At 42.6% G+C, this 57671-nt stretch carries 45 protein-coding genes (1 of these 45 only partly in view); 10 read left to right on the top strand and 35 right to left on the bottom strand.

From position 1 onward, the window contains the following. The 10 genes from IGI82_RS08500 to IGI82_RS08455 form a co-directional block, all read right to left on the bottom strand. On the bottom strand, window positions 1-2662 hold the 5' portion of the coding sequence (locus tag IGI82_RS08500; protein WP_438842041.1) for a pyruvate carboxylase. Its footprint begins 767 nt before the window's first position; 2662 of the gene's 3429 nt are visible here — the first part of the coding sequence; it begins with the start codon at window positions 2660-2662; its stop codon lies off the left edge, out of view. A 22-nt stretch (window positions 2663-2684) separates the two neighbouring features. After that, the gene (locus IGI82_RS08495) at window positions 2685-3848 is read right to left on the bottom strand and encodes an FtsW/RodA/SpoVE family cell cycle protein (RefSeq protein WP_087627421.1); all 1164 of its coding nucleotides are present in this window, start codon (window positions 3846-3848) and stop codon (window positions 2685-2687) included. 2 nt (window positions 3849-3850) lie between these two features. Next, the gene (locus IGI82_RS08490) at window positions 3851-4150 is read right to left on the bottom strand and encodes a YlaN family protein (RefSeq protein ID WP_010748186.1); all 300 of its coding nucleotides are present in this window, start codon (window positions 4148-4150) and stop codon (window positions 3851-3853) included. Between the two features lie 370 nt (window positions 4151-4520). After that, window positions 4521-5555 carry a diacylglycerol kinase gene (locus tag IGI82_RS08485; RefSeq protein WP_010748185.1) on the bottom strand — a complete coding sequence of 345 codons (1035 nt, stop codon included), beginning with the start codon at window positions 5553-5555 and terminating at the stop codon, window positions 4521-4523. Between the two features lie 10 nt (window positions 5556-5565). Then, a complete protein-coding gene (gene gatB, locus IGI82_RS08480) occupies window positions 5566-6996 on the bottom strand; it encodes an Asp-tRNA(Asn)/Glu-tRNA(Gln) amidotransferase subunit GatB (protein ID WP_005225979.1) in 1431 nt (476 codons plus the stop codon). Further along, the gene (gene gatA / locus IGI82_RS08475; protein WP_010748184.1) at window positions 6993-8465 is read right to left on the bottom strand and encodes an Asp-tRNA(Asn)/Glu-tRNA(Gln) amidotransferase subunit GatA; all 1473 of its coding nucleotides are present in this window, start codon (window positions 8463-8465) and stop codon (window positions 6993-6995) included. Before gatA ends, gatB begins: the two co-directional genes overlap by 4 nt. Continuing rightward, a complete protein-coding gene (gene gatC / locus IGI82_RS08470; RefSeq protein WP_005225977.1) occupies window positions 8465-8770 on the bottom strand; it encodes an Asp-tRNA(Asn)/Glu-tRNA(Gln) amidotransferase subunit GatC in 306 nt (101 codons plus the stop codon). The genes gatA and gatC overlap by 1 nt, the downstream gene beginning before the upstream one ends. 215 nt (window positions 8771-8985) lie before the next feature. Next, window positions 8986-11016, bottom strand: coding sequence for an NAD-dependent DNA ligase LigA (ligA, locus tag IGI82_RS08465; protein ID WP_438842040.1), 2031 nt, complete (start codon window positions 11014-11016; stop codon window positions 8986-8988). Window positions 11017-11029: 13 nt separating this feature from the next. Next, window positions 11030-13273, bottom strand: coding sequence for a DNA helicase PcrA (gene pcrA / locus IGI82_RS08460; RefSeq protein ID WP_438842039.1), 2244 nt, complete (start codon window positions 13271-13273; stop codon window positions 11030-11032). Window positions 13274-13484: 211 nt separating this feature from the next. Beyond that, the gene (locus IGI82_RS08455; protein WP_015509620.1) at window positions 13485-14951 is read right to left on the bottom strand and encodes an alpha-amylase; all 1467 of its coding nucleotides are present in this window, start codon (window positions 14949-14951) and stop codon (window positions 13485-13487) included. 205 nt (window positions 14952-15156) lie between these two features. Between IGI82_RS08455 and IGI82_RS08450 the strand changes: the two genes are divergently transcribed. From IGI82_RS08450 to IGI82_RS08440, 3 genes are read left to right on the top strand one after another with little or no spacing between them, the layout of a single operon-like run. Then, window positions 15157-15912, top strand: a complete 756-nt coding sequence (locus IGI82_RS08450) for a DeoR/GlpR family DNA-binding transcription regulator (protein WP_005225973.1) — start codon at window positions 15157-15159, stop codon at window positions 15910-15912. Next, window positions 15909-16826: a 1-phosphofructokinase gene (gene pfkB, locus IGI82_RS08445; protein ID WP_087627417.1), complete on the top strand. Its 918-nt coding sequence runs from the start codon at window positions 15909-15911 to the stop codon at window positions 16824-16826. Before IGI82_RS08450 ends, pfkB begins: the two co-directional genes overlap by 4 nt. Window positions 16827-16839: 13 nt before the next feature. Further along, a complete protein-coding gene (locus IGI82_RS08440; protein WP_087627416.1) occupies window positions 16840-18765 on the top strand; it encodes a PTS fructose transporter subunit IIABC in 1926 nt (641 codons plus the stop codon). Between the two features lie 42 nt (window positions 18766-18807). Here IGI82_RS08440 and IGI82_RS08435 read toward each other — a convergent pair whose 3' ends face one another. Further along, complete coding sequence (locus IGI82_RS08435) at window positions 18808-20139, bottom strand: hypothetical protein (protein WP_087627415.1); 1332 nt, start codon at window positions 20137-20139, stop codon at window positions 18808-18810. Between the two features lie 129 nt (window positions 20140-20268). Here IGI82_RS08435 and IGI82_RS08430 point away from each other — a divergent pair, with 129 nt between their 5' ends. Further along, window positions 20269-20445, top strand: a complete 177-nt coding sequence (locus IGI82_RS08430; protein ID WP_375820124.1) for an SPJ_0845 family protein — start codon at window positions 20269-20271, stop codon at window positions 20443-20445. A gap of 113 nt (window positions 20446-20558) precedes the next feature. Here the strand turns inward: IGI82_RS08430 and IGI82_RS08425 are convergent, their stop codons facing one another. The 8 genes from IGI82_RS08425 to IGI82_RS08390 form a co-directional block, all read right to left on the bottom strand. Continuing rightward, the gene (locus IGI82_RS08425; protein WP_375820037.1) at window positions 20559-21440 is read right to left on the bottom strand and encodes a helix-turn-helix transcriptional regulator; all 882 of its coding nucleotides are present in this window, start codon (window positions 21438-21440) and stop codon (window positions 20559-20561) included. 171 nt (window positions 21441-21611) lie between these two features. Further along, complete coding sequence (yihA, locus tag IGI82_RS08420; protein ID WP_005225967.1) at window positions 21612-22196, bottom strand: ribosome biogenesis GTP-binding protein YihA/YsxC; 585 nt, start codon at window positions 22194-22196, stop codon at window positions 21612-21614. Window positions 22197-22265: 69 nt separating this feature from the next. Next, window positions 22266-23510 (bottom strand): ATP-dependent Clp protease ATP-binding subunit ClpX, encoded by a 1245-nt coding sequence (gene clpX / locus IGI82_RS08415; protein ID WP_010748174.1) that lies wholly within the window; start codon window positions 23508-23510, stop codon window positions 22266-22268. Between the two features lie 226 nt (window positions 23511-23736). Next, on the bottom strand, window positions 23737-25020 hold the full coding sequence (tig, locus tag IGI82_RS08410; protein ID WP_005225965.1) for a trigger factor: 1284 nt from the start codon (window positions 25018-25020) through the stop codon (window positions 23737-23739). A gap of 119 nt (window positions 25021-25139) precedes the next feature. Beyond that, window positions 25140-26087 carry a hypothetical protein gene (locus IGI82_RS08405; protein ID WP_015509612.1) on the bottom strand — a complete coding sequence of 316 codons (948 nt, stop codon included), beginning with the start codon at window positions 26085-26087 and terminating at the stop codon, window positions 25140-25142. Between the two features lie 37 nt (window positions 26088-26124). Beyond that, entirely contained in the window at window positions 26125-26955 is an 831-nt protein-coding gene (locus IGI82_RS08400) for an RDD family protein (RefSeq protein WP_438842038.1), read from the bottom strand. A 2-nt stretch (window positions 26956-26957) separates the two neighbouring features. Continuing rightward, window positions 26958-27989: a signal peptide peptidase SppA gene (gene sppA / locus IGI82_RS08395; RefSeq protein WP_438842037.1), complete on the bottom strand. Its 1032-nt coding sequence runs from the start codon at window positions 27987-27989 to the stop codon at window positions 26958-26960. 31 nt (window positions 27990-28020) lie between these two features. Further along, window positions 28021-28311, bottom strand: coding sequence for a hypothetical protein (locus tag IGI82_RS08390; RefSeq protein ID WP_005225961.1), 291 nt, complete (start codon window positions 28309-28311; stop codon window positions 28021-28023). Window positions 28312-28756: 445 nt separating this feature from the next. Between IGI82_RS08390 and glmS the strand changes: the two genes are divergently transcribed. Further along, window positions 28757-30568 (top strand): glutamine--fructose-6-phosphate transaminase (isomerizing), encoded by a 1812-nt coding sequence (gene glmS / locus IGI82_RS08385; protein ID WP_438842036.1) that lies wholly within the window; start codon window positions 28757-28759, stop codon window positions 30566-30568. 291 nt (window positions 30569-30859) lie between these two features. Here the strand turns inward: glmS and glmM are convergent, their stop codons facing one another. From glmM to nifJ, 4 genes are all read right to left on the bottom strand, one after another. Beyond that, window positions 30860-32215 (bottom strand): phosphoglucosamine mutase, encoded by a 1356-nt coding sequence (glmM, locus tag IGI82_RS08380; RefSeq protein ID WP_438842035.1) that lies wholly within the window; start codon window positions 32213-32215, stop codon window positions 30860-30862. A 39-nt stretch (window positions 32216-32254) separates the two neighbouring features. Beyond that, window positions 32255-33346 (bottom strand): CdaR family protein, encoded by a 1092-nt coding sequence (locus IGI82_RS08375; RefSeq protein ID WP_438842034.1) that lies wholly within the window; start codon window positions 33344-33346, stop codon window positions 32255-32257. Beyond that, on the bottom strand, window positions 33343-34224 hold the full coding sequence (gene cdaA, locus IGI82_RS08370) for a diadenylate cyclase CdaA (RefSeq protein ID WP_005235688.1): 882 nt from the start codon (window positions 34222-34224) through the stop codon (window positions 33343-33345). The genes IGI82_RS08375 and cdaA overlap by 4 nt, the downstream gene beginning before the upstream one ends. Before the next feature lie 268 nt (window positions 34225-34492). After that, window positions 34493-38176, bottom strand: a complete 3684-nt coding sequence (gene nifJ, locus IGI82_RS08365; protein ID WP_087627409.1) for a pyruvate:ferredoxin (flavodoxin) oxidoreductase — start codon at window positions 38174-38176, stop codon at window positions 34493-34495. Between the two features lie 227 nt (window positions 38177-38403). Here nifJ and IGI82_RS08360 point away from each other — a divergent pair, with 227 nt between their 5' ends. Beyond that, window positions 38404-38919: a DsbA family protein gene (locus IGI82_RS08360; RefSeq protein ID WP_087627408.1), complete on the top strand. Its 516-nt coding sequence runs from the start codon at window positions 38404-38406 to the stop codon at window positions 38917-38919. 87 nt (window positions 38920-39006) lie between these two features. Here IGI82_RS08360 and whiA read toward each other — a convergent pair whose 3' ends face one another. The 7 genes from whiA to uvrB all read right to left on the bottom strand — a co-directional run bounded on the left by whiA (window position 39007) and on the right by uvrB (window position 49060). Then, entirely contained in the window at window positions 39007-39942 is a 936-nt protein-coding gene (gene whiA, locus IGI82_RS08355; RefSeq protein ID WP_005225954.1) for a DNA-binding protein WhiA, read from the bottom strand. A gap of 18 nt (window positions 39943-39960) precedes the next feature. Next, complete coding sequence (locus IGI82_RS08350; protein WP_010748165.1) at window positions 39961-40962, bottom strand: gluconeogenesis factor YvcK family protein; 1002 nt, start codon at window positions 40960-40962, stop codon at window positions 39961-39963. After that, entirely contained in the window at window positions 40959-41849 is an 891-nt protein-coding gene (rapZ, locus tag IGI82_RS08345; protein WP_005225952.1) for an RNase adapter RapZ, read from the bottom strand. The genes IGI82_RS08350 and rapZ overlap by 4 nt, the downstream gene beginning before the upstream one ends. 113 nt (window positions 41850-41962) lie before the next feature. Further along, complete coding sequence (locus IGI82_RS08340; protein ID WP_087627407.1) at window positions 41963-42673, bottom strand: amino acid racemase; 711 nt, start codon at window positions 42671-42673, stop codon at window positions 41963-41965. Window positions 42674-42676: 3 nt separating this feature from the next. Next, on the bottom strand, window positions 42677-43930 hold the full coding sequence (locus IGI82_RS08335; RefSeq protein WP_087627406.1) for a carboxylate--amine ligase: 1254 nt from the start codon (window positions 43928-43930) through the stop codon (window positions 42677-42679). Window positions 43931-44238: 308 nt separating this feature from the next. Further along, window positions 44239-47055: an excinuclease ABC subunit UvrA gene (gene uvrA, locus IGI82_RS08330; protein WP_438842033.1), complete on the bottom strand. Its 2817-nt coding sequence runs from the start codon at window positions 47053-47055 to the stop codon at window positions 44239-44241. Window positions 47056-47068: 13 nt separating this feature from the next. Then, window positions 47069-49060, bottom strand: a complete 1992-nt coding sequence (gene uvrB, locus IGI82_RS08325; protein WP_008382187.1) for an excinuclease ABC subunit UvrB — start codon at window positions 49058-49060, stop codon at window positions 47069-47071. Window positions 49061-49330: 270 nt separating this feature from the next. Between uvrB and IGI82_RS08320 the strand changes: the two genes are divergently transcribed. After that, a complete protein-coding gene (locus IGI82_RS08320) occupies window positions 49331-51484 on the top strand; it encodes an amino acid ABC transporter substrate-binding protein/permease (protein ID WP_438842032.1) in 2154 nt (717 codons plus the stop codon). Window position 51485: 1 nt separating this feature from the next. Beyond that, entirely contained in the window at window positions 51486-52223 is a 738-nt protein-coding gene (locus IGI82_RS08315) for an amino acid ABC transporter ATP-binding protein (protein ID WP_005225946.1), read from the top strand. Window positions 52224-52271: 48 nt separating this feature from the next. On the opposite strand, the gene IGI82_RS08310 is transcribed toward IGI82_RS08315, so the two are convergent. Then, window positions 52272-52511, bottom strand: coding sequence for a hypothetical protein (locus IGI82_RS08310; protein ID WP_015509602.1), 240 nt, complete (start codon window positions 52509-52511; stop codon window positions 52272-52274). Window positions 52512-52899: 388 nt separating this feature from the next. Between IGI82_RS08310 and IGI82_RS08305 the strand changes: the two genes are divergently transcribed. Continuing rightward, complete coding sequence (locus IGI82_RS08305; RefSeq protein ID WP_438842031.1) at window positions 52900-53439, top strand: hypothetical protein; 540 nt, start codon at window positions 52900-52902, stop codon at window positions 53437-53439. Window positions 53440-53544: 105 nt separating this feature from the next. Then, window positions 53545-54300: a Tat pathway signal sequence domain protein gene (locus IGI82_RS08300; protein ID WP_087627403.1), complete on the top strand. Its 756-nt coding sequence runs from the start codon at window positions 53545-53547 to the stop codon at window positions 54298-54300. A gap of 95 nt (window positions 54301-54395) precedes the next feature. Here IGI82_RS08300 and IGI82_RS08295 read toward each other — a convergent pair whose 3' ends face one another. The 4 genes from IGI82_RS08295 to IGI82_RS08280 are packed head-to-tail and all read right to left on the bottom strand — an operon-like array spanning window position 54396 to window position 57611. Next, entirely contained in the window at window positions 54396-54851 is a 456-nt protein-coding gene (locus tag IGI82_RS08295; RefSeq protein ID WP_087627402.1) for an S-ribosylhomocysteine lyase, read from the bottom strand. A 12-nt stretch (window positions 54852-54863) separates the two neighbouring features. Continuing rightward, entirely contained in the window at window positions 54864-55508 is a 645-nt protein-coding gene (locus tag IGI82_RS08290; RefSeq protein ID WP_438842030.1) for a class I SAM-dependent methyltransferase, read from the bottom strand. A gap of 2 nt (window positions 55509-55510) precedes the next feature. Beyond that, window positions 55511-56656: a cystathionine gamma-synthase gene (locus tag IGI82_RS08285; RefSeq protein ID WP_074934015.1), complete on the bottom strand. Its 1146-nt coding sequence runs from the start codon at window positions 56654-56656 to the stop codon at window positions 55511-55513. Beyond that, a complete protein-coding gene (locus IGI82_RS08280) occupies window positions 56646-57611 on the bottom strand; it encodes a PLP-dependent cysteine synthase family protein (protein WP_074536418.1) in 966 nt (321 codons plus the stop codon). Before IGI82_RS08280 ends, IGI82_RS08285 begins: the two co-directional genes overlap by 11 nt. Window positions 57612-57671: the final 60 nt, after the last annotated feature.

The following is a 57671-nucleotide window of genomic DNA, read 5'->3' as shown; positions in this document are numbered from 1 at the left end:
AGCCATTTTGTACCATGAAGAGCGCCATATCGCCCACGACTTTCGAAGAAGGTGTCACTTTCACGATGTCTCCAAACATCATATTGACTTCATGATACATTTCTTTGATTTCATCCCATTTTTCGCCTAAACCAACGGCTTTGGCTTGCTGCTGGAGATTGGTATATTGTCCTCCTGGCATCTCATGCTTGTACACTTCCGTTTGAGGGGCGTTCAAGCCATTTTCAAAGGAATGATAGTACATGCGGACATCTTCCCAATAGTGATTCAATTGTTGGATATTATCCACATTGATCTCTGGGCAACGCTCGCCGTTTAAAAGAGCATAATACAAACTACTCATACTTGGCTGACTCGTTGCGCCACTGATAGCTGACATAGCGACATCCACGATATCAACGCCAGCTTTGGTAGCTGCTGAGTAAGTGATAATCCCATTCCCGCTGGTATCATGCGTGTGCAGATGGATCGGTACATCGATCGTATCTTTTAACTCACTGATCAAACGATAAGCCGCTTGCGGTTTTAATAATCCAGCCATATCCTTGATAGCAATAATATGGGCTCCAAGATTTTGCAATTCTTTTGCCATATCTTTGTAATATTGTACCGAATATTTTTGGCGGGATGGATCATTGATATCCCCTGTATAACAAATCGTCGCTTCTGCAATTTTCCCCGTATCACGAACAGCTAGGATACTTTTCTCCATTTGTGGGACCCAGTTCAAACTATCAAAGATTCGGAATACATCGATTCCTTGTGCCGCAGATTCTTTGATGAATTCTTCCAAAACATTGTCTGGATAATTGGAATACCCGACAGCGTTGGAGCCTCTAAACAACATTTGTAAGAGTGTATTTGGCATTTTTTTCCTGAACATCCGCAATCTTTCCCATGGATCTTCTGTTAAGAAACGGTAGGCAACGTCAAAGGTTGCCCCACCCCACATTTCACTTGAGAACAATTGTGGTAGGCCAGCTTCCGTCATCGCGGCAATTTTCTTAAAGTCATGGGTTCTTACACGAGTTGCCAACAAACTTTGATGGGCATCTCGGAAGGTTGTATCCGTCAGTAAGACATTCTTTTGTTGACCGATCCATTCAACGACACCTTCGGCACCTTTCGTATCTAAAATATTTTTGGCGCTGACAAAATCAGGCGTTGCTTGGATGTGTTGTGGCATCCGTGGTTCATTGTAGAAAGGTTTCTTTTGTTTTTCGATTCCCGGGAATCCATTGATCGTGATTTCACCGATATACTTCATGGTTTTGTTTCCACGGTCACGAATCCGAGGGAAATTGAATAGTTCTGGCGTATTGTCGATAAAGGTAGTTTTGGCTTCCCCTGAACGAAAGGCTGGATGAGAAACAACATTACGCATAAAGAGAATGTTTGTTTTCACACCACGTACTCGGAATTCTTTCAGACAGCGCATCATTTTTTGAATTGCTTGGTCGAACGAAGCAGCATGCGTACAGACTTTTACAAGTAGCGAGTCGAAATAAGGGGTTACCACTGCACCGGCATAAGCATTTCCGACATCTAAACGAACCCCAAACCCACCCGGAGAGCGGTAGGTATCGATCTTACCAGTATCTGGCATAAAATTATTCGCTGGATCTTCTGTCGTCACGCGACATTGGATCGCAACACCCTCAAAGCGAATGTCTTTTTGTTCAGGAATTCCGATTTCTTTATGCAAGTCTTTGCCTTGTGCAATCAAAATTTGTGTCGTCACGATGTCTAAATTGGTGATCATTTCAGTGATCGTATGTTCCACTTGGACCCGTGGGTTTACTTCGATAAAGTAGAATTTGTCGCCCTCTACTAAAAATTCCACGGTTCCAGCATTGATATAGCCGACATGCTTCATTAGTTGAACGGCTGCTTGGCATATTTTTTCCCGTTGTTCATCAGTCATTGACACACAAGGTGCCACCTCGACTACTTTTTGGTGGCGGCGCTGAACCGAGCAATCACGTTCAAATAAGTGAACGACGTTTCCGTGCGTATCTCCTAAAATTTGGACTTCAATATGTTTTGGATTACTAATGTATTTTTCAACGTAGACTTCATCGCTACCAAATGCCGCTTTGGCTTCACTTTTGGCACGTTCGTAGCCGTCTCTTGCTTCTTTTTCATCATGAGCGACACGCATGCCTCGCCCACCGCCCCCAAGGGCTGCTTTGATCATGATTGGATAATCATGTTCGTTTGCAAAAGCTAAAACGTCATCGATCGATGCAACTGGACCGTCAGAGCCAGGAATCGATTGAATCCCTGCCTCGATCGCTGCTGCTTTTGCTTTGATCTTGTCGCCAAAAATATCTAAATGATGGGTGGATGGTCCGATGAAAATCAAACCTTCTTCTTCACAGCGTTGAGCAAATCCCAGATTTTCTGATAAAAAGCCGTATCCAGGATGGATTCCTTCGGCACCGGCCTTTTTCGCCGTGCGAATGATATCTTCAATGTCTAAATACGCATCGATCGGACGTTTGCCTTTCCCTACTAAATACGCTTCGTCTGCTTTAAAGCGATGGACGGAGTATTCATCCTCCGCAGCATAAATTCCGACAGTTTTGATCCCAAGTTCCGCACATGCGCGGAAGACACGGATCGCGATTTCTCCACGATTGGCAACAAGAATTTTCTTCATCTAATCCACTCCATTCAATTGATCAATAATTCAAATAAACCTGTTTCCTCTTTTCTTCGGCACTGATATTTAACACAAAACCGATACAAATCGATAGCATCAGCAAGCTTGATCCACCTTGACTTAGAAATGGGAAAGTGATTCCCGTCAACGGGATCAAACCAGTGATTCCACCTAAGTTGATAAAAATCTGTGACATAAATAATGTCCCTATACCTATGCACATCATGGAATTAAAGGGATCTCTTGAACGGATACCGACAAGAAAGATTCGTCCCACCATATAGAACAAAACACCTAAAATGATGATCGATGGGATCAGCCCTAATTCTTCCATAACGATCGAAAATATATAATCGGTGTGCGCTTCGTTTAAGAAGCCACGTTTTTGGATACTATTTCCAAGCCCGCGCCCGAACAGCCCACCGTTGAACATTGCGTAATACCCATTAACCATTTGATGACCTGTATCGTATTCATCAGCAAACGGGTTCAAAAAAGATGAAAAACGACTATAGACATAGTCGGGTAAAAGCTTACCACCGGTTAGATTCACAAACAAGACGATCAACATACTACCGATAATACCTGCCACACCTAATATTAAGGTATACAGGTAATTCAATCCGCTAGACAATAACACGACAAATGCCAGCAACATAACGATTACAGCATTCCCTAAGTCGGGATAAAGTGCCATGATCCCGGTGTAGACAAAAACGATTCCGATTGGACGCCAAACCGTTTTCCAAAATTCTTGTTGGATACCTTTTTGACGATAAGATAGCGTCACCGATAAAAACCAAATCACAATAAACTTTAAATACTCTGCTGGTTGAATGGAAAAGCCAGCAATCGATAACCAACCGAGTGCCCCATTTCTTCTTGGGAAAAAGAAGGCAGCGATCAATAAGAACAAGATGACGATCATGGCGATCTGGACAAATTTTTTGTTCCGAAAAACATCCGTTTTCATTTTATACATGACAGTGATCGCTATTAGGCTCACCAACCAAAATAATGTTTGATTGATGACGTAAGAAGCAGCTGTGGTCGGTTGTGTGGCGGTCATCGCAACGTAAGATGTGGAACTATAAACCATCATCAAGCCCGTGACACACATAACAATATATGGTAATAAAATACTATAATCTAATAAATGTCTTTTCTTTACTTTCTCTGGCAAGTTTATGCCTCCTTGCCGATGTCAGGTGTCCGCTGGTCCTCGTAGACCTCGCTATACAATTGGTTCAAATCTTTTTCAAGATCCGCCATCAATTGCTGTCCTGTTTGATTATCAACGATCCCCAAGCGGATCGCAAATGCCACTTGTCGTGATAGACCATACATCTGGGTATCAACCACTTCTTCAAATGCTTTGCATTGTGCGATACATAAACTATTTTCTTGGTTTCGGATCAGCTTTTTGATTCGTTCTGCGTCATCTCTCAGCAGATCAAGCGCTTTTGTAGAATCGATTTGCTCCATTCCGGTCCCCCCATTTCTTCGTTTCACCATTATAGCATATTCTTATTCGCTTTTGCATCCATAGATTGGATAGAAATACGGAAATAACGAACTTTAATGAGCATATATTCGAAAAGTTCGCTTTTTGATGATTATCATTCGTGTTTTGGAAATTTTATTCGTTTTATTTATATGATCCGCGCCCGATCTCGTGAAACAAAGGCAGATCGTGAAACACTTTATAAAAAACGTCCTTTACTAAAATTTAAGAAAAGCTATTCTATCAAGTATTCGAAAAAAAATCGGTGCCTGCTTTTCCACAATTACGTTTTAAAAAAAGAACAGGTCCAAAAGTCCCTGTTCTTTCAACTCGCATGAAAAGAAAAATCGTTTACTTTGTTTCGTCGCCGATCTTGCCATCCCCATTGATGTCCTCATCGGAAAGACGTTCGACTTCTTTAATAAAACCTTCGCTCATCTCTTGATAATTTTGCTCACCAACGACCGCATCGTCAGGGATTTGATCGACATTTGCAAAAAACTCAATATGATTGTGTAGGTTTTCAAAGCGCATAGGAGCATCTCCGCCGTATTCGCCATCAAGGTTGATCATTAAACGATTGACCTGTTCTGGTGCGTCTACTTCAAGAAAAGATGTTTTCGTATAAATCAGGCGACGATCGTTGATGTGTTTTCCACCATTCATCATTAAAGCAACTAAGTGGACGATCTCAAAAATATTGGCCGTTTTGACAATGATCAACGAAAATTTCCCATCGTCAAGCTTTGCATCAGGCGCAATCTGTTCAAAGCCCCCCACTGAATTCGTCAGCCCTAAAAAGAACATCGACGCTCCGCCAATGTATTCTCCGTCTTCATACTTTAGATGCATTTTGATTGGTTTGACACGAGGGAGTAATTCCGCTCCTTTTGCTAGATAAGCTAAGTAGCCAAAAACACTTTTCAGTTCAGAAGGAACATCGTAGGTCAATTCCGTTAAGTGCCCACCAGCAGCAATGTTGATAAAATACGTGTTGGGTGTTTTTCCGACATCCATTTTCACTGTCTGCTGCTTCAAAATCACTTCCGCAGCTGCTTTGATATCCGTACGGGGAATCTTTAGCGCTCGTGCGTAGTCATTGGTCGTGCCTCCAGGAATGATCGCCATTTTTGGTCGCTTTTCTAAAGGAGCGATCCCATTGACGACTTCATTGATCGTGCCATCCCCACCGGCAGCTACCACCAAATCAAAACCAGCTTCGCCGGCTCTTCTTGCTTCATCACGAGCGGAAAATGGCGCAGCGGTCGTGGCAAATGCACTCGCCTCATAACCGCCAGTTTCCAAAACATCTAAAATATCTGCTAAGTTTTTTCGAATCAATTCTTTCCCAGATGTCGGGTTGTAGATTACTCTTGCTCTTTTCATCGCTTGCCTCTTATCGCTTTGCTAGTTCTTCTTGCAACAGCTTATTCACAACGCCTGGATTCGCTTGTCCTTTGGTTGCTTTCATGATTTGACCAACTAAGAAACCGACTGCGCGGTCTTTTCCGTTTTTGAAGTCATCGACGGATTGTTGGTTATTATCTAATACTTCATTGATCATTGGTAGTAATTGCGCAGGATCTGATAATTGGATCAATCCTTTGGCTTTTACAACTTCTTCAGCGTCGCCGCCGTTTGTGATCAACTCTTTGAAGACTTTTTTCGCAATCTTCGAACTGATCGTGCCATCGGCGATCAAACGAATCATTCCCGCTAAATTGTCTGGGGTTAATTTCGTTTCTGGCAGTTCCAATTTCTCGCTGTTCAGATACGCTGAAACTTCACCCATCAACCAGTTAGAAGCTTGTTTAGGATCAGCACCAGCATCGATGGTTTTTTCAAAGAAATCGGACATTTCTTTTGATAAAGTCAAGACCATTGCATCATATTCTGGTAAGCCCAATTCAGAGATGTAACGGGCACGACGTTTTTGCGGCATTTCTGGCAAGCTTTGACGTACACGTTCGATCCATTCATCATCGATCACAAACCGTGGGATATCTGGTTCTGGGAAGTAACGATAATCAGAAGAACCTTCTTTGACACGCATCAATAAGGTTTTGCTGGTTGCTTCATCAAAACGTCGAGTTTCTTGTTGGATCTCGCCTCCAGAAAGCAATACTTTGGCTTGGCGTTTTTCTTCAAATGCCAACCCTTTTTTCACGAAGGACATAGAGTTTAAGTTTTTCAGTTCTGTTTTTGTTCCGAATTGTTCTTGGCCGTAAGGTCGCAACGAAATATTCGCATCACAACGCATGGAACCTTCTTCCATCTTCACATCGGATACTTCTGTAAACAAGATGATTGAACGCAACGCTTCTAGATACGCATATGCTTCTTCTGGTGAACGCATATCCGCTTCGGAAACGATCTCGATCAAAGGGGTTCCTTGACGATTTAGATCAACATAAGAATAACCGCCTTTGCCGTGCATGTTTTTCCCAGCATCTTCTTCCAAATGAACTCGCTCGATGCGAATCTTTTTCTTTTTGCCTTCCACTTCGATCTCGATCCACCCATCATGACCGATCGGTTGATCGAATTGCGAAATTTGATACGCTTTTGGATTGTCGGGATAGAAATAGTTTTTGCGGTCGAAATGCGTTTCTTTTGAGATTTCACAATTCAGCGCAAGCGCAGCTTTCATCCCAAATTCGATAGCCGCTTTGTTCATTACTGGTAAAACACCTGGATAGCCCCAGTCGATCACATTCGTGTTGCTATTTGGTTCAGCGCCAAAGTGAGCAGGTGCTGGAGAAAAAATCTTTGATTCTGTTTTTAATTCTACGTGGACTTCAAGCCCAATGACTGTTTCGAAGTTCATGCCTTATCCCCTCCTAAAATCACTGGTTTTTTCGTGTGGAAATCAGTTGCTTGTTCAAAGGCATAAGCCGCTTTATACATGGTTGCTTCATCAAAATGTTTCCCAATGATCTGCAAGCCGACTGGCAGTCCTTCAGAAAAACCTGCTGGGATCGACATCCCTGGCAATCCTGCTAAGTTCACAGGAATGGTTAAAATATCATTCAAGTACATGGTGATCGGATCATTGATGTTTTCTCCAATACCAAATGCTACCGTTGGGGAAGCTGGGCCAATGATCAAGTCGTATTGGCTGAAGACCTTATCGAAATCTTGTTTGATCAACGTCCGTACTTGACCGGCTTTTTTGAAGTAGGCATCGTAGTAGCCAGCACTTAGTGAAAACGTACCTAACATGATCCGGCGTTTTACTTCTTCCCCGAATCCTTCACTGCGAGAATTGACATAGACATCTTCTAGATTGCTGACATTTTCTGAACGGAAACCATAACGAATACCGTCAAAACGTTGCAAATTAGAACTTGCTTCAGAAGAAGCGATGATATAGTAAACGGCTACCCCGTATTTTGAGTGTGGCAAGCTGACTTCTTCCACAGTCGCTCCTAACGCACGGAAAGTGTCCGCTGCTTTTAAGATTGCTTCTCGAACGCCTGCTTGGATCCCTTCACCTAAGTATTCTTTTGGCAAAGCGACTTTCATACCTTTGATATCACCCGTCAAACCTGCTGTAAAATCAGGAACAGCAGCGCCTGCTGACGTACTATCTTTCGCATCAAACCCACTGATGGCATTTAATGCAAAGGCATTGTCTTTCACACCACGCGTCATCGGACCAATTTGATCTAAAGATGATGCAAACGCGATCAGACCAAAACGAGAAACCCGTCCGTAGGTTGGCTTCATCCCGACGATTCCATTGAAAGCTGCTGGTTGACGAATCGAACCACCCGTATCGCTACCTAATGATAGGGGGACTTGTCCAGCTGCAACGGCAGCCGCCGAGCCACCTGATGAACCACCAGGTACTTTTGTTTCGTCCCAAGCGTTTTTCGTTTTCTTAAAGAACGATGTTTCGGTACTTGCGCCCATGGCAAATTCATCCATATTTAACTTACCAACTGGAATCATGTCTGCTTGATAAACTTTGTCCATAACGGTCGCATCGTAAATTGGATCAAAATTACCTAAGATTTTAGAAGCAGCTGTTGTCCGCAAATCTTTGGTAACGATGTTGTCTTTGATTCCGATTGGAATTCCCGCCAACACATTGCTTTCAGTGATGCCTTTTTGATCGATGGCTTGTGCCAATTCCTGCGCTTTTTCTTCATTCAACGCTAGAAACGCATCGACTTTCGGCTCTGTTTCTTTAATGCGAGCAAAGGTTTCGCTCGTTAAGTCTGTTGCAGTAATTTCCTTTGACACTAATAAGCTGTGTAATTCTTCTAAGCTTTTTTTATATAATTCAGTCATTAGGCACCCGCCTCCCCATTATCAATGATTGCAGGCACTTTGATAAAGCCTTCTTCGGATTCTGGAACATTTTTCATTAATTCATCACGGTCCCAGCCGCCGGTCGTTACATCTTCACGCATCACGTTAATCGTTTCTGCGACATTCGATGTGAATGGTACTCCTGTGGTGTCCACTTCTTCAAGTGTTTCAACCATATCAATAATTTTCCCTAGCTGAGAGGTAAACTCATGTAATTCATCGTCTGAGAATGAAAGTTTTGCTAGTTTGGCAACGTGTTTGACTTGTTCTTCGCTGATCGCCATAAAATCCTCCTCTTTCTCGTATCCGTAATCTACGTTTACGTTTTTCCAATGTATTGTATCATTTTTTTAACAAATCATGAAATAGAATTTGAAAATTATCAAATATAATTGCAAATAAAAGCAGAAATCATTTCTTTCCTCGTAGTGCAGGGAAGAAATGATTTCAATTAGACAAGAAAAAACAACTGCTTCTCGTCTGTGACAATGCTTAAAGGTTATTGAGCTGCCGAATGACTGCCTTCGATCGCAGCCACCATTTGAGCTTCATCCCAAACGGTGACACCTAGGGATTGTGCTTTGGTCAGTTTGCTGCCTGCCTCTTCCCCAGCAACAACGATATCGGTCTTTTTCGATACACTCCCTGTTACCTTCCCACCGAGATTTTCAATTCGTTCCTTGGCTTCTTCACGAGTGAAGTGACTTAATTTTCCTGTTAAAACGACGGTTTTCTCTTTAAATGGTGATTCGACGTCTTCCAACTGTTCATTTCTAAGCCCCAAATAAGCAAAGTTGACACCCGCTCTTTCAAGTTCATCTAACAGGTCGTGAACTTCTTGATTGTCAAAATACGTGACGACACTTTCAGCAATCGTTGCGCCGATAGCTTCTAGCGAAATGATTTCTTCTTCCTTGGCTTTGCTGAGCGCCCGCAGATCACCGAAATGTTCTGCTAAAATCCGAGCCGCTTTCGCACCGACATGACGGATGCCTAGCCCAAAAATCAAACGTTCAACCGAATTTCCTTTACTTTGATGAATCGCCCGCAACAGGTTATTGGCTGATTTCTCTTTGATTTTATCAAGGGTCAACAATTGTTCTTCTGTTAAAAAGTACAAGTCGGCCACATCTTTAACTAAGGATTTATCGAACATTTGCTCTAAAACACGGGGCCCTAAACCGTCAATGTTCATAGCATTCCGTGAAACGAAATGGCTGAGTCCTTCTTTGATCTGTGCTGGACACTTTGGATTGATACAACGCAAGGCAACTTCTTCATCTAAATGGATCAGCTCACTCCCACATTCGGGACAATGTGTAGGCGATTCAAAGGGTTGACTTGCTTCTGTGCGTTTTTCTTCCAAGACTTTCGCAACCTCTGGAATAATGTCCCCCGCCTTATAGATGATGACCGAATCGCCAATGCGGATGTCTTTCATTTTAATGAAATCTACATTATGGAGACTGGCACGGCTGACCGTCGTTCCAGCAACACGAACAGGGGTCATAACAGCGGTCGGTGTCACAACACCCGTCCGTCCCACGGTCCATTCGATCGTTTCGATCACTGTTTCCGCTTCTTCCGGTGGAAACTTATATGCCGCCGCCCATCGGGGTGCTTTTACGGTAAAGCCTAGCGCATCTTGATCTTTGAAATTATTGACTTTGATGACTACGCCGTCAATCTCATAGGGAAGCTCACTGCGCTTGTCATGAAACTCTTCGATATATGCCCAAACCTCATCGATGGTATGACACACTCTGCGTTCGTGATTTGTACGAAAGCCTAATTGATCCAGTTCATTCAATGCTGAAAATTGATCATTGGCTTCAATTGGTCCAAAGTCAGCTAGTGTGTACAAGAAGGTGCTTAAGTTTCTTTGGGCTGCGATCCGTGTGTCTAATTGTCGCAAGCTTCCAGCCGCTGCGTTTCTAGGATTGGCAAAAACTTCCGCCCCTTCTTCTTCTCGCTGTTGATTCAATTTCAAAAACGAAGCCTTTGGCATATAGCATTCGCCACGAACTTCCAACGAGATCGGTTCTTTTAATTTCAGTGGAATCGATTTGACGGTCTTTAGGTTTTCTGTAATGTTTTCACCTACCGTACCATCTCCTCGAGTTGCTCCCCGAACAAAGCGCCCTTCTTCATATTTCAAGGAAATTGACAATCCATCGATCTTTAACTCGCAGACATAATCTACCGCTTTCCCCAGTGCTTTTTGAACACGGGCATCAAAAGCCACGATTCCTTCTTTGTCAAAGACATCGTTCAGGCTATACAGCGGAATATCATGCGTGACCTTTTCAAAGCCAGGTAAAATGATACCGCCTACTCGTTGGGTGGGTGAGTCTTCGGTTACTAGCTGCGGATAATTGGTTTCAATTTCAACCAGTTCTGCATATAGCTGATCATAGAGATAATCTTCCACGGAAGGCTGATCTTTTACATAGTATTCGTAAGCATACTGATTTAATTGTGTGCGCAGCTCTTCTGCTCGTGATTGGATTTCTTTTGAAGGGACATCCATCCTAATATCCTCCTTATTCTTCAACTTTTTCAATCGGCGCAAAGGCCGCCAACAATCGTTTGACGCCTTGTTGTGGGAACGCCACATCTAATTCAACATCTTGCGCGCTGCCAGTCGTCCGAACGACGGTACCGATTCCCCATTTTTTATGTTGAACTTTCTCGCCTACTTGCCAAGTATTACCAGCTGCAGAAGTCTGTTGTTTAGAAGCGACGGTCGTTTGACGCGGTTGTGTATAGCTCGGTTTGAACACTTTTGGTTGAAACGGTGCAGCAGCTTTCGGCTGTGAACGCTCGCCTAATGATTGCAGCAGATCTTGTTCGATCTCTTCGATAAACCGAGACGGACGATTGTATTGGGTCCGACCGTATAATGTTCTGGAAAAAGCGTTGGTCAGAAAGAGCTCTTCCTCGGCACGAGTGATTCCCACGTAAGCAAGGCGCCGTTCTTCTTCGAGCTCGCTTTCTTCCATTAAGGCACGAGAAAGCGGGAAGATATTTTCTTCCAACCCAATCAAAAATACCACTGGAAACTCTAGTCCTTTTGCAGCATGCAAGGTCATCAAAGTCACTTGACTACTTTCTTCTTCATAACTATCGACGTCTGACAATAAAGCTAAGTCATTTAAGAAAACACTCAACTTCTCATCTGGTGCATCTGCATCGTCTTCGTTTTGCGCCTCAAATCGTTTGTCGAATTCTTGGGTAACCGATAAAAATTCTTCCAAGTTTTCAAGTCTAGCTTGTGCTTCTAAATTATTCTGGTTGACTAACTCTTGACGATAACCCGTTTTTTCTAATATTTCTTTCGTCAGTTCGGTTACTGATAGGTAAGGAACCATCTGGGCGAAGCCATCCATCATCATCCCAAAGCTCCCTAATTCTTTGCCAGCCTTTCCAGAAATATTCGCTAACTCGACGTTCATGGCTGCTTCTAACAATGACCATTCATGAAGATTCGCAAACGCTCGTAGTTTCTCGACGGATGTCGCACCGATCCCACGTTTTGGTACATTGATGATACGCTCTAAGCTGATGGAATCTCGCGGATTGGCGATCGCCGATAAATAGGCCAAAATATCACGGATTTCTTTGCGGTCATAGAATTTTCTGCCGCCGACCATCGTATAAGGAACGTTGGCTTTTAAAAGCATTTCTTCAATGATCCGTGACTGGGCATTGGTCCGATACAATATCGCAAAATCACCGAATTTACGGTTCTTTTCTGCAATTTGTTTTTGCATTTCACTGACGATAAATCGCGCTTCATCTCGTTCACTATCCCCGCGATAATAAGTGATCTTTTCCCCATCATGATTTTCTGTCCATAGATTTTTATCTGGACGGTTGCGGTTATTTTTGATTACTTGGTTTGCCGCATTTAAAATCGTTTGCGTTGAACGATAGTTTTGCTCTAACAAAATCGTTGCGGCATCTGGATAGTCCTTTTCAAAGTCTAAAATATTTTGCATGTTGGCACCACGCCAACCGTAAATACTTTGGTCCGCATCCCCAACAACACAAAGATTTCGAAAACGAGCGGCCAATAAATTGACCAGCGTGTATTGGGCGTGGTTGGTATCTTGGTATTCATCGACATGGATATAGTGGAATTTCCGTTGATAAAATTGCAGCGCATCTTCATTGTCTTGGAAGAGGCGGATCGTATTCATGATTAAATCATCGAAGTCCATGCATTGATTGTTTCGCAGCTCTTTTTGATATTTTTCATAGCAACGACCTACGATCTGCTCAAATAGACTACCTTCCATGGCTTGGTAAGCTTCAGGTGTCAACAGCTCGTTCTTTGCATGAGAGATCGTTCCCAAAATAGAACGAGGATCATATTTTTTGGGATCGATATTCAATTCTTTTAATACCCGTTTCATCAGTGTATTTTGCTCAGAAGAGTCAATGATGGTAAAATTCTTCGAATAGCCAATACGATCAACGTCCCTGCGCAAGATTCTGACACACATCGAGTGGAAGGTTGAAACCCAAACGTCTTCTCCACCCGATCCTAATAGTTGACTGACCCGTTCCTTCATTTCACGTGCCGCTTTATTGGTAAATGTGATGGCTAAAATATTCCATGGATTCACATTTTTTTCTTCTATTAAATAGGCGATTCGGTGGGTTAGGACACGGGTCTTCCCGCTTCCTGCACCTGCCATCAGCAGCAACGGTCCTTCCGTATGCATAACGGCTTCTTTTTGCCGTGGGTTCATGCGTTCAAGTAATTCACTTTTGGATGACATGATTTTAAACATCCTTTCTTTCTCAATCTTCTCAATTATAGCATTATCCGGGAAAGGGGAAAACCGAACGCTTTGAAAACTTTTAATTAAAAGCGCTTTGATTTTTTCCCTTACGATTCATGCGATTTTTCAAGAGAAAGCAGGCTTGGTTTGTTTACATAATAAAAAGGCTGTAAACCTACCAGCCTTTTTATTCGTTTGAAGATTTTGGTTAACTAAAGTACTTCTCTACTAGTTTTTCATTTACATAAATCGAGACTTGCCCATCATTGACCGGGAAAACACCTTTTCCGGTATCATCTAAAACAACTTTCGCTTCATTGTTTCTCAATATATCCACGAATGTCTCTCCACCATGGATCGCACTGATAGTCATTTCTTTTTCCGCTCCTTGGGCATTGGTCATCACGACCGCTAATCCAGAAAGCTCATGTTCATAATCGCCAGTTAATACCCAGCCAATGCAATTAGGATCATCGAAATAATCGACTTGATTCCCGAATGCAAGCTTCTCCCGAAGTTTCAGCATATGGACCAGCGCATCCCCGACAGGGGCGATTTCTTGCGCGGGAATCCCAAATAAATCCCCCCAGAAAACTACTGGTACGCCAGCTTTACGTAAAAGGATCAATGAATAGGCATGGACTTTGAACCATCCGTCTATCCAAGATTGTAAACTTTGCCCAACCTGCGTGTCATGATTATCCACAAAAGTCACTGCATAATCTTCGCGAGCGGCGGTCAACGTACCTGCAAAAATTTGGCTCATATCGTATTCGCCATTTGAGTGAGATGCTTCATATAAATTGTAGTGCAATGGCACATCAAATAAATAAATCAAATTTCCTGAAGAATCCAAATACTCTTCTAATTTTGGCAGATCCCCTGACCAATATTCTCCGACAACAAATAGTGGTTTGCCTTTTTCCTCGCGTCGGTTTAAAATCCAATCCGCGTAATAGTTGAACTCAATGTGTTTGACCGCATCTAGTCGATACCCGTCAACGCCGGTCAGTTCTTGGTACCATTGGCCCCATTTATTGAGTTGTTCCACTGTTTCGGGATTTTCCATGTCCAAATCACAACCCATTAAGTAGTCGTAATTGCCCATCTCATCATCCACTTGGTTTTCCCAGCCCTTATCAGCGAAGTTAAAAATCCCGTGGTCTTTGTTGCGGTCATCATAATCGACACCAGAAAAATTATGCCACGTCCAAACGTAATCATTGTACGTCCCCTGACGTCCTGGGAAAGTGAACTTGGTCCAAGCTTCGATTTCTTCCTCATCACTGATCGGTTCATTACGGTTTTCGGTATTGTATTTAACCGCTGGAACGACTTCTTTTTCATCGGCACCAATCAAGTGATTGAAAACGATGTCGGCATAAACCTCTATTCCTTGTTCTTGCAGTGCTTTGATGGCTTCTAGGTATTCATCCTTTGTCCCATATTTTGTTGGCACCGACCCCTTTTGATCGAATTCGCCTAGATCATAATAATCATAGACACCATACCCAACGTCTTCGGACCCAGCTGTCCCTTTATAGGCAGGCGGCAGCCAAATTGCGGTAAATCCATACTCTTTGATTTCTTTACTCATTTCTTTCAATTTGTTCCAGTGCTGGCTATCTGCCGGCAGGTCCCATTCGAACCCTTGTAAAATGACTTTGTTATTCATTTATTTATCCCCCCTTACTTCAATTAAGCCAAATAATAGTAAAAATTGTCAAATATAAGGATAGCTATTAAATCAAAATGACGGTTATCATGACCGTTTATGACCGATTCCATTTATTGACGCTTTCATTTTGAATGTTTTTTACTGTTTATGATTGATTTTGAACGAATCATATGGTATCATGGCAGGTGAAGAGGTGATGAAAATGCTTACAGAGGAGCGTCATCAAGCGATTTTGGCACGATTGGAACAAGAAGAGATCGTCAAGGTCAGTGAACTGATTCAACTGTTAGATGCTTCAGAATCAACGATCCGTCGAGACCTGCAAGAGTTGGAAGACAAAGGATTTTTAGTCAGAATTCACGGTGGAGCCAAGAAAAGTCAGCAATTAGGCTTCGAACCAAACATGTCAGAAAAAACGGCGAAGTTTCAAACGGAAAAGCAAAAGATAGCAAGAGCAGCTGCCCAGACGATCAAAAATGGTGAAGTCATTTACTTAGATGCTGGCACAACGACCCTCGAAATGATTCCTTTCCTATCGGCTATCACAGGCCTTAAGGTGGTCACAAACTCCGTCAAACACGCTTCCCTATTGATCGATCACGGGATCGACACCATGATTTTAGGGGGAACCATTAAGATATCGACGAACGCTGTGTTAGGGATCAATGCTGGTGAGCAACTGCGAAAACTACGCTTTAATCGTTGCTTTATGGGCATGAACGGGGCTCATTCTGAGGCTGGATTCACAACACCTGATCCTGAAGAAGCCCTGATCAAGCAGATCGCTTTAGAGCACAGTCAACAAGCCTATGTCTTGCTAGACCATTCCAAATTTCAGCAAACGACTTTTGCTCAAGTTGCCTTTATCGAAGGTGCGACGATCATCACCGATTATTGCCCAAAAAACTATTTAGCGAAATTCAGAGCAAAAACAACCATTATGGAGGTAATACAATGATTTACACAGTAACACTCAATCCATCGATCGACTTTATCGTCCATGTCGATCATTTGGAAATCGGCGCCCTTAATCGAATGAAACAAGACTTTAAACTACCTGGCGGCAAAGGAATCAATGTCTCACGGATTTTGAAACGCATCGACATCGCCTCGACTGCCCTTGGTTTCGTTGGCGGATTTACTGGTCGTTTTATTGAAGAGTGGCTGACCAAAGAGGAAATCCGCAGCAACTTTACCCAAGTCGCTGCGGACACACGAATCAATATCAAACTAAAATCCGGCGAAGAAACAGAAATCAACGGTCTTGGTCCAGTCATTCGCCAGCAAGAAATTGCTGAATTGAAACACCAATTAGCCACTCTTTCTGCCGAAGACATCGTCATCCTATCAGGAAGTAAACCAGCTGGTCTTCCAACCGACTTTTATAAAGAATTGATCAAAATCGTTAAAGAAGCGGGTGCGGAATTTGTCATTGATACGACCGGCGCGGAACTTTTTGATGCTTTATCCGATCAGCCTTTGCTGATCAAACCAAATAATCATGAATTAGCCGAACTTTATGAAACTTCTTTTTCAACAATCGAAGATATTTTGCCTTATGGTCAAAGAATGCTAAAGGATGGCGCTAAAAATGTCATTGTCTCTCTAGGCGGCGATGGCGCCCTGCTCTTTACTGGCAATGAGATCTATCGATCCAATGTTTTGAAACGACCTTTGAAAAATTCAGTTGGCGCTGGAGATTCCATGATTGCTGGATTCATTGGGCGTTATGCAAAGACCAAAGATGTGGTTGAAGCATTCAAATGGGGAGTCGCTTGTGGCAGTGCCACTGCGTTTTCAGATGATTTAGCTGAGGCGTCATTTATCGAAGAATTACTACCGGAAGTCATAATTGAACAAGTGAATCTATAGGAGGATGGAAAAAATGAAAATCAATGAGTTGATGCTGAAAGAGTCCATGATCATGGACTTACAAGCAACAGACAAAAAAGGTGCCATTGATGAAATGGTAGCAAAATTATATGCTGTCGGACGAATTTCAGATATCGAGGTCTACAAAGAAGGAATTCTTGCCCGAGAAGCTCAAACATCAACAGGGCTAGGTGACGGCATCGCAATGCCTCATGCCAAAAACAGTGCGGTCAAAGAAGCGACGGTCTTATTCGCAAAAAGTAATGCGGGTGTTGACTATGAGGCGTTAGATGGACAACCAACGTACCTCTTCTTTATGATCGCAGCACCAGAAGGAGCAAATGATACTCATTTACAAGCATTAGCAGCGCTATCTCGCTTGTTGATCGATCCGGATTTCGTTGCTAAATTAAAAACAGCGACGACTGCTGATCAAGTACAGCAACTTTTCTCAGAAGCTGAGGCACAGCAAGAAGCCGATGCTTTAGCAGAAGAAGCGGCAAACCAAGAAGCAGCACCCGCTAGCGAACGTCCCTATATCGTCGCAGTTACAGCTTGCCCGACAGGAATCGCCCATACCTACATGGCAGAAGATGCTTTGAAAAAGAAAGCCAAAGAGCTGGGTGTTGACATCAAAGTCGAAACAAATGGTTCAGAAGGAATCAAAAATCGTCTAACAGAAGCTGATATCGCCCGAGCTACTGGTGTAATCGTAGCTGCTGATAAAAAAGTAGAAATGGATCGCTTTGACGGCAAACATTTAGTAAACCGTCCTGTCAGTGATGGTATCCGTAAAACCGAGCAATTAATCAATGAAGCAATGAGCGGTACTGCTCCTGTTTTTCATGGTAGCGGCCAAGCTTCTGATAAAGAGGACGCTTCTGCTGATGGTTCAGTCGGTCAACGAATCTATAAAGATTTGATGAATGGTGTTTCTCATATGCTGCCATTTGTTATTGCCGGTGGAATCATGATCGCTATTTCCTTCATGGTGGACCAGTTCATGGGTGTCCCTCAAGATGCCTTGAGTCAATTAGGAAACTACAACCAAGCAGCTTCTTGGTTCAATCAAATCGGTAGCGCGGCATTTGGTTTTATGCTACCTGTCTTAGCTGGATTTATCGCTTCAAGTATCAGTGACCGACCTGGATTGATCGTCGGTTTTGCAGCAGGTGCGTTAGCAAATACAGGTGGTGCTGGTTTCTTAGGTGCCTTGATCGGCGGTTTCTTAGCTGGTTACGTCATCAAGTTCTTACGTTCATTATTCAAAGGCTTACCAAAATCATTAGAAGGAATCAAAACGATCCTCTTCTACCCTGTTTTCGGCCTATTGATCACTGGCTTCTTGATGTTACTGATCAACGTGCCAATGAAAGCTATCAACGACGGTTTGAACAGCTTCTTGACTGGCTTAAGTGGTACCAACGCAGCTTTACTTGGCGCTTTGTTAGCAGCGATGATGGCAGCCGATCTAGGCGGCCCAATCAACAAAGCCGCTTATGTTTTTGGTACTGCAACATTGGCAACGACCGTTGCTGAAGGTGGTAGCGTCGTGATGGCATCTGTAATGGCGGGCGGAATGGTTCCTCCATTAGCAATCTTTGTCGCAACGTTATTGTTCAAAAACAAATTTACAAAAAACCAAAAAGAAGCAGGTTTGACAAATATCGTCATGGGGCTGTCCTTCGTCACAGAAGGTGCGATTCCATTTGCAGCAGCAGATCCACTGCGAGCGATCCCAAGCTTTATCGTCGGTTCTGCCCTGACTGGTGCACTTGTCGGTGCCTTTGATATCCAATTGATGGCGCCACATGGTGGGATCTTCGTTGTCCTATTATTATCTAAACCAATTTTGTTCTTGCTATTCATCTTGATCGGTGCGATCGTTTCTGGCGTCGTATTCGGTTTGTTGAAAAAAGCGCCTGAGCAAACAGCTTAATTGAAAAGACCCACAAGATCCTCGTGATCTTGCGGGTCTTTTTCATTCTTGATTGGTAAAAAGCTGCTGCTCGACTAGCTTTTGGGTGTTCATAAAATACACTCGTAGTTTTTTCCCATCCTTCTTTAGATTGACCCATGTATATTTGCGCGTGCGGTGCAGATAGCCAAAATGAACATCAGGCATGGCCGCTTTCAAAGCATCTAGCGGTAAGTGCTTCAAAGCAGTCTCCGGCAAATAAAATTGCAGGCAAGCAGTATAGTCTTTAAAACGATCCTCTGAATATTCAATCTCAAGATGGCTACGAATATAGAATGAATAAGCCTCTACTCCATCGTCTATCGTTAGATCTGGCTTTAATACGATATAATCCATCATGCGCAACCGCTCTTGATCCACCCAAGGAAAATACGCTTGGGCATTCAAATACCCTTTCACTCTCCGCTCTTGATACTCTTCGTTCACGAGGTCGAAGCTTCTGGTGACAAAATGTGTCGCGCTTCGTTTTGTTGTTGGCTGCAGTCGATCATTTTGGTATTGGATGGTTTGGATCAAGTGATCGCCAAAGGCATATTCAATATATGGTTCTCTCAAAATACCGACCCCGTTATCCCAAGTCAATTGATCGATTCCAGTTTGATCGCGAAACAATCGCTGGTAGGATAGATTCAATTCGTGATCCCACTGGAAAGGATCTCGATACAATTCCACCATCACAACCCCTTGGTCTCTTACCTGCACTTGCTCCACCTGCTGCGCATCAGTAATGATCACCTGAGGAATGATATGCGCGTAGAATGCCGAAAAGTACATGCGCCAGCAAGAAGTCAGTGTATAGCCATTGTAAAAGACGTCGTAACCAGAAAACTGATTGCAGTCGATGACGATTTCTTGTTCAAAATTTTTCCGCTTCGGTAACGCGTTGATTTCAGCAATCGATTGAAAATTTTGCCTTTTCTCGATTCCCTCGACGTTATGCATCAAGTACTCATCATATGAACGCAAATAGCCGAACAAGCCATCTCTTTGCATCGTTTCATCGAAGTAACTTAAAATCACGGGTTTTTGCGTGGAAAATACGTCTTTCGTAAACAGGTGCCGTTGTAAAACAGCCTCTTGAATGATATGGATACTGGACTCATTTTGGCCGTCCGTCACAATCAATTCCGTATTGATTTTTTCAGGGGCGCTATGCAGTAGTTGACTGACCTCATCCAAATCATAAGGTTTCTTTGCTTGCTGATTGTAGTAGTATTCCGTCGGCTGATAGCTAAGACGAACCAAAGCGAACCAATTTTCAATCAACAAACGCAACTGTGCTGCTTCCATTTGGGTTGATTGTAGAAAGCCATAGATTTTTTCAGTTTTGATCATCGCTACCCCTCTTTTCTATCCCCTTTCTTTAATTATAGTAAAGGGGGAAACGATTGAACACTATTTCGCTTTTTTTTGATGAAATCTACCACCGTTCGTGGTAAACTTAAGGCGCTTGGAGGTGAACCTATGGGCTTAAAATTCCAACGAGAAGACTCGCTAGATAAAATGTTTGATGATTTTGCCTTTCTTCCCGATAACAACAAAGACAAGAAAAAGCAGGAAAACGATATTGAGCGTTTCTTGAAAAACGAATCTGATGAAGAGAAAAAAACACAACCTAAAGATAGTAAGAAAGCAGACTAATAAAAAAGGCAAAGGACGCGTCAGTCCCCTGCCTTTTTTTACTTGCCAAAATAGAAAATGAGTCACTGAAGCTACATAAGTTCAACGATCAGAATCATCATCTAGAGGTTTTCTTATAGCTCTTCATACAACATGCTTTGACGTAATCGCACCAAGCCAATGGTCAACAAGCAAAGAATAAAAAAGATGGTTGTTAAGATCGTCATCACGAAGATCACCACAAAAATCGGTGAGCTTGTAAAACGAATCATTGGTTCAAAGATAGTGGTTTTGATCAAGTCAGGGATCTCAGAGACTAAGAGTTGTTGAATCGCTTGGTTAAAATCTTCCGTTGATGAATTTGCGGGTAAAACAGCCATAAAACTCCCTACACCATAATTTGCGACCCCAATCCAAGCAAATGCGACATTTGCTAGAGCGAGCCAGCCAACGCCAAGATTACCGACAACGATCGAACCGATCGCAAGATTGCCAATCCCAACTAATAAGCCAAAGCAGAGATTCCCTATTGCAATGACACCGATACTGACTGTCCCAATTCCCAACATTCCGAAGGACAATAAGCCAATCGATAAAAAGCCTAAACTGACAACCCCCAAAGCAATAATCCCTTTGGCTTTGACACCAAGGCTAAACCAGCCGCTGGCAGTTGGTAGCTCTTTGATCAGCACAAAAAACGCTCGAACACTCGTCACTTGATTCAGTAATAAGAATAAATTGGGAATCAAAATGTGCATTAACGGAAGCCGCAGAACCGTCCGTTCACTTTTGTATTCATAATAGTAGGTTTCTTTCTTTTCTTTTAATAGGTCTTCCACTGGTGTGCCTAATAAATCGGCTAGACGGACCAATGTCTCGATGTCTGGCAACCCATTTCCTCGTTCCCATTTTGAAATGGCCTTATCAGAAACAAATAACCTCGCAGCTAATTCCTTCTGTGTTAAATTATGTCTTGATCGATACTCTTTTAATTTTTTACTTAATGATTCATGCATTCGACCACACCTCCTTGTTACAAGTTTAACAAATAACAAGGTGATTTTCGCTAAAATGGAGCAAATTCAGCACTCTACGCTGCGTAGAATAGCTTAAATCAGCTGATTTCCACTGTAAAATGAGAAAAACCGAAGCAAAGGACTTTCTTGCTTCGGTTTCCTAAATGATGCTTATTTTATTGCTGCTTCAATCGCTTTCCACGCTTCTTCTTTTCCTTGTTTGGTAATGGAAGAAAAGAGGATAAACGTATCTGCTGGATCAAAGGATAATGCTTTTTTGATCATGCTTTCATGCTTGTTCCATTTCCCGCGAGGGATTTTGTCTGCTTTGGTGGCGACCACGATCACTGGAATCTCGTAGTATTTCAAAAACTCATACATTTGAATATCTTCTTGTGAGGGGGCATGACGTAAATCAACAAGAGATACGACTGCACGCAGCTGCTCTCTTTGTTCAAGATATGTCTCAATCATTTTCCCCCATTTCGCTCGCTCTGTTTTCGATACTTTTGCATAGCCGTAGCCGGGGACATCGACAAAATGCAGCGTATTTTCAATCAAATAAAAGTTCAGCGTTTGCGTCTTCCCAGGTTTTGATGAGGTACGGGCTAAATTTTTACGATTGATCAATGTATTGATGAAGGATGACTTTCCGACATTTGAGCGGCCTGCTAAGGCAATCTCCGGTAAAGGTGTAGCTGGATATTGTGCTGGAGAAACGGCACTGATGACGATTTCAGCATCATGTACTTTCATCGAATCGCTCCTTTCTATTTTTTCAAAAAGAAAGCCGGATAGCAATGAAACTATCCGACTTGGTCTCGATTAGACTGCTTTTTTGGTCTCTTCATTGTAAATGATTTTTGGTTCACCAAGTCCTTTTGCCGCTTCTTCCGTGATGGTGACTTTTTGGATCGACTCATCAGAAGGGACATTGAACATGACATCCATCATGATATTCTCGATGATCGAACGCAACCCACGAGCACCGGTATTTCGCTCAATGGCTTGCGCAGCAATGGCACGCAAAGCCTCTGGCTCAAATTCAAGCTCGGTGTCATCTAATGCCATTAACTTTTGGTATTGTTTGACCAGCGCATTTTTTGGTTCAGTCAAAATATGCACCAAATCATCTACTGTTAATTTCTCTAGGGCAGCCATCACTGGCAAGCGGCCAATAAATTCAGGAATCAAACCGAATTTAAGCAAGTCTTCAGGAATGATTTGCTGCATCACACTTTCGCCTTCTTCAAGACGCTTATTGTTCGTGCCAAAACCAATTGTTTTTTCACCTAAACGGTTTTTAACGATGGTTTCGATTCCGTCAAACGCCCCGCCAACGATAAAGAGAATATTGGTGGTATCAATTTGGATCATCTCTTGATGTGGATGTTTCCGTCCACCTTGTGGCGGTACACTAGCAGTCGTTCCTTCTAGGATCTTCAGCAATGCTTGCTGTACGCCTTCACCGGATACGTCACGAGTAATCGATACATTTTCACTCTTACGGGCGATTTTATCGATCTCATCAATATAGATGATTCCTTTTTCTGCCATTTCTACGTTATAATCAGCAGCTTGTAACAGTTTCAAAAGAATGTTTTCCACATCTTCACCGACATAGCCGGCTTCTGTCAAACTGGTTGCATCAGCGATTGCAAAAGGCACGTTTAGTGAACGTGCTAACGTTTGTGCCAAAAATGTTTTCCCAGAACCTGTTGGTCCGATCAAGCAAATATTGCTTTTTTGTAATTCTACATCTTCTGCTGTCGTTTCTACATTGACCCGTTTGTAGTGATTGTAAACCGCTACAGCCAATGTCCGTTTCGCACGATCTTGTCCAATCACATATTCATTGAGAACATTCAGTAGTTCTTGCGGTTTCGGCACTTCGGTAAATTCACGAATTGCTTCTTCGTAAAACTCTTCATCAATGATTTCTTTACACAAATCGATGCATTCATTACAGATATAGACCCCAGGACCTGCAACGATCTTTTTCACCTCTTCTTGCGTTTTGCCACAAAAAGAACAACGAACAGCTTCATTACCGTTTGTATTATCGTACATACTGTTCACCCCTTGAAAATTTTCCAACCTATTTAAAGGAGTGGAATTTTGTTTACTAACTTTGCAGTCTTAAACAATCATATCATAACTTTTTTGAAAGAAAAAGTTCTTTTTACGTTGCCTAACGTTTTCTTATCATTTGTTAGTAATTGTTAAACTAGCTCCTCTTACTCCCAAGAAAAAACGGCAAACACCGCTAGATGTTCGCCGTTTTTAAGCATTTTGCTTACGCTTCTTTTGCAGTACCTGTGACAAGTTCAACTGCTTTCTTCATCGTGATATCATGTTTCAACATGTCTTCTGTTAAGACGCGTTTGATTTGATCCACTGGCATGTTGTAAGCTTCAGAAAGTTCTTTGATTTCGTTTTCGATATCTTCTTCTGTTGCTTCCAAACCTTCTGCTTTAGCGATTGCTTCAATAACAAGGTTTGTTTTCACGCGGGTTTCTGCTTCACCTTCAAATTGTGTGTGCAGATCTGCTTCAGTTGAACCAGTTAATTGATAATACATTTCTGGTGAGATTCCTTGACGTTGCATGTTGTTCAAGAATTCATCCATTGAACGGTGTACTTCATCATGAACCATTGAATGTGGTAATTCAACGATTTCTGCGTTTTCAACTGCTTGACGGATCGCAGCTTCATCTTTTGCATCTTCAGCTGCTTTTTCTTTTGTTTCAGTCAATTCAGCACGGTATTTTTCTTTTAATTCAGCTAATGATTCAACGCTGTCATCAACGTCTTTTGCGAATTCATCATCTAATTCAGGAAGTTCTTTTGCTTTTACTTCGTGAACAGTTACTTTGAAGACTGCTTCTTTACCAGCTAAATCTTCTGCTTGATAATCTTCTGGGAAAGTAACGGTAACGTCTTTGCTATCCCCAGCTTTTGTTCCTACTAATTGTTCTTCAAAACCAGGGATGAATGAGTTTGAGCCAAGTTCAAGTGAGTAATTTTCACCTTTGCCGCCTTCAAATGTTTCTTCCCCTAAGAAGCCTTCAAAGTCGATAACGACTGTGTCGCCATTTTCAGCTGCTTCGTCTTCTTTGATAACTAATTCAGCTTGTGCTTCTTGTTCACGTTTGATGCGTGCATCCACGTCTTCTTCTGTGACTTCACGATCTTGTTTTTCAACTGTTAATTCTTTGTAATCACCAAGTTTTACTTCAGGTTTTACAGTAACTTCTGCTTTGATAACCCAATCTTGGCCTTTTTCCATGCTGTCAACGTCGATTTTTGGTTGCGCAACAGGATCGATCCCTGCTTCTTTTACAGCAGCTTCATAAGCTTCTGGAAGAACAGCGTTCAATGCATCTTCATACAACGCTTCTTCGCCGTACATACGGTTAAATACTTGGCGTGAAACTTTCCCTTTACGGAAGCCAGGTACGTTAAGATTGCCTTTCACTTTATTGAATGCAGTCGTCAAGCCTTTTTGGATTTCTGCTTGAGCGATCGTAAATGTCAAAACACCATCATTGGTGCCTGTTTTTTCCCATTTTGCAGTCATTTATTTCCCTCCGAATATTAATTGATTTACATATGAAATAGCTTCATGCATACCTTTAAATAGTACACTAACGTTGTTTAATTGTAAACATTTTACCATGAAAGTTGCGAATTTTTCTTTCAGCGAATGCTCAATCGTAGGATATTGCGTAGGTGTCGTTTGCGTTCTTCTATTTCATTCACTGCTTTTGGCTGTTCTTTTTCTTCAAATAACCCACGATAATCTTCAATGTAGCTTGCCACCCATGCTTTTGCCTCCTCTTTTGCAGGTAAAAATGGGTAGCTGATGGCTAAATGATCATTGATCTCTGCTGAGACGCTTTCTGCTAAAATCGGATCTTCTTGGGCGATCGTTTCGTCAATCTCTTTCTGGATCGCTTTAACAGCGGCATCTTCTTGCAAAAGTTTTAACTCTTTCGGAACGATTTGCTGCATATTCCCAAGGTAATCGATCAGTTCAAAAGGTTCGTCCACTTCAAGACGCACGAGCTCATCCACTAATTTGGGCAGTAAATATGGATTTTTGATGGAAGCTAACGTTTCATGCATCAGCGTGACAAATTGTGGTTTGGTAATGGCTTGGGTAAAAACGTGCCATTCTGTTGCACTCACCGGTTGATTGGCTTCATCTAATGCACGTAAATGCTTGCGTTTCCCATGAAAATCTTCCAATCCTAAAATTTGCTGAACTTCTTCTACCTTTGCTAATTCACTTGCTAACTGTTCCTGATAGCGGCTTGCAATTTTTGTTTTTTTACCTAATGTAAGCCAGCGCCGAGCTTTTAAATACTGACCATCCAAGATCAGCAGATGACCAATTTGTAAATACCCGTCGGTTTCTTTTAAATAGTCATCCAAATAGTCTTCCGCCAGATCTAACGCTTTGGCAAAATCATTCAACTGCTGCAGACATTCAACAAGCCATTGATTGATCTCAAAACTGGCATTTTTTTGATAGAGCTCATTGTACAGGCGAAAAGCTTGCAAAAACTCCTTTGACTGGTAGGCTTTTTCTGCCGCCAGCCGAAGCCGTTCATTTGGTCCTGGGAAATCAATCGTCTCACCCATTCTCGATCCCTCCTTTACTACTTGCTTGATCTGCTAGTTAGTTTTGTGCGCCAATCATTACGTGATTGGCATCCACTTGTTTATTGAAAGCTTTGATCAGATTAATGGTCACCACACTGGTTTCTGCAAAATAATCCGCAGCCTGCTGCTTATTTTTATTAAAGGAGATCGGTAAATAACCAAGATAAAAGAAAAGATTGAATTGTAATACGTAGCGTCCGCAAAGCTCGCGAATCAACACAGTTTGCCAGCTGAGTTCTTCCTCTACAAAAGAAACCACTCGAATGCCAAAAAGCATTTTTCCAATCGTTTGACCATGATTTAGCTTTGTCATTAGAACAAAATAGCCTAGATAGATTGCTAAGGCACAGATGTTGTAAAGGCCAAACCGCTGATTGGTTGCCGTTAAATTCGCTAGATTGTAGATACTACCGATCGTTATTTGGGTAATCGCTCGGATCACCAACACATCAACGAGATAAGCAAAGAAACGAATCCAAAACCCAGCAAAAAAGTAGCTAGGAAAATCATTGAAGAACCGTTTGTCTTCTGCCTGTTTTTCAGGTTCCTCATACCGTTGCCAGGCTTGTTGTTTTTCCTCGATCTCGCTTTGGGTATACTCTTCTTCCCTAAAAGACGTCAAGACTTGTTGGTAAAAATCATCGGGATGATTTACTTGTGTGTTCCTCATCGCTTTGTTGGCACTTACTGGTTCGGTTGTTTCTGAAACCTGCGCTTCAGTTTGCACATCCGTATGACCGGTTGACGGTGTCGAGGTTTCCCGCTGTTCCCTTTGATCGATTGACGTACTTGTGTGATTGTCATCTGTTGACGATGTGTCAGCGGAATACTTGTTTTTCTCTGTCATAGTCATTCACCTCCATAGTAATAAAGAGGTTTCGGAGCATCGCTGGTTCCAAGGCTTTCCATCAATTGGATCACTCGCTCTGTGTTTGATTCTTTTAATCCTTGTAGTTCGGCTAAACTTGAACCTAACCAAGTAGAAGCAAATCCAGTAGAGGAAACATCATAGCTGAAAATCTCGGCATCTTCCAAGCCTAGATCTGCTTGCATTGCTGCTAATGTATCTTCAGGAAAACCGATTTCATCCACTAAACCAACAGACACTGCTTGCTGCCCATCATAGATACGGCCATCAGCGATCTTTCTAACGGCTTCTTCTGTCATGCCACGTCCTTCTGCTACGATTTTTACGAACCGACCATAGGCATTGTCGACATAGGTCTGCAAGACTTCCTTGTCGGCTTCTGTGGGTTCTCTCGTTGATGAACCTACATCTTTTAGTGCGCCACTTTTATACGTATTGTCTTCGATCCCTAGCTTTTCGAATAAGCCAGCATAGTTTAGCCCTGACATGATCACCCCGATTGAACCAGTAATGGTTTCATCCGTTGCAAAAATTTTATCAGCACCTGCCGAGATATAATAACCGCCACTGGCTGCCATGTTTTTCATACTGACATACATTGGAATCCCTAACTCTTTGATTTTTGCTAACTCACGAGCGATCTCCGCACTTTCATAGACGCCGCCTCCTGGCGTATTGACTTCCATCAAGATGCCCCCAATAGTTGGATCTTCTTGGATCATCCGTAGTTCTTCTAAAAATCGCTGATGATCATAAGATTCTGTTGTGAATAAGCCACCACTGGAGCTGCTGGCGATGGTTCCTTCTAAAGATAAGCGAACAATACGATTGTCTTGATCTCCGACAACTAACGTTGTCTCTTCGATCGCATTACTTCCATAGAACAAAGCATTTAACCCTTGTAGCGTCTGAGTTTCCTCTTGCTCTGGACGATTTGTGATTACTGAAAAAACCCCCGAGCAGATAAATAACCCTGCTGCGATCGCCGCTGCGATCCATCTTCTTTTATTCATTTTCCCACCTAACTTTTCACCTTTCCCATTTTTAGTATAGATTTTTGATGACGATCACTGCTTCTTCGTCTCCAACCGCATCAAATTTCTCGCTTTTTTCAGCTAAGACGTAGCCACCAAAAAATTCCTTTGTCAGTTCATCCTGGACTTCGAATGTTTGCGCGGTTTCCACGGTGACTGATCCAGGCAAAATTTCTTGCAAGCTGTCCCAGCCCGTATCCAACATGACCTTTGTTTCATCTGTGACATTAGGATCTTTTTCTATCGCAGCTACCATTTTCTTTAGCTCTGAAAAAGTCATACAATTTACAAATTCTGGCATTTCATTCCCTCACTTTCTTACTTTTTTATTGTAGCGAACTTAAAAAAAAAAGCATAGCTTTATGAGGAAATTTCTTGGGAATCTTATTCGACAAAGCTATGTCAGCTGTTTTGATTTCCTTTAAATAGGTTCAAATCAACCTTACCAATAACTATACCAATTATTTTTATATAACTTTGAGTTGACAGAAACAGGAATAAATATTATGATATTGCTTGTATTTCTATAAAATATCTCACAAGGAGGATAGATAGACCAATAAGGATAGCGCCTGATCTGGAAACAGATGACGAGGAAAGAGTTTATCGAAACATTCGGCGGATGACTCTAGGGACTGCACTCTACAGGCAAGAACAAATCTCATCGTAAGGTGATGACAAAGACTTGCTACGCAGATAGAAATACATAATGCCAAACTAAATTTTTTGAAAGTAGGATTATCATTATGTGTGGAATTGTAGGAATCGTAGGAAAATCAAATGCAGAACGAATTATTTTGAACGGATTGGAACGCTTAGAGTATCGCGGCTATGACTCAGCAGGTCTTTATGTCGCTGATCGGACTTCGGATCACTTAATTAAAGCCCAAGGAAGAATCAAAAACTTGGAAGAAAAAGTGACTTCTGAAGTAACAGGAACGATCGGTATCGGACATACCCGTTGGGCGACCCATGGCAAGCCATCAGAAATGAATGCTCATCCTCACACTTCGGCAAACCAAGCACTCGTTTTGGTTCATAATGGTGTGATCGAAAACTTTGAAGAGCTTCATCAAGAATATTTAAGCAACCACCAGTTTGAAGGTCAAACAGATACCGAAATCGTTGTTCATTTGATTGAAGTGTTGAAAGCGCAAGACAACAGCACGACCAAAGCGGCCTTTAAAAAAGCTTTGTCCTTGATTCGCGGCTCTTATGCCTTTGCTTTAGTAGAAAAAAAAGATCCAGAAACCATTTATGTTGCTAAAAATAAAAGTCCCTTATTGATCGGTTTGGGAGATGGATTTAATGTCATTTGCAGCGATGCCTTAGCAATGCTCGATCAAACGACTCATTTTGTTGAGATCGAAGATGGCGAAATGGTGACCGTAACAGCCGATGCGATCGAAATCGAAGATCCAAAAGGAAACCTTGTGTACCGTGAGTCTTATGAAGCACAACTAGATCTGACTGACATCGAAAAAGGAACATACCCTTACTACATGTTAAAAGAAATCGATGATCAACCAACTGTGATGCGCCGCTTGATTCAAGAATATCAAGGAGAATCTGGTGAAGTAGTGATCGATCCAGCGTTAAAAAACGAACTTTTAGCTAGCGATCGGATCTACATTATTGCTTGTGGTACCAGCAATCATGCTGGCTGGGCAGCAAAAGCCATTTTAGAAAAACTAACACAGATTCCTGTTGAGGTTCATTTATCTAGTGAGTTTGGGTACAACATGCCATTGTTGTCAGCAAACCCCTTCTTCTTGTTCTTATCACAAAGTGGTGAAACGGCAGATAGCCGTCAAGTATTAGTGACGATCAACCAGTTAGGTCTTCCTAGTCTGACGATTACCAACGTTGCTGGTTCTACTCTTTCTCGAGAAGCGAACCATACCTTATTGCTTCATGCTGGTCCAGAAATCGCTGTTGCCTCTACAAAGGCGTATACTGCACAGATCGCAGTGATGACGTTATTAGCAAAAGCCATTGGTGATGAAAAAGCTGTTCCTGAAGCATTGGACTTTGATGTTTTCCATGAACTAAGCATCGTTGCTTCTGCAATGGAGGCTTTAGTGGATGAAAAAGCTGTTATCAGTCAATTTGCTGAGGATTTCCTTTCCGAAACCCGTAATGCGTTTTACATTGGACGTGGAAATGATTACTATGTATCGATGGAAGCGGCATTGAAATTAAAAGAAATTTCTTATATCCAAGCGGAAGGCTTTGCGGCTGGTGAATTAAAACACGGCACCATCGCGTTGATCGAAGAAGGTACACCAGTGATCGGTGTGATCACGGAAGAAGTGACCGGCTCTCATACGCGAGGCAATTTGAAAGAAGTCGAATCTCGTGGGGCTCATACCCTTGTGATCGTTAGCCAAGAATTAGCAAAAGCGACTGATCAAATCATTTTACCAAACGTTCACCCATTGGTAACAAGCTTAGTGGCAGTCGTTCCAACACAGCTGCTGGCTTACTTTGCCACTTTACAGCGCGGATTCGACGTTGATAAACCAAGAAACTTAGCAAAATCCGTTACCGTTGAATAAGTTTTTTTAAAGATTGAAACCGAATTGGTTATTTTCTGTATAATAAAAAGAACTCCTCGTTCGATGAATCGATCGTTCATAGGGGTTCTTTTTTTCTTGTCTACTGCACAACAAATCCGAAAAGACTTTTAAAAACAACTATCCTTCGCAAGGCTTGCCCACTGCGTCTCCTCTGTTAAGCGTTGCCGACAAAATCGTTGACAAGTTTCTCTAATTCGCAAGTTGGCTTCTTGCTGGTAAGTAGACAAAAAAGACGACCAAAGGATGTCTTTGATCGTCTTACTTCTTCATTTATTCCGCACCGATTTCCTCTCGAACGACCGCTGCGATTTTTTCAACATAGTAATCGACTTTTTCAATGGTTGGCGCTTCTGCCATCACCCGAAGCAATGGTTCTGTTCCTGAAGGACGAACCAAAATACGGCCTTCGCCGTTCATTTCTGCTTCTGTCTCTTCCACGATTTTACGGATAGCTGGAACATCCATCGCGCCATTTTTATCTGTCACTCGAATGTTGACAAGTTTTTGTGGATAGATTGTTACCTCTCCTGCTAATTCCGACAGTTTCTTGCCCGTTTGTTTCATGATATTCAATAGTTGAATTCCTGATAGCAAACCGTCACCTGTCGTATTGAAATCCAAGAAAATCATGTGACCTGATTGCTCGCCACCAAAATTATAATCGTTTTTACGCATTTCTTCGACGACATAGCGGTCACCGACTTGTGTGATGACATCTTTCAGTCCAATTGCTTCCACTGCTTTATGGAACCCTAAATTGCTCATGACTGTTGTCACGATCGTTCCTTGGTTCAAGCGCTTTTGCTCCGCTAAATATTTCGCACAGATATACATGATTTTATCGCCATCAACGATGTTTCCTAGTTCATCTACTGCGATGACCCGATCACCATCTCCATCAAACGCAAGACCAGCATCCGCCCCTTTTTCAACGACAAATTCAGCTAACGCTTCAGGGTGAGTCGATCCCACACCATCATTAATGTTCAACCCGTCTGGAGACGTCCCCATTGTGAAGAATTCTGTTTCTAGATCGGCAAACAAACGATTGACACTTGTTCCTGTTGCGCCATTTGCTGCATCAACACACACCGTGATTCCTTCCAAATCATCAGGAATCGTTTGACGTAGAAATTGAGAGTATTTCAACAACCCTTCTGGAAACTCATCCACTGTTCCTAAGCCATCGGCAGAAGGACGTGGAAGTGTATCTTCCGGTGCATCAAGTAATGCTTCAATTTCAGTTTCTTGTTCATCGACTAATTTAAAGCCATCATTCCCGAAAAACTTGATGCCATTGTCTTGTGCAGGATTGTGAGAGGCAGAGATCATTACACCTGCACTCGCTTTTTGCACTTTCGTCAAGTACGCAACACCCGGTGTAGAAATAACACCCAATTGGAATACCTCGATCCCGACAGATAATAGTCCAGCGATCAATGCATTTTCTAGCATCTGTCCAGAAATCCGTGTGTCCCGTCCCACCAAAACACGGGGACGGCGGTCACCAGTTTCATGCTGACTTAATACATAGCCGCCATAACGACCTAATTTAAATGCTAATTCAGGTGTCAACTCCTTGTTTGCTTCTCCTCTAACACCATCAGTACCAAAATATTTTCCCATTTTAATAACCTCTCTTATTCATTCTCTACAGTCAAACGACTAAGAACTACTTGTCGTCGTGCTGCTTGCGGAATTCTCTGTTTGTTCTTGCGTCGTGTCGACTGTCGAAGAATTGGCTTGAGAATCCGCACTGTTCGTTGCTTCATCGCCATCATTGTTTGATTGATTCTCAGTAGTTGTTTCTGCAACCGGAGTGATTTGGATCGTCACTACTGTTGGATTGATCGTTGTTCCCTCTGGTACTGGAATCGTTACTGTCCGTTCGGTCGTGGTTGTGATCTCACTAACATCCACTGGGACACCGATCTGCTGGGTCTCATCCAAAATACTTTGTGGTCCTGTTAGCACCGCACTGATACTACTCATCCGGTAGATGTAATGAGAGATCCCATCTGGTGTTGTCCCCTGTTGAGTGACAAACAATTCAATTTCTTTGCTTGGTGCTTCCATCATCAATGCCACATCGACCGAATCTGGCTCAGGAATGATCGCTAAAGGATTGTTTTCACTATCCCAAGCCTCGATCGTTCCATCCACCGTGATCGAATCGCCAGTAATATCATCTGGATTCACGATCGCTACCACTCGGTCGATTTCTGCCAGTGTCTTGTCGCCAGTAGTGATCTCTACTTCTTGCGGTTCAACACTCATTGAATCAACGCCGTAACCACCCGTTGCTCCATCAGTCGAGATGACTGGCTCAACGGTAAACGTTTGGGTGACTTTTTTCTCGATCGTCACAGTGACGGTTTTGGGTTCGATTTCGGCTGTCACACTTGAGCTAAGATTTTTCACTTCTAAAGGGACCTCATGGGTTCCTTCATCAAGTCCAGTCAAATCAGCCACTACTCGAAAGCTCCGCGTTTCCTCGCTACGTTCAGCATTCAATTGCACCCGATTTCGACTAGACAAAGTCACGTCTACTGTTGTTTCAAATCCTTGGATAAAGTATTCATCTGTGTCATAGGTGGTCTGAATCGGTACATTATCGATCTCTTCCTCATAAGGATTTGAAGTTCCTGCAAGGTTGACTTGCAGGCTTGATCCGCTGGCGATGAAAAACAGAACCAGACTAAAGAACAGCGCTAGTATACCATAAAATACGTTTTGACGACGTTCTTTCTTGATCATTTTCTTCCTCCTTTGTTAACCCCTTCAAAGAAAGATTGCAGCAAGTTGCGTTTACCAGGCTTTTCTTCTGGCACTAATTCGCGATTCAACACGTCGAGATACTCTTGTCGCGAAAGCTCAGTAAGCATCCGATTATTCAGGGTAATACTGACGTCTCCCGTCTCCTCTGAGACGATAATGGTCAACGCATCACTAACTTCTGAAATCCCGACAGCCGCTCGATGGCGCGTCCCAAATTCTTTGGGAATCAACGGACTTTCTGACAGTGGTAAGTAGGCACTAGCAACAGCGATCTTATCATCTCTTAAGATGACTGCACCATCGTGTAGCGGTGTATTGGGAATAAAAATATTGATCAGTAATTCGCCCGTCACGTCCGCATCTAAAGGAATCCCCGTTTCAATATATTCTTCTAACCCCGTCGTCCGTTCGATCGTGATCAATGCACCAATTTTTCGTTTTGCCATATATTGAACAGCTTTGTCCAACGCTTGGACCAACACTTCATCCCGTCGTTTTTCATTCTTAGAAGTCTTGAAGAAAGAGCTACGGCCAAGATGCTCCAGCCCTCGTCGAATTTCTGGTTGGAAAATAACAATCGCGGCGATCACCCCATATGTGATGACTTGATCCATCAACCAAGATAGCGTCTTTAATCCTACGATACCTGCCAAAAACCTTAGAACAATGAATAGGCCGACGCCTTTAAACAACTGGATCGCTTTTGTTCCTCGCACAAGCTGGATCAGCTTATAAACCAAGTACCAAACAACGATCACATCTAAAACATTTACTAAAAATGACCAAGAAAATATATCAAATGAGAGCAATTCTCTCCAATAATCTAAATTAAAAAAATCCCTGAAATTTATCAACATAAACAGCCTTCCTTTATTCTTAAGACTTCAGATAATAGTATAACATAGGACCTCTTCAAAGATTTGAAAAAAAACAAATTTATGAAAAAGTTTTGAAAAAATAAACAGCTCTTTTACTTAGTTTACCATTATCCTGAAATCATTGTTTGTCAAAGGTCTTAGAAGATTTCATCTAAACGAGCTTCTTGCACTCATTTCTTAGGAAAAACAACAAATGACCCTGAAAAACGGGTCAAACCGTTTTTCAGGGTCATTCCTCAGCGAGCGATTACTCTTGCTGACGGCGCTTTGCGCGCGCTGCACGCCGTGCTGCTCTTTCAGCGAGCTGTTCTTCGCTTAACGGCCGTTTTTCTCTTCGTACACGCTCCGTTTTTACTGCCGTTGGTTGTTCTGCATCAGTACTTACCTTTTTTTCAAGCTTTGCTCGTATTTTTTCTTCTTGACCTGCTAAGCGGGCATAGTTGTAGAAACGAGTTTTCGCATCTGAAACGGTTTTTTCAAACAATGCTTGCGCCGCATTCGGATTGGCAGACTGCAAGGATGCAAATCGAACTTGTGTCTGCATAAAGGCAGGCATTTGATCAAATGCTGGCTTTTTGAAGTCGAGTGTCATTGGCTGTTTCCCTTTTTCTGTCAACAGCGGGTTATAGCGGTAGAGACTCCAATACCCCGATGCAACTGCTTCTTGTGCTTCTTTCAAGGATTGACGCATTCCGCCTGCAAGACCGTGGGTGATGCATGGCGTATAGGCAATGATGATTGACGGTCCTGGGAACCGCTCGGCTTCTTCAAAGGCTTTGATCGTTTGCATTTGATTGGCACCAGATGCGATTTGTGCGACATAGACATGTCCGTAGGTCATCGCCATCATTCCTAAATCTTTTTTGGAAACAAACTTGCCACTCGCAGCGAATTTAGCAATGGCCGAAGTCGGTGTCGCTTTAGAGACTTGCCCCCCTGTATTAGAATAGACTTCATTATCTAACACGAGAATATTGACGTCTGCACCAGAAGCGAGAACATGATCGATACCGCCAAACCCAATATCATATGCCCAGCCGTCACCGCCTATCATCCATTGGCTTGGCTTAACAAACAAATCTTTCTCCTGCAAGATTTTGTTCAGCTGAGGTGTTGTGGCAGCTTCAGCTTCTAAGGCGGCGATCAATTTTGCTGCTCGCTGTTGCGTCCCAGCACTTTCTTCTCGATGAAGGTCCCAATCATCAATCAAAGCCTGCAATTCTTCTGATACATTGGCTTTCAACGACTGCAGCTGGGCCGCTAATTTCTCCCGTCGGGTTTGGTTGGCTAAGAACATGCCATAGCCATATTCGGCATTGTCTTCAAACAACGAGTTTGACCAAGCTGGCCCTTGTCCTAAGTGATTGGTTGTATAAGGAGATACTGGTGAGGTTCCACCCCAAATCGAAGAGCAGCCGGTCGCATTGGCGATCATCATGCGATCACCAAACATTTGGGTCAATAGTTTCACATAGGGGGTTTCCCCACAGCCCGCACAAGCACCAGAGAACTCCAACAAAGGTTTATTGAATTGAGAGCCCAAAACAGTTCCTGGTTTTGCTGGATTTTCTTTTTGACGTAAAGTCATCGCAAAAGCCCAATTTAAAGCTTGTTCTTTTTGTTCTTCGTAAGGACGCATCGTCAAAGCTTTCCCTTTGGCGGGACATGCTTCCACACAAAGGCCGCAACCTGTACAATCTTCAACGGAAACTTGAATTCGATATTTTTGCCCATTCGCGCCTCGCATCTCTCTGACGATAAAGCCTTCAGGCGCTTCGGTTAATTCATCTTCATCTGCCAAAAACGGACGGATCGCCGCATGAGGACAGACAAAAGCACACTCATTGCACATGGTACAGCGATCTGATAGCCACTCGGGCACTTCAACAGCGATGCCCCGCTTCTCAACCGCTGTTGTCCCGACAGGGATCACCCCTTCAGTCATTTGATTTCGTACGAGGGTACCCACGCTTAGTTGGTTGCCTTCTTGACGGTTGATGGGTTCCACGATTTCCCGCACAAATTGTGTTGTAGCAGTGGATGTCCTCTTCGGTACTTCGATCGTTGCCCACTTGCTTGGAACAGGGATTTCTTGTAATAATTCGATGGTGCGATCGATGGCTGCTTGGTTCTTTTCAACGATCGCCATCGATTTGTGCCGATAACTTTTCAGCGCCTCTTCTTTTAAAATCGGCAAGATTTCCTCGGTCGGAATGATGTTTGCCAAGTAAAAGAAGGCTGTTTCCATCGCGGTATTGATCCGCCCACCTAAGCCGACTTCCATTGCCAACTGCATGGCATTGATGGTATAAAAGCGAATCTCGTTTTCAGCAAGATAACGTTTCATTTTCTTTGGTAGATTTTTTAAGATTTGCTCTTGTGACCAGGTCGTATTTAATAAAAAGGTTCCGCCTTTTTTGAGTCCTTTCAGCAAATCATACGTATGCAAATACGCAGGCGTATGACATGCAACGAAATCTGCGTGTTCGATCAGATAGGTAGAACGAATGGGGGTATCCCCAAATCGCAGATGGGAAACCGTTAGACCACCAGATTTTTTCGAATCATAATGGAAATAGCCTTGTACATATTTTTCGGTATGGTCACCGATGATTTTGATTGCTGACTTATTTGCCCCGACGGTCCCGTCAGAGCCGAATCCCCAGAATTTCGCTTGGAAGGTGGATGGATCAGTTAGATCTAGCGTGCCCTTTGATGGCAACGACATTTGCGTCACATCATCCGTGATCCCAATGGTGAAGCGTTTCTTTTGGCTCGCTTTTGGCTTGAGCAATTCGTCATAAACGGCAACGATTTGATCAGGTGTCACATCTTTTGACCCAAGACCATAGCGTCCACCAATGATCGTCGGCCGAATCGCTGCATCATACATGGCACTTTGCACATCCAAAAGCAAAGACTCGCCATTGGCACCAGGTTCTTTGCTGCGATCCAATACAGCGATACTTTTAACGGTAGCAGGCAGTTTTTCTAAGAAGACTTCTAGTGGGAATGGTCGATACAAATGGATCGACAAGACCCCCGCCTTGCGGCCTGAAGCGCATAAATGATCCACCGTCTGCTGGATCGTTTGCGTTGAGGACCCCATCGAAACGATGACTTCTTCGGCGTCCGAAGCACCATAATAATCCACTAAATCATAGTTGGTTCCTCTTAAAGCATTGATTTTTTTCATGTAAAAACGAACGATCTCAGGCAATGTTTGATAATGCTGATTGATCGTTTCCCGCTGTTGAAAATGGATATCAGGATTTTGATTCGTTCCACTCGTCGTCGGGTGATTCGGGTTCATGGCTTTTTGTCGAAAGGCAGTCAATTTTTCATGATTGACCAACTGTGCCAATTCCTCATAATCTAAGACCTCTATTTTTTGAATCTCATGACTGGTTCGAAACCCATCAAAAAAATTTAAAAATGGGATATTGGCTTCGATAGCTGCTAAATGAGCGACTGGCGCTAAATCCATTACTTCTTGGACACTGCTTTCCGCTAACATAGCAAAGCCTGTTTGTCGGGTGGCCATTACATCGGTATGATCTCCAAAAATATTCAAAGCATTGGTGGTCACTGCTCGGCTGGCGACATGAAAGACGCCTGGCAGCATTTCCCCAGCAATCTTGTACATATTTGGTACCATTAATAAAAGTCCCTGGGATGCCGTATAGGTCGTCGTTAAGGCGCCCGTTTTTAATGAGCCGTGAACCACACCGGCCGCCCCTGCTTCAGATTGCATTTCAACCACTTTCACCGGCTGCCCAAAAAGATTATGCTTTCCTTGAGCAGACCACTGATCCACTAATTCAGCCATGGTTGAACTAGGGGTTATCGGATAGATCGCCGCAAGTTCCGTAAAGGCATAGGAAATATAGGCAGCTGCCGTATTGCCATCCATTGTTTTTCTTTTTCTCATCTATATAACTTCCTTTAATCATCATTTTGCACAATAAAACACAATTCATTATAGCTGAAAATTAAGGAATATAAAAGCACAGTCAGGGGATTTTTCTTAATTTCGTGAAACGAAATACATAGTATTTATCTCATTCTCCTCCTCTTTTCACAGACTTAAATCAAAAGACCTGAGGCTTTTCTTTCAGTAGAAACTTCGGTAAACTAAAAGAAAAAGGAGGAATCTTAATGGATATTTCAATCATCAAAGCACAGGAAACAAATGCGGTAACAGGGATACATATCGGAGACCCTTCCGCTAAACCGATCGTCGAATTTATGAATTTGCGCTGTCCTTATTGTCGGCAATGGTTTGAGGAATCGTTACCGATCTTAAGTGAAGCTGTCGCAGCTGGGAAACTACGCCGTGTCATCAAATTATTCGACAAAGAAAAAGAATCATTGCAACGAGGCAATGTGATGCACCGCTTTGTTTCCAGTACAGATCCTCAGGTAACGATCGCTGAGATCACAAAAATTTATCAAACACAAGACGAATGGGGGCATTTATCTTTACCTGAAGTGGCAGAATATGCGAAAAATACTTTAGGGCTATCTGAACAAAACCATCCTGCGATCGCAGGAGAAATTGTGGAAGAAGCGAAAAACGCCAACATTCAATTTGTGCCAACGATTATCTTAGATGGGCACATTTTTGATGAATCGATCTCTGCTGAGGAATTAACTGCATTGATCAATGAATAACCTCTAACAAAAAACAGGAGCTGATTTGACACTAAAATCCATGTCAAATGCAAGCTCCTGCTTTTTTGATTTCATTCACTACTTAGATTAACTGACTTGTTCACGCAAATGATCCGCAAATTCATTGATTTTGCGAATGCGATGATTGATTCCTGATTTCGAGATCGCTCCTGATGGAATCATTTCTCCTAGCTCTTTCAAGCTGACCTCGGGATGTTCCAAACGTAATTCGGCGATTTCTTGCAGCTTTTCAGGTAAAGCTTGCAAGCCAACTCGATCTTGAATAAATTCGATATTGTCGATCTGCTTCGAAGCAGCGTCGATCGTTTTGTTCATATTGGCGGTTTCGCAATTCACCAAACGGTTGACTGAGTTACGCATATCACGCACGATTCGCACGTCCTCGAATTTCAGCATGGAATTGGTGGCACCGATCAGTGTCAAAAAATCAGCGATTTTCTCAGCGCCTTTCAAGTAAGAGATATACCCATTTCTGCGTTCTAATGCACGGGCATTCAATCCATATGCGTTTAGCATATCGCAAATATCTTGGTTATGCTCCTCGTAGATGGAATAGATCTCTAAATGATAGCGGCTGGTTTCTGGATTGTTGATGGACCCAGATGCCATGAAAGCGCCTCGTAAATAGGAACGCATTTTTTGAGTATTGCCCATGATCTCATCAGAAACATGGCTTTGAAACATCAGCCCGTCCATGATATCTAAGTCCAAAAGCACGCGCTGTGTATCTTGCTTCAAACGAACGATGTAAACGTTGTTCTTTTTTAATTTCATTTTACGACGGACCAGCAATTCGCTGCGCACGTCGTAATGATCTTTTAGTAACGAATAGATGCGTCTGGCGATCGCCGCGTTTTCTGTTTGAACGTTTAAAACAAATTGTTGGTTGTTGATACTTAATGACCCATTCATCCGAATCAAAGCGGCCAATTCTGCCTTGGCATGTTCGCGATGAACTTCTAATGCGGTCAATTCTTTTTTTACTTCTGCTGCAAAGGACATAAAAAAATCCCTCCTTTCTTAGATTTTGGCCCCGTAAACGATACGTAGAAGTTCTTCAATCACTTTATCTCCGTCATGAAAAACTCCGCCATCTCTAAGCTCCAGAAAGTCAGCTGAAATGACACGGCTGGCTTCTTCTCGCAGTCCTTGGAAATCGTGTTTCACTTGTACAAGATATTCATCATAAATCTCTGGGTCCATATACCCTTCTGGAACTTTCTCGGTGTTGACTAACACCGTATCAATAAAGGGTTTGCCTAAATGCTTATGCAGGACCCGCACATGGTCGGCATCACTAAAGTGTTCAGTTTCACCTTTTTGGGTCATGATATTACAAATATAAACCGTTTCAGCTTGTGTTTCCAACATTGCTTGGCCGATCTCGCTAATCATGAGATTGGGCAAAATACTAGTAAAGAGACTACCAGGACCCAAGACGATCATATCTGCCTCCATAATTGAAGAAACAACTTTACGAGCTGCTTTCGGCTCATCATTATTTTCTTGATTACGAACAAAGACCCGATCGATCGTTTTGCGATCAACCGCGATCTTGGACTCTCCTACCGCTTCGGTGCCGTCTTTAAAAACAGCGTGCAACACCAATGGCAGATCTGACGAAGGATAAACTCGTCCATCGATATGCATGATTTTTGACAAAATTTGAATGGCTTCATAGGTACTGCTGCGCATTTCAGCAATCGCCGCAATTATCAAGTTCCCCAGGGCATGATTGGCTAAAAATTTGTCTTCGGCTTTAAAACGGTATTGAAAAATATCATTATACAGTTGCGGCATATCAGATAGAGCCGCCAAAACATTGCGCAGATCCCCCGGTGGCGAGATAGAGGAAACCAAATTGCGAATCTCTCCGCTGCTACCGCCATCATCAGCGACCGTAACGATCGCTGTGATGTCGACACCCTGATTCCGCAAGCTCTTCAGGATGACTGGTAACCCAGTTCCGCCACCTACCACAACGATCTTCGGCTTTCTGATCCGGTACGTTTTCATTTTCATGAACGATTCACCGTCTCTTTACGCTTATCTTTGTCGCGATGAGTAATATTGACGCGATAGTCTTCTGCCAAAACCGCACCGATGCGCTCAGATAATGCAACTGAACGGTGTTGGCCCCCAGTACAGCCGATAGCCACCGTCAAGCTGCTTTTGCCTTCCTTGACATAGCCTGGCATGATCGTTTGCAACAGTGTACTAAATTGCTGATAGAATTCTTCCGTTTCTGGAAAAGACATGACGTACTCATACACGGGTTCATCTTTACCCGTTAAAGGACGCAACTCTGGAATGTAATGGGGATTCGGTAAGAAACGAACATCCATCACAATATCAGCATCGATCGGCAAGCCATACTTGAAGCCAAACGAAAGTATTTCAATACGAAACCCTGTCTCATGAGAAGCACGAAATTCTTGATTGATTTTTTCTCTCAATTGCCGTGGGGTCAGCGTCGTTGTGTCGATAACAATACTGGCACGCGTCTTCAAATCGTTTAAGATCGCTCGCTCTTTGCGAATGCCTTCCGTAACTAAGCCATCCATCGCTAATGGATGTGCTCTTCTCGTTTCTTTGTATCTTGACACCAATTCATTGTCCGATGCATCTAAAAAGAGCATCCGTGTGTCGATAAAATTCGTGTTTTCAATATCGATCAGCATACTTTGGATTTCTTCAAAAAACGATCTTGAACGCAGATCGACAACTAAGGCAATTTTTGTCACTTTTCCTGATTCTTTGATCAGTTCCCAAAATTTAGGGATCAAGCTTGGGGGCATATTATCGATACAAAAGTACCCCATATCTTCAAAACTCTGGATCGCGACCGTTTTGCCGGCTCCGCTCATCCCAGTAATAATGACCAATTCTAAATGATCCACTTCAGTCATAGGTAAAACTCCTTTCTGAAACAACTCTATTATATCATGCCGGGCGTATCATTGGAACACCGGCATAAAAAAAGACGTTAGCTCAAAAAATGCCGCTAACGTCGCTATCAGCTTTAGATTGCTTGGCGATTTGCCAATGCTTTTTCGATCGTCCGATCAACTAAAATCGATTGGGCATCGACGACTGGATACGGATTATCAGTCACAAATTCATCCATCAAGGACAACTCGGTACATCCAAGCACTACGCTTTCACAGCCGATACGTTCGGTGACTTCTTCCAGTATCTCAAAGTAAAGTTCTTGATCCAAATGATCATTTTCTTTGATTCGATCATAGATCAATGTATTGACCTTTTTTTGGATCGTCGGCTCTGGAAGATAGACGTCAAGTCCGAACTTCCGCAATTCTTTTTCATAGATGCCAGCTTTGACACTGCCTTCTGTCCCAAGAAAGGCCACTTTTCCAGTGACGCCTTTTTCAAAAACGATTTTCGCAGCCTCACGAGGCATATGCAAAATCTCGATCTCAGTGGCAGCTTGCAGCTCATCAAAAAAATAATGGGCAGTGTTACAAGTCAACACAATAAAATTTGGGTTTAACAAATTTTGTTTTTCGATGTCGTCCATTAAATATGGAACAGGGTTTTCTAACGTGTTGTCTAAAATATATGCCGTCCGATCTGGGACTGTCGCATGATTGAATAAAACATAGTTCAAGTAATCTTGGTCTTTATGGGTCTGTGTCCGTCGGTTTAAAATGCGGACAAAACTTTCCGTCGCTAACGTTCCCATGCCGCCTAAAATACTAAAAAAATTCTCCATCTTCTAGCCTTCTTTCGTATGGAAATACGTTTTGAATCGTTTGTTGTACAGATGGAACATTCTCTTTAATAGAATCCAACGCTTTAGAGATAAGTCTTCTTTGTAAAAGACAGTCGTTCCCCAGCGATTCTCTACTAATAATTTTTTTGCGCGTTCTTTCGCAGGATTTTCTTTTGCATAAGTCAAGAAAATGTTTTTTGGTACCCCTAGCCATAATTTCGCTTCAGGCGCGTCAGCTTTGCCATAAACCGTTTCTGTGTAAGGTTTTTCGAAGACTAAATCCTCTGTGATGAACTTCGCCAGATTCAATCCGCTTAAGGTAATAAAGAAACTGCTTCTTCCTTGACGCAAGTTGATTTCAAATAATTTATATTGACCGTCTCGCGCATCATATTTCAAGTCAAAATTGGCAAATCCAACATATTCGATCTCTTTTAAAAACTTACGGATCATTTGATAGATTTGATCATTTTCATCTGGAATGATCACGACATAATTCCCAACCGCTCCAGGCGTTGGATCCTCTAACAAAGGATGACCTAAGCCCATCACGCGAACTTCGTGATTCTCATCAACATAGGCATTTAAGACCCGCATGTTGCTGTCATCGCCAGGAATAAAATCTTGGACGATCATTTCATATTGATAACCCGCTTGATAAATGCGAGAAACGATTTCTTCAAATTCTGTTCGATTGTCGATAATGAAGGCTTTTTTGCGCCCTTCAAAATCAACTGACAGCCACGCGACACTATTTGCTGGTTTCAAAGCCACAGGAAAATCAAAAGGCAGCTCTCCTTTGAACGTTCCTTCCGTCAACAGTTCAGGTGTTAAAATGAAGGTCTTAGGATAAGGCAAGCCATATTCCTCGCAAACTTCGTAAAAACTGACTTTATTGATCAACCGTTTTAATAAGGAATAGTCATTGGCAATAAAGGTATAATAAGGCTTCAATTCTTCTTTATGCTTCGCTAACAGTTCTGCATAGCCATCGCCGCAGGGAATCAATAAATATTTCATGGCAGGATCGTTGTAAGTATTTTTTCCTAACTTGATCAACGTCTCAGTGAATCCTGGATCATGGTCAAAACCTTCCACTTGATTGATTGTAACAATTTTACTAAAGCGGGTTGGCGCAAGTTCCGCACCAGCATAAGCAACTGATTGAATGCCATATGCTTCGTGGAATGCTCTGGCCATACCATAAACATTCATATCGCTTCCTAATAATATGGGAAGAAAATTTTCCTGACTCATCAAAAATCACTCTCTCTTTTGAATACGAAAAACGACCTCTCTCGTTTCGTTTAATTACAATAGAATTATAATACCACAAAGAAAAAAGCAATCAAAGTATCTATCTTTGATTGCTTTCTCCCACTTTGAACGGATAGAACTTATAGGCAGTTTATTCAATGCGAATATACGTATACCTATTGCTATTCTATCAAATAAAATTTTGATTTCAAGCCCTTATCATGAAATTTGCAGATATTTCACGCTTCCTTAAACTTTAGCGAAACCTATTGACAGACAAGTAAAAAAGTGAGTGCTCTTTTCCTTGCTTAAAGGACTTTTTTCAAATAATGACCGGTGTAGCTTTCAGAAACCGCAGCAATTTCTTCTGGTGTACCAGTTGCAATGATCGTTCCACCGCCTTCGCCACCTTCTGGACCTAGATCAATCACATGGTCCGCTGATTTGATGACATCCAAGTTGTGTTCGATCACTAAAACGGTATTGCCAGCGTCGACAAATCGTTCCAAAACTTTCAACAAACGGGCAATATCATCCGTATGCAGACCAGTCGTTGGTTCATCTAAGATATAAAAACTCTTACCATTGGAATTTTTGTGCAGTTCACTGGCAAGCTTCATCCGTTGCGCTTCCCCACCAGACAAAGTAGTCGCTGGTTGTCCCATCGTGACATAACCTAGACCGACATCGACGATCGTTTGCAATTTTCGATGGATTTTAGGAATATGTTGGAAAAATTCCACTGCATCTTCCACGGTCATATCTAAGATTTCCGAAATATTTTTTCCTTTGTAATGAACTTCTAACGTTTCTGAGTTATAACGTTTGCCATGACAAACCTCACAAGGTACGTAGACATCAGGTAAGAAGTGCATCTCGATCTTGATGATTCCGTCCCCTTTACATGCTTCACAGCGTCCACCTTTTACATTAAAACTAAAGCGGCCTTTTTTATAACCACGGACTTTCGCCTCATTGGTTTTAGCAAATAAATCGCGAATGTCATCAAAGACACTGGTATACGTTGCTGGATTGCTTCGAGGCGTCCGACCGATAGGGCTTTGATCGATATCGATCAATTTCTCAATAGCTTCATAACCAGTAATGGTTTTAAAGCGACCAGGCTTGTTCGAATTCCGATTGATTTTTTGCGCCAAGGCTTTTTTCAAAATTTCGTTGACTAATGTCGATTTACCAGAGCCAGAGACCCCAGTAACGGCGACGAACTTTCCTAATGGAAAATCGACCGAAATGTTTTTCAAGTTATTCTCAGAAGCACCGGTCACACGAATCTTTTCACCATTGCCTTTGCGGCGTTCCGTTGGTGTCGGGATTTGTCGTTTTCCTGATAAGTACTGACCTGTTAAGGAAGACGCATTGGCTGCGACTTCATCAGGAGTGCCTGCAGCGACGATCTCGCCACCTGCGTGTCCTGCACCTGGACCGACATCGATCAAGTAGTCCGCTGCCCGCATCGTGTCTTCGTCATGCTCAACGACGATCAGGGTATTCCCAAGATCACGCATTTTCCGCAATGAATCTAGTAAGCGATCGTTATCCCGTTGGTGAAGACCGATCGATGGCTCATCAAGAATGTAAAGCACCCCAGACAAATTGGAGCCGATTTGTGTTGCCAAACGAATCCGTTGCGCTTCCCCACCAGAGAGTGTGGCTGATGCACGACTCAAGGTCAAATAGTCCAATCCGACATTTTTCAAGAAGCTTAAACGATCATCGACTTCTTTCACGATCGGACGTGCGATCATTTGCTCTTGTTCCGATAGTTTCAATTCTTCGACAAAGTTCAACGCATTGTTGATTGCCATCTCGCTCATTTCACCAATGTGTTTTCCGTTGACTTGTACGCACAGCGCTTGAGGGTTCAAACGATAGCCATGACAAGTTTTACAAGTCAATTCCGTCATATACAAACGCATTTGATCACGGGTGAAATCAGAGTTGGTTTCATGATAACGGCGCTTAATATTTGGTAAGATTCCTTCAAAAGCTACCTCAACATCACGCACGCCACCGAAATCATTCTCATAATGGAAATGGAAAATTTCGCCATTCGAACCATTCAAAATAATGTCTTTGTGTTCTTCTGGCAGCTCTTCAAAGGGTGTGTCCATATCGATATTGAACTCTTGACAGGCTTGTTCCAGCATTTGCGGATAGTACTGTGAACTGATTGGGTTCCAAGGTAATAGTGCGCCTTCACGCAACGTTTTGCTTTGATCGGGAATCACTAGGTCGACATCGACTTCTAGCTTCACACCAAGACCATCACAGTCTGGACAAGCACCAAAAGGCGCATTGAATGAAAAGAGCCGTGGTTCTAATTCACCAACTGTAAAGCCACAATACGGACAAGAATAATGTTCACTGAAAAGCATCTCTTCTTGACCAATCACATCGACTACCGCATAGCCATCAGCTAAACGTAATGCCGCTTCAAAGGAATCAAACAGACGAGAACGGATGCCTTCCTTTACAACGATTCGGTCAATGATGATGGCAATATCATGCTTTTTATTTTTTTCTAATTCAGGCGCTTCGGAGACATCATAGACTTCGCCATCCACCCGCATCCGAACATAACCTTCTCTTTGGATACGTTCGAAGACTTTTTTGTGCTGCCCTTTCTTTTGATAAACGATAGGTGCCAACAATTGGATCTTGGTGCGTTCTGGTAATGCCAAAACTTCATCCACCATCTGCTCAACCGACTGACTAGTAATCTCAATATGATCATTGGGACAGATTGGGTGACCGATTCTGGCGTAAAGAAGCCGCAGATAATCATTGATTTCAGTAACCGTCCCCACTGTTGATCGCGGGTTCTTGCTGGTGGTTTTTTGATCGATAGAAATCGCTGGACTAAGTCCATCAATGCTATCTACGTCGGGTTTATCCATTTGCCCTAAAAACTGACGGGCATACGCCGATAGACTTTCGACATATCGGCGCTGTCCTTCGGCATACAACGTATCAAATGCTAAGGAGCTTTTCCCTGAACCCGAAAGACCAGTTACAACAACGAGCTGGTCTCTGGGAATCGTCACATCGATATTTTTTAAATTATGGGCCCGTGCCCCATGGATCACGATTTTATCATTTGCCATATTGTTTCTCCTTCTAATCAGCAGCTTTTAGCTCAAGAATAGTATCTCTCAAGGTAGCAGCCGTTTCAAAATCCAGTGCTTTCGCAGCATCTTTCATTTCTTTTTCTAATTTCAACAACAAGGTTGCTTTTTCTTCACGACTCAGCTCTTCATAAGAAGTCGTGGTGTATTCGCCAGTTTCTTCCGCCACTTTCGTGATTGCGATCAGATCGCGAATCTCTTTGATGATGGTTTTCGGTACGATTCCATGTTCTTCGTTATAGGCTTCTTGAATACTTCGGCGTCGCGCTGTTTCGTCGATCGCTCGCTGCATCGAATCGGTCATTTTATCGGCGTACATGATTACTTTTCCTTCAGAGTTTCGGGCTGCCCGTCCAATGGTTTGGACTAAGGAGCGTTCGCTGCGCAGGAAGCCTTCCTTATCGGCATCAAGAATCGCAACCAGAGAAACTTCCGGCACGTCTAACCCTTCTCGCAGTAAGTTGATTCCGACCAGTACATCAAATTCACCGAGACGCAGGTCGCGAATGATCTCTGTTCGTTCCAATGTTTTGATGTCACTGTGCAAGTATTTGACTTTGATCCCTAATTCTTTAAAGTAATCCGTCAAATCTTCAGACATTTTTTTCGTCAAGGTCGTGACAAAGACCCGTTCATTTCGCTCAACTCGCTCATTGATTTCTCCTACGAGGTCGTCAATTTGACCCATGATCGGTCGTACTTCGATCACCGGATCTAACAGACCAGTTGGTCGAATGATTTGTTGAACGACGGTATCGGTTTGATCGTATTCATAGGGGCCAGGTGTTGCTGACACATAGACGATTTGATTGACATGTTTCTCAAATTCTTCCAAGCGTAACGGACGGTTGTCCAGTGCAGAAGGCAAACGGAAGCCATAATCCACTAACATTTGTTTTCTAGCACGGTCACCATTATACATCCCACGAACTTGGGGCATCGTTACGTGTGATTCATCGATTACTAATAGAAAATCATCTGGGAAGAAATCCAATAACGTATAAGGCGGTTCCCCTTCTTTTCGTCCATCCATGTGGCGAGAGTAGTTTTCGATCCCTGAGGTATACCCCATTTCTCGCATCATTTCAATATCATAGTTGGTTCGCTGCTCTAAACGCTGTGCTTCCAGCAGCTTATTTTCTGCTCGCAAAACTTTCAGTCGTTCATCGAGTTCACTTTGGATTGAAGCGATCGCATGTTCCATATGGTCTTCATTGGTCACAAAGTGGGTTGCCGGAAAGATCGACACATGTTCGGTGTCACTCATGATCTCGCCCGTCAAGGCATCAACTTCACGAATCCGATCGATTTCATCGCCAAAAAACTCAATGCGTAACGCTCGCTCATCACGAGAAGCTGGGAAAATCTCCACAACATCGCCGCGCACGCGAAAACGCCCCCGTTGAAAATCGATGTCGTTTCGTTCAAATTGGATCTCGATCAATTCTTTTAATAGTTGATCCCGAGACTTTTCCATCCCTACTCGTAAAGAAACAACTTGTCTTGCATACTCGATCGGCGAACCTAAACCGAAAATACAAGAGACAGAAGCTACAACGATCACATCGTTTCTCTCTAATAAAGAACTTGTCGCCGAGTGACGGAGCTTATCGATTTCATCGTTGACACTGGAGTCTTTTTCGATGTATGTATCACTGGAAGGAACATACGCTTCTGGTTGATAGTAATCATAGTAACTGACAAAATACTCGACTGCATTATTTGGAAAGAAGTCCTTGAACTCGCCATATAATTGTCCAGCCAATGTTTTATTATGGGCAATGATCAATGTCGGTTTATTGACTTCTTTGATTAGATTAGAAATCGTATAAGTCTTACCGGTCCCAGTGGCTCCCAACAAAATCTGTGCTTTTTTTCCACCGACCACCCCGTCAACCAATTGATGGATCGCTTCTGGTTGATCCCCAGCTGGTTGATATTTTGATACTAAGTCAAATTCATGGGAAGTTGTTCTTTCGATCATCTTCATTCCCCCTCGATTATTCTAAACGACAACAAAAAAAGAAAAACTCGCTGCCGCTTTTCCATAAATAAGTATATCATAGCGAACATACTTTCGCCATCATTTGCTATGAAAGTTTCATGCGATTAAGCATAACTTAACATGTTTGATTTTCTAACATCTAATGTGAGGTTTAAACGATTTTGTCATATTTTTAAAGAGAAAGACTTGTGTGTTGAAGAAAAAATCCATATAATCTATAAATACGTTATATCTAAAGGGGGAATTTTCTTGAAAAGAAAACACATGTCCTTCGCTTTAATCGCGCTGATTATCAGCATTTTTACGCTCTCAGTAAAGTCAGCAAGTGCGGAGGAAACTACGTATAAGATAGGAACAGATTTAACATTTGCTCCTTTCGAATTCCAAAATGAAAATAATGAATACGTTGGGATCGATATAGATTTATTAAATGCGATCGCAGAAGATCAAGGTTTTGCAGTTGATTTACGTCCTTTAGGTTTTGACGCATCCATTCAAGGCGTGCAATCAAATCAGTTAGATGGCATGATCGCTGGGATGAGTATCACAGATGAACGTAAAGAAACCTTTGATTTCTCTGATCCTTATTTCGATAGTGGGATTCAAATGGCAGTAGCTGCTGACAATGACAGTATTACTAGCTACGAGGATCTTGAAGGCGAAACGGTCGGTGCAAAGGTTGGTACCGAAAGTGCCCGCTTTCTAGAAAGCAGTAAAGACCAATATGGCTACGACATCAAATTATATGATGACGCTACTGGACTATATGGCGCTGTACGCAATGGTACTGTGGCAGCCGCTTTTGATGATTATCCAGTGCTTGGCTATGCTATCAACAATGGCGAACCAATGAAGCTTGTCGGCGAACCTGAAAAAGGCGCTTCTTACGGATTTGCCGTCAGAAAAGGCCAAAATCAAGAACTCCTTGAAAAATTCAACGCTGGTTTAGCCAATATGAAAGCTTCCGGCAAATACGACGAAATCGTCAATACTTACATCACAACGTCTGATACAGATGCAGGCACTAGTGAAATGGTGAAAGTCGAACCAAAGAAAGATGTTTACCGAATTGCCAGTGACTCAGCCTTCGCTCCATTTGAATTCCAAAATGAAGACAATGAGTATGTAGGGATCGATGTTGATTTAATGAACCGGGCGGCAGAATTGCAAGGGTTCAACATCGAATTCAATTTCATCGGTTTTTCCGGAGCTTTGCAAGCCTTGGATGGTAACCAAGCAGATGGGATGATCGCTGGGATGACAATCACTGATGAGCGTCGTCAATCCTACGACTTCTCTGATTCTTACTTTGAAAGCGGCATTCAGCTCGCTGTAAAAGAAGGCAATGATTCCATCAATTCCTATGAAGATTTAGATGGAAAAACCGTTGGTGCGAAAGTGGGAACAGAAAGTGCAGACTTCTTGATCGCCAACGAAGAGAAATATGGCTATTCGATCAAATATTATGATGCTGCCGATCAATTATATGCGGCTGTTAACGGTGGGCAAATCGATGCCATGATGGATGATTATCCAGTGATTGGTTATGCCATCAGCCAAGGTCAAAAACTAGTGACACCGATTGAAAAAGAATCTGGTGGTCAGTACGGATTTGCGGTGAAAAAAGGCCAAAATCCTGAACTAATCCAAATGTTCAATGAAGCATTGAAAGAAATGAAACGGACTGGCGAGTACGATCAAATCATCAATAAATACATTGAAGATGGCTCTGCCACAGAAAAACGAGTGGATGAATCAACGATCACTGGTTTGATCAGCAACAACTATAACGTCTTATTAAAAGGTTTATGGAATACCCTTTTACTAGCATTGATTTCTTTTGCCTTAGCATTAGTGATCGGCATCATTTTTGGACTATTTAGTGTTGCTCCAATCAAAGCATTGCGGGTTTTTGCAGGGATCTATGTTGATATCATTCGTGGTATTCCTATGATGGTATTGGCTTTCTTCATCTTCTTCGGACTTTCCGATGCCATTGGTATCACGATTCCCGACTTTGCAGCCGGGGTCATTACATTGACTTTAAATGCCAGTGCCTATATCGCTGAGATCGTCCGTGGCGGGATCAATGCGGTGCCAAAAGGTCAGATGGAAGCCTCTCGTAGTTTGGGGATGACCTACACTCGGACAATGCAGAAAATCATTTTACCGCAAGCGATCAAAATCATGATTCCATCTTTCGTTAACCAATTTGTTATCTCGTTGAAAGATACAACGATCATCTCGGTTATCGGAGTCGTAGAATTATTGCAAACTGGGAAAATCATCGTTGCTCGGACTACGCAAAGTACCTATGTTTACTTGATCATCGCGATTATTTACTTAGTCGTGATCACAGCTTTAACGAAACTTGCAAAAGTTTTAGAAAAGAAGGTGAAATAGCATGAAAGAAAAAATCTTAGTTGAAAATCTTGTGAAAAAATACGGCGACAATACCGTATTGAATAATATCAATGTTTCAATCGCTGAAGGAGAAGTCGTTTGTGTGATCGGTCCTTCAGGTTCTGGGAAATCGACGTTCTTACGCTGTTTGAACCGCTTAGAAGAACCAACCAGCGGCGATATTATCGTTGACGGCGCACATCTGATGGATAAAAACACCAATATCAATGCTGTTCGTCAACATATCGGCATGGTGTTTCAGCATTTCAATCTCTTCCCTCACTTGTCGGTTTTAGAAAATATCATTTTAGCACCGATGGATCTAAAAAATGCTTCTCGGCAAGAAGCGGAAAAGAACGCAATTCGTTTATTAGAAACGGTCGGTTTGGCAGATAAAAAAGACATGTACCCTGACAATCTGTCTGGAGGACAAAAACAACGGGTGGCGATCGCTAGAGCTTTAGCAATGAATCCCGATGTGATGTTGTTCGATGAACCAACCTCCGCACTCGATCCAGAAATGGTTGGCGATGTACTCAATGTTATGAAGGATTTGGCAAAACAAGGAATGACCATGGTGATCGTTACTCACGAGATGGGGTTTGCCAAAGAAGTAGCAAACCGTGTGATGTTTATTGACGGCGGGAACTTCTTGGAAGACGGTACACCTGAGCAAATCTTTACCAATCCTAAGCATGAGCGTACCAAAGACTTCTTAGACAAAGTATTGAATATTTAAAAAAGCCTCTGCAACAGTCCGACGAAGGAACTGTTGCAGAGGTTTTCTTTATTGTTTGTTCCGTTTCGTTTCATCTGCGATCCGCTTTTGATTTTCCCCCAAAAACACTTTTGTATCGATGGGGTTTGCTTTGTTCGCCCCGCCGATGCCAGTATCAACCATTTTCCCCCAGCCCTTCAACGGCTCTTTCCCCGCTGCACGAAGCTTGGCATTTTTTAACCGTAATGCCTGTTTTTTTGTTTCTTTTTTCGCTTGATGTTTTGCTTGCCAGTCCCTTAAGATCTTCATTCCCTCTTCCTCTCTTTTCTATTAAAACAATGCCACATTCAAATGCTCGAAAACATTCCCAACGATCTGTTTGCGTCAAATGCCCTTTGCCACTGAAGCCGTATTTTTTTATCTTGTAGTTGACTATAGTATATCACGTGAATTTCATAATCATCAGGAATAGAGACTAAATTTTATTAAAACTATGAAATGCAATTTGAAATCGAGTAGTCAGATCAGGAGTGGCATGTTACACTTATTAAAGAACACTCCCTCCATAACTGCATAAGCTGTATAAATACATTGATTCTTTTGTTTAACCATCGGTTAGAACCCTTCTTATAAAAAACCAACCTTAAAATAACAACAAAAGAAAAATGCAGAAAATTACTTTGGAGGCATACATCGTATGAAAACCATCTATTTCTTTCCCTTACTGATTTTCCTTTCCTTATCACTCACAGGCTGTACCCTGATTGACGAACTCCTGGATGAAACGCGACAAAGCAGTTCTTCATTAGAAACAGCGGTGACTTCTCAATCATTGTCAATGGATTCGGAAGTTAGAAGCTCTTCCTCTACTGAAAAGCAAACAACGTCTACTACAATTGACACAAGCAGCTCTTCTGACAGCCTTGATCAACAGTCAGTAAGTACCGAAGATTCCACCTCTCACTTCTCCTATTGCGAGCAATTGCAGATTGGATTGCCACGACGTTGGAATAGAACCGTCACCAAAGATTTGCTCCACCAATTGCAAGAAGGAATGTCCTGCGATCAAGTATTAGAGATCATGGGTGGACTGCCTTCTTGGCGACTAGCGATTCTAGGCGTGGAATCCAATGCCTGGATCAATCAAGAGGGCGAAGCGATCATCGTTACCCTTTCCAACCGAACCGTTACTGGCGTTACCTGGCATGATCAGTTTTCTGAAACAGAAATTGAGTAATCCATTAAGCGATCTCTCGTAACTAAGATTGGCAAAATGCGTGATGAAATTCAAACACCTCTATTATCATGAGTCGTCTAAAAAACTTAGGAGTTGAAGGATAAAATGAAACTGAATCGTCCTCTGAAAAAAATCCGGGAGCATCGCAGAAGAAGTCTTTTGCTTTGTTTGGGCATTAGTTGTTTTTTACTCGGAGCTGTCCTCTTCTACAGCGAAAATCAACCAGCAGCTGCCTACGAGCAGTTTTTAGAGATCGATTACTTAACTGCTTTACTGGAAGAAAGACCTTCCCCTGAATCCATCAGCGATCTTGGCCTCGATCTCATCAAACGTAGTGATCGGGTAAACCAAGAGCGCAGTGCCATTAACCGAAAGCGGCGCCGCGAAAATGTGATCGTCACGGAAGAGACTAGAAAAGTTTTTTCTCCCGATCAAGGAGCAATGGTTGATGAAGTAAGAAAAGTAACCACTCGTTTACCTGATTCAGCCATTGATTTGTTATCAACGATGGCTGACAGCAGCGCTCTCGAGACAAAAAGAGTTCCTTTAGGTTCAAGGGACAAACTGTCCAAAATCAGCTTTGATTTTGACTCCGATAACGCGGGAAATGAACATTTATCTAGAATTACATTGGTTGATGTCCCAGAATTTTTCGGTATTGATTTCTCACAATTCGGGAAAGAGGATGATATTGAGGAGATCAAAGAGACATTGATCGAACAGTATGGTTTAGATGCTCACATCAGAGACGTTAGCGCCATTCGGAGACTTTTCTTTGTTCATGAAGGATTTGAGTTTTACATTAGTCAAACCTATAATCCAAACGGAGTCGGCATCACTGTCCAAGCAGTAGAACCATAAACAAAAACTATCGAACCCCCGTCTCTTTGCGGGTTTAACAAAAAAGGCGTCTGCGAATCCAAACGCAGGCACCTTTTTTCTACTTCTATTTTTATTTAGGCAAAAACGATCGACCAATTGTCACGTTCATCAAGAAATTCTTGCGCTAATTTTTGCGCACCCTCTAAGGTATGGTTCGCCGCCCAACCGCATTGCACTTCATTGCTGGCAGGTACTTCAGTTGCTTGCAAAACGTCCTTCATGGTTTTTTCTAGGACGGTCAAAATCTCTTCATAATCGTCATGATTCAAGACAGTCAAATAAAAGCCGGTTTGGCAGCCCATTGGCGACCAGTCCACGATATAATCCGCATGATTACGAATCAATTCTGCCGTCAAATGTTCTAGCGAGTGCAGACTTGCCATATCCATATGCGCTTGGTTCGGCTGCTTCAAACGGACATCATATTTGATGATGGTATCATTCGTTCCTTGTTTTTTATCGGCAACCCGTACATAAGGTGCTTTGACTTTCGTATGATCCAAATTAAAGCTTTCAACATTCATTTTCATTGTACTTCTCTCCTACTCTTTTTGTGCTTCCACAAGCCAAACATACTCATTGATCTGCTTAAAACGACTGGTAAACCCATGCTGACGAAAGTATCGTTCGATATCCGCTGTGACTGGATAGTACTCTCTTTGCAGATCAGCGGCTAGTCGCTGGTGACCAGCTTGCCGTGCTTCATCGATTCGTTCCATTTTGTGGGCTAGAGAAAGAAACATCGTATCCCCGAAAAGCACTTGCCCGCCTTTGGGCAGCATCGCAGCATATTTGCCGATTACCCGTTGTTTTTCGTCCTCCGTAAGATGATGAAAAACATAGGTAGAAACGATCGTATCAATCACATCCGTGATCTCAGGAAAAACCTCCATATCACCATCTACAAAAGTCACTTTAGAAAGACTGGGTTTTGACTTGGCGATTCGCCGCATCTCTGGCGATGGCTCGATTGCCAGCACGTTTTTTCCTTGATCAAGCAGAGCTTGTGTTAGATTTCCAGTTCCACTACCAAATTCTACCACAGACTGCCCTGCTTTTTCAGCAATTTCAGCGAGTAACTGTCCATATTTGAAAAAAACCGCTCGATATTCTTCATCCTTACCTGCAACTGTTTCATCGTACTCAGCTGCCCAGTCAGAAAAAATTGGAATAAACTCTCTCCCCATCACTAGCTACCTGCCTTTTCAAACGCTTGCTCTAAATCTGCCTGCAGATCCTCACCGTCTTCGATGCCGAGAGACAACCGAATCAAGCCATCTTTGATCCCAGATTGCTCACGAATTTCTTTAGGGATCGAGGCATGGGTCATCACGGCTGGCACTTCTACCAAGCTTTCCACGCCACCTAAGCTTTCTGCTAAAGTAAAAATCTTTAATGATTCAACAAATTCTGCTGTTTTCGATTCATCGTTTAGTTCAAAAGATATCATACCGCTATACCCAGACATCTGTGATTTGGCGATCTCATGTCCTTCATGGGCAATCAATCCTGGATAATACACGTTTGCGACAGCTGGATGTGCTTGTAAGTAGTGAGCAATTTTCATCGCGTTGTTTTGATGTGCTTCCATCCGCAAAGCAAGAGTTTTGATGCTTCGTTGAATCAACCAGCTATCATGAGGCCCCAATACACCACCAATGGCGTTTTGTAAAAAAGCAATTCTTTCGGCGATTTTTGGCTCTTTGGCAACCGCTAACCCAGCTACTACATCACTGTGTCCACCGAGATACTTGGTAGCACTGTGAATCACAATATCTGCGCCTAATTGTAGCGGCTTTTGAAAGTAAGGGGTCGCAAAGGTATTATCCACGATCGTCAAAATGTCCTGTTTTTTAGCTAGTTGGGCAACGATTGCGATGTCCGTGATCTTCAATAATGGATTAGTCGGCGTTTCCAGAAAGATCGCTTTGGTTTCTGGAAGGATGGCTGCTTCAACGGCAGCTAGCTCATTTGTTTTGACAAGTGTATAAGACAATCCGCTTTTTTCTAATACTTGATGGAGCAAACGAAACGTCCCGCCATATACATCATCCCCTAAAATGACATGGTCTCCAGTCTGAAACAGCGAGAAGACCGCATGGGTGGCTGCTAATCCAGAGGCAAAAGCAAACCCTTGGGCGCCTTCTTCCAGATCCGCAATCAATTCTTCTAAGGCAAATCGAGTTGGATTGCCTGAACGACTGTATTCATATTGCTTTGGCTGACCAAGAGCATTTTGCCGATAGGTTGATGTTTGGTAAATTGGCACACTAACAGCACCAGTCATTTCGTCTTCGCTGATACCGCCGTGGATTACTTTTGTATTAAAATGCATGGTTTACTCCTCCTATGAATGGGGTGATTGCTGATTCACCCGCATAAATCTGTTTTGATAGATAGCGATCGCCTCCATCTGGAAAGACGGTAACGATCGAGCTTCCAGTTGGTAATTCGAGGCTTTCTTTTACTGCTGCTGCCATCGCCGCTCCACTTGAACTTCCAACAAGCAAACCATAGTTTCTTGCCAAGTAACGAGTAAAAGCAAAGCCTTCCGCATCACTGATCGTATAAATTTGATCAATAAGCAAATCGTCAAAAAATTGGGGAATGAACTCAACACCGATCCCTTCAATCTCATGTCCATGGGCAGGCCCGCCATTTAAGATCGATCCTTCTGGTTCAACGACAGCAAGTCGAGTGCTTGATTTTTGCTTCTTTAAGTATGTTGCGACACCCGCGAAGGTCCCCCCGCTGCCAGCTCCAGCAACAAAGCTGTCAATTTTTCCAGATAACTCCTGAAAGATCTCTGGGCCTAAGGTTGCTTGGTAGGCTGCAGGATTGTTTTGATTGTGAAATTGCATTGGCATATAACTATTTGGTAGCTGTTTTGCTATTTCCTTTGCTTTTTCAATCGCCCCTTGAATGCCTGCTTCAGTGGGCGTATGAACGATGGTCCCGCCCAACGCTTCAATCAGTTGCTGCTTTTCAAGGCTAAATTTTTCAGGAATGACAAAAATCATTTTTAAGCCATACTCGATTCCAGCTAAAGCTAAACCAATTCCAGTATTTCCCGCTGTCGGTTCGATAACGGTTGTCTCATGATCGATCACATGCTCGCGAAACGCTTCATCGATCAAATACTTTCCTAAGCGGTCCTTGATACTTCCACCAGGATTTAAATACTCAAGTTTCGCATAGATGGTACTTCCCTTTTTGCCGCCAAATGCTGCGGCATCAAATTCAAAGAATGGGGTGTGCCCAATCAATGCTTTTATATTATTAACGATCATCGCTCGACTCCTCGCTCAACTTTGTTTGGCACAACTCGTATGCTTCATGTACCCATTTTC

Origin of the sequence: Enterococcus sp. AZ067, assembly GCF_051715005.1 — a bacterium.
Taxonomy (GTDB): domain Bacteria; phylum Bacillota; class Bacilli; order Lactobacillales; family Enterococcaceae; genus Enterococcus_D; species Enterococcus_D casseliflavus.
The sequence above is the reverse complement of the archived record's forward strand: the minus strand, read 5'-3'. Positions and strand labels throughout refer to the sequence as shown.

Excerpts from the sequence above, each read along its gene's own strand:
- gatA (WP_010748184.1), bottom strand. The coding sequence starts at position 8,465 with ATGACTGAATTATATAAAAAAAGCTTAGAAGAATTACACAGCTTATTA.
- nifJ (WP_087627409.1), bottom strand. The coding sequence starts at position 38,176 with ATGAGAAAAAGAAAAACAATGGATGGCAATACGGCAGCTGCCTATATT.
- whiA (WP_005225954.1), bottom strand. The coding sequence starts at position 39,942 with ATGTCCTTTGCAGCAGAAGTAAAAAAAGAATTGACCGCATTAGAAGTT.
- IGI82_RS08305 (WP_438842031.1), top strand. The coding sequence starts at position 52,900 with ATGAAAACCATCTATTTCTTTCCCTTACTGATTTTCCTTTCCTTATCA.
- glmS (WP_438842036.1), top strand. The coding sequence starts at position 28,757 with ATGTGTGGAATTGTAGGAATCGTAGGAAAATCAAATGCAGAACGAATT.
- IGI82_RS08405 (WP_015509612.1), bottom strand. The coding sequence starts at position 26,087 with ATGGGTGAGACGATTGATTTCCCAGGACCAAATGAACGGCTTCGGCTG.
- glmM (WP_438842035.1), bottom strand. The coding sequence starts at position 32,215 with ATGGGAAAATATTTTGGTACTGATGGTGTTAGAGGAGAAGCAAACAAG.
- IGI82_RS08310 (WP_015509602.1), bottom strand. The coding sequence starts at position 52,511 with ATGAAGATCTTAAGGGACTGGCAAGCAAAACATCAAGCGAAAAAAGAA.
- rapZ (WP_005225952.1), bottom strand. The coding sequence starts at position 41,849 with ATGACTGAAGTGGATCATTTAGAATTGGTCATTATTACTGGGATGAGC.
- IGI82_RS08430 (WP_375820124.1), top strand. The coding sequence starts at position 20,269 with ATGGGCTTAAAATTCCAACGAGAAGACTCGCTAGATAAAATGTTTGAT.
- IGI82_RS08435 (WP_087627415.1), bottom strand. The coding sequence starts at position 20,139 with ATGATCAAAACTGAAAAAATCTATGGCTTTCTACAATCAACCCAAATG.
- gatC (WP_005225977.1), bottom strand. The coding sequence starts at position 8,770 with ATGGCGATCAGCGAAGAACAAGTCAAACACGTTGCCAAACTAGCAAAA.
- uvrA (WP_438842033.1), bottom strand. The coding sequence starts at position 47,055 with ATGGCAAATGATAAAATCGTGATCCATGGGGCACGGGCCCATAATTTA.
- yihA (WP_005225967.1), bottom strand. The coding sequence starts at position 22,196 with ATGAAAGTACATGATGCTGAAATCGTCATCAGTGCCGTTTCTCCAGCA.
- uvrB (WP_008382187.1), bottom strand. The coding sequence starts at position 49,060 with ATGATCGAAAGAACAACTTCCCATGAATTTGACTTAGTATCAAAATAT.
- IGI82_RS08450 (WP_005225973.1), top strand. The coding sequence starts at position 15,157 with ATGCTTACAGAGGAGCGTCATCAAGCGATTTTGGCACGATTGGAACAA.
- IGI82_RS08350 (WP_010748165.1), bottom strand. The coding sequence starts at position 40,962 with ATGAAAATGAAAACGTACCGGATCAGAAAGCCGAAGATCGTTGTGGTA.
- pcrA (WP_438842039.1), bottom strand. The coding sequence starts at position 13,273 with ATGTCATCCAAAAGTGAATTACTTGAACGCATGAACCCACGGCAAAAA.
- IGI82_RS08400 (WP_438842038.1), bottom strand. The coding sequence starts at position 26,955 with ATGACAGAGAAAAACAAGTATTCCGCTGACACATCGTCAACAGATGAC.
- IGI82_RS08280 (WP_074536418.1), bottom strand. The coding sequence starts at position 57,611 with ATGATCGTTAATAATATAAAAGCATTGATTGGGCACACCCCATTCTTT.
- IGI82_RS08340 (WP_087627407.1), bottom strand. The coding sequence starts at position 42,673 with ATGGAGAATTTTTTTAGTATTTTAGGCGGCATGGGAACGTTAGCGACG.
- IGI82_RS08360 (WP_087627408.1), top strand. The coding sequence starts at position 38,404 with ATGGATATTTCAATCATCAAAGCACAGGAAACAAATGCGGTAACAGGG.
- sppA (WP_438842037.1), bottom strand. The coding sequence starts at position 27,989 with ATGAATAAAAGAAGATGGATCGCAGCGGCGATCGCAGCAGGGTTATTT.
- clpX (WP_010748174.1), bottom strand. The coding sequence starts at position 23,510 with ATGTACGATAATACAAACGGTAATGAAGCTGTTCGTTGTTCTTTTTGT.
- IGI82_RS08375 (WP_438842034.1), bottom strand. The coding sequence starts at position 33,346 with ATGATCAAGAAAGAACGTCGTCAAAACGTATTTTATGGTATACTAGCG.
- IGI82_RS08335 (WP_087627406.1), bottom strand. The coding sequence starts at position 43,930 with ATGAGTCAGGAAAATTTTCTTCCCATATTATTAGGAAGCGATATGAAT.
- IGI82_RS08485 (WP_010748185.1), bottom strand. The coding sequence starts at position 5,555 with ATGAAAAGAGCAAGAGTAATCTACAACCCGACATCTGGGAAAGAATTG.
- tig (WP_005225965.1), bottom strand. The coding sequence starts at position 25,020 with ATGACTGCAAAATGGGAAAAAACAGGCACCAATGATGGTGTTTTGACA.
- ligA (WP_438842040.1), bottom strand. The coding sequence starts at position 11,016 with ATGGATGTCCCTTCAAAAGAAATCCAATCACGAGCAGAAGAGCTGCGC.
- pfkB (WP_087627417.1), top strand. The coding sequence starts at position 15,909 with ATGATTTACACAGTAACACTCAATCCATCGATCGACTTTATCGTCCAT.
- IGI82_RS08490 (WP_010748186.1), bottom strand. The coding sequence starts at position 4,150 with ATGGAGCAAATCGATTCTACAAAAGCGCTTGATCTGCTGAGAGATGAC.
- cdaA (WP_005235688.1), bottom strand. The coding sequence starts at position 34,224 with ATGTTGATAAATTTCAGGGATTTTTTTAATTTAGATTATTGGAGAGAA.
- IGI82_RS08440 (WP_087627416.1), top strand. The coding sequence starts at position 16,840 with ATGAAAATCAATGAGTTGATGCTGAAAGAGTCCATGATCATGGACTTA.
- IGI82_RS08315 (WP_005225946.1), top strand. The coding sequence starts at position 51,486 with ATGAAAGAAAAAATCTTAGTTGAAAATCTTGTGAAAAAATACGGCGAC.
- IGI82_RS08285 (WP_074934015.1), bottom strand. The coding sequence starts at position 56,656 with ATGCATTTTAATACAAAAGTAATCCACGGCGGTATCAGCGAAGACGAA.
- gatB (WP_005225979.1), bottom strand. The coding sequence starts at position 6,996 with ATGAACTTCGAAACAGTCATTGGGCTTGAAGTCCACGTAGAATTAAAA.
- IGI82_RS08295 (WP_087627402.1), bottom strand. The coding sequence starts at position 54,851 with ATGAAAATGAATGTTGAAAGCTTTAATTTGGATCATACGAAAGTCAAA.
- IGI82_RS08425 (WP_375820037.1), bottom strand. The coding sequence starts at position 21,440 with ATGCATGAATCATTAAGTAAAAAATTAAAAGAGTATCGATCAAGACAT.
- IGI82_RS08300 (WP_087627403.1), top strand. The coding sequence starts at position 53,545 with ATGAAACTGAATCGTCCTCTGAAAAAAATCCGGGAGCATCGCAGAAGA.
- IGI82_RS08455 (WP_015509620.1), bottom strand. The coding sequence starts at position 14,951 with ATGAATAACAAAGTCATTTTACAAGGGTTCGAATGGGACCTGCCGGCA.
- IGI82_RS08290 (WP_438842030.1), bottom strand. The coding sequence starts at position 55,508 with ATGGGGAGAGAGTTTATTCCAATTTTTTCTGACTGGGCAGCTGAGTAC.
- IGI82_RS08390 (WP_005225961.1), bottom strand. The coding sequence starts at position 28,311 with ATGCCAGAATTTGTAAATTGTATGACTTTTTCAGAGCTAAAGAAAATG.